This is a genomic window from Citricoccus sp. NPDC079358, assembly GCF_040702545.1.
Classification (GTDB): domain Bacteria; phylum Actinomycetota; class Actinomycetes; order Actinomycetales; family Micrococcaceae; genus Citricoccus.
This window is the reverse complement of the sequence record NZ_JBFBLI010000015.1, coordinates 1-57,671: the sequence shown is the minus strand read 5'-3', so window position 1 is coordinate 57,671 and position 57,671 is coordinate 1. Positions and strand designations below refer to the sequence as shown.

At 70.5% G+C, this 57,671-nt stretch carries 46 protein-coding genes, 1 tRNA gene and 1 pseudogene (1 of these 48 running past the window's edge); 23 read left to right on the top strand and 25 right to left on the bottom strand.

Annotated elements, in window-relative coordinates:
- The 5 genes from AB0333_RS15150 to AB0333_RS15130 all read right to left on the bottom strand — a co-directional run.
- Window positions 1-603, bottom strand: the 5' portion of a protein-coding gene (locus AB0333_RS15150; protein ID WP_313821160.1) for an ABC transporter permease. It extends 420 nt beyond the left edge of the window; 603 of the gene's 1,023 nt are visible here — the first part of the coding sequence; the start codon lies at window positions 601-603; the stop codon falls past the left edge of the window.
- Window positions 604-808: 205 nt separating this feature from the next.
- Window positions 809-1,669 (bottom strand): IclR family transcriptional regulator, encoded by an 861-nt coding sequence (locus tag AB0333_RS15145; RefSeq protein WP_366219528.1) that lies wholly within the window; start codon window positions 1,667-1,669, stop codon window positions 809-811.
- A 293-nt stretch (window positions 1,670-1,962) separates the two neighbouring features.
- Complete coding sequence (locus AB0333_RS15140) at window positions 1,963-2,838, bottom strand: SDR family oxidoreductase (RefSeq protein ID WP_366219527.1); 876 nt, start codon at window positions 2,836-2,838, stop codon at window positions 1,963-1,965.
- A gap of 135 nt (window positions 2,839-2,973) precedes the next feature.
- Window positions 2,974-4,047: a hypothetical protein gene (locus AB0333_RS15135; protein WP_366219526.1), complete on the bottom strand. Its 1,074-nt coding sequence runs from the start codon at window positions 4,045-4,047 to the stop codon at window positions 2,974-2,976.
- Window positions 4,044-4,607, bottom strand: a complete 564-nt coding sequence (locus tag AB0333_RS15130) for a UGSC family (seleno)protein (protein ID WP_366219525.1) — start codon at window positions 4,605-4,607, stop codon at window positions 4,044-4,046. Before AB0333_RS15130 ends, AB0333_RS15135 begins: the two co-directional genes overlap by 4 nt.
- 182 nt (window positions 4,608-4,789) lie before the next feature.
- Between AB0333_RS15130 and AB0333_RS15125 the strand changes: the two genes are divergently transcribed.
- The 14 genes from AB0333_RS15125 (at window position 4,790) to AB0333_RS15060 (ending at window position 24,132) form a co-directional block, all read left to right on the top strand.
- Window positions 4,790-4,864 (top strand) — tRNA-Gln (locus AB0333_RS15125).
- A 449-nt stretch (window positions 4,865-5,313) separates the two neighbouring features.
- Window positions 5,314-7,884, top strand: coding sequence for a helix-turn-helix transcriptional regulator (locus AB0333_RS15120; RefSeq protein WP_366219524.1), 2,571 nt, complete (start codon window positions 5,314-5,316; stop codon window positions 7,882-7,884).
- Entirely contained in the window at window positions 7,881-10,538 is a 2,658-nt protein-coding gene (locus tag AB0333_RS15115) for a helix-turn-helix transcriptional regulator (RefSeq protein ID WP_366219523.1), read from the top strand. The genes AB0333_RS15120 and AB0333_RS15115 overlap by 4 nt, the downstream gene beginning before the upstream one ends.
- Before the next feature lie 394 nt (window positions 10,539-10,932).
- Window positions 10,933-12,555 carry a sugar transferase gene (locus tag AB0333_RS15110; protein ID WP_366219522.1) on the top strand — a complete coding sequence of 541 codons (1,623 nt, stop codon included), beginning with the start codon at window positions 10,933-10,935 and terminating at the stop codon, window positions 12,553-12,555.
- Window positions 12,555-13,730: a Gfo/Idh/MocA family oxidoreductase gene (locus tag AB0333_RS15105; protein WP_366219521.1), complete on the top strand. Its 1,176-nt coding sequence runs from the start codon at window positions 12,555-12,557 to the stop codon at window positions 13,728-13,730. The genes AB0333_RS15110 and AB0333_RS15105 overlap by 1 nt, the downstream gene beginning before the upstream one ends.
- A gap of 20 nt (window positions 13,731-13,750) precedes the next feature.
- Window positions 13,751-14,809, top strand: a complete 1,059-nt coding sequence (locus tag AB0333_RS15100) for an SDR family NAD(P)-dependent oxidoreductase (protein ID WP_366219543.1) — start codon at window positions 13,751-13,753, stop codon at window positions 14,807-14,809.
- Window positions 14,810-14,839: 30 nt separating this feature from the next.
- Window positions 14,840-16,027 (top strand): DegT/DnrJ/EryC1/StrS family aminotransferase, encoded by a 1,188-nt coding sequence (locus tag AB0333_RS15095; RefSeq protein ID WP_366219520.1) that lies wholly within the window; start codon window positions 14,840-14,842, stop codon window positions 16,025-16,027.
- Window positions 16,024-16,758 carry an acetyltransferase gene (locus tag AB0333_RS15090; protein ID WP_366219519.1) on the top strand — a complete coding sequence of 245 codons (735 nt, stop codon included), beginning with the start codon at window positions 16,024-16,026 and terminating at the stop codon, window positions 16,756-16,758. The genes AB0333_RS15095 and AB0333_RS15090 overlap by 4 nt, the downstream gene beginning before the upstream one ends.
- Complete coding sequence (locus AB0333_RS15085; RefSeq protein ID WP_366219518.1) at window positions 16,755-17,951, top strand: glycosyltransferase family 4 protein; 1,197 nt, start codon at window positions 16,755-16,757, stop codon at window positions 17,949-17,951. The genes AB0333_RS15090 and AB0333_RS15085 overlap by 4 nt, the downstream gene beginning before the upstream one ends.
- Entirely contained in the window at window positions 17,948-18,871 is a 924-nt protein-coding gene (locus AB0333_RS15080; RefSeq protein WP_366219517.1) for a DUF6492 family protein, read from the top strand. Before AB0333_RS15085 ends, AB0333_RS15080 begins: the two co-directional genes overlap by 4 nt.
- Window positions 18,868-20,091, top strand: a complete 1,224-nt coding sequence (locus tag AB0333_RS15075; RefSeq protein WP_366219516.1) for a DegT/DnrJ/EryC1/StrS family aminotransferase — start codon at window positions 18,868-18,870, stop codon at window positions 20,089-20,091. Before AB0333_RS15080 ends, AB0333_RS15075 begins: the two co-directional genes overlap by 4 nt.
- 11 nt (window positions 20,092-20,102) lie before the next feature.
- Window positions 20,103-21,686: a lipopolysaccharide biosynthesis protein gene (locus AB0333_RS15070; protein WP_366219515.1), complete on the top strand. Its 1,584-nt coding sequence runs from the start codon at window positions 20,103-20,105 to the stop codon at window positions 21,684-21,686.
- Window positions 21,683-22,984: a glycosyltransferase family 4 protein gene (locus tag AB0333_RS15065; protein ID WP_366219514.1), complete on the top strand. Its 1,302-nt coding sequence runs from the start codon at window positions 21,683-21,685 to the stop codon at window positions 22,982-22,984. Before AB0333_RS15070 ends, AB0333_RS15065 begins: the two co-directional genes overlap by 4 nt.
- Window positions 22,981-24,132, top strand: coding sequence for a glycosyltransferase (locus AB0333_RS15060; protein ID WP_366219513.1), 1,152 nt, complete (start codon window positions 22,981-22,983; stop codon window positions 24,130-24,132). Before AB0333_RS15065 ends, AB0333_RS15060 begins: the two co-directional genes overlap by 4 nt.
- On the opposite strand, the gene AB0333_RS15055 is transcribed toward AB0333_RS15060, so the two are convergent.
- Genes AB0333_RS15055 through AB0333_RS15025 form a run of 7 tightly spaced genes read right to left on the bottom strand, consistent with a single transcriptional unit; the run spans window position 24,107 to window position 31,875 of the window.
- On the bottom strand, window positions 24,107-25,432 hold the full coding sequence (locus AB0333_RS15055; protein ID WP_366219512.1) for an O-antigen ligase family protein: 1,326 nt from the start codon (window positions 25,430-25,432) through the stop codon (window positions 24,107-24,109). The two genes, AB0333_RS15060 and AB0333_RS15055, sit on opposite strands and share 26 nt — an antisense overlap.
- Window positions 25,429-26,112: a hypothetical protein gene (locus AB0333_RS15050; protein ID WP_366219511.1), complete on the bottom strand. Its 684-nt coding sequence runs from the start codon at window positions 26,110-26,112 to the stop codon at window positions 25,429-25,431. Before AB0333_RS15050 ends, AB0333_RS15055 begins: the two co-directional genes overlap by 4 nt.
- Window positions 26,109-26,906, bottom strand: a complete 798-nt coding sequence (locus AB0333_RS15045) for a hypothetical protein (protein ID WP_366219510.1) — start codon at window positions 26,904-26,906, stop codon at window positions 26,109-26,111. The genes AB0333_RS15050 and AB0333_RS15045 overlap by 4 nt, the downstream gene beginning before the upstream one ends.
- A gap of 4 nt (window positions 26,907-26,910) precedes the next feature.
- A complete protein-coding gene (locus AB0333_RS15040) occupies window positions 26,911-27,867 on the bottom strand; it encodes a glycosyltransferase (protein WP_366219509.1) in 957 nt (318 codons plus the stop codon).
- The gene (locus AB0333_RS15035) at window positions 27,864-30,713 is read right to left on the bottom strand and encodes a WecB/TagA/CpsF family glycosyltransferase (protein WP_366219508.1); all 2,850 of its coding nucleotides are present in this window, start codon (window positions 30,711-30,713) and stop codon (window positions 27,864-27,866) included. Before AB0333_RS15035 ends, AB0333_RS15040 begins: the two co-directional genes overlap by 4 nt.
- On the bottom strand, window positions 30,710-31,249 hold the full coding sequence (locus AB0333_RS15030; RefSeq protein WP_366219507.1) for a VanZ family protein: 540 nt from the start codon (window positions 31,247-31,249) through the stop codon (window positions 30,710-30,712). The genes AB0333_RS15035 and AB0333_RS15030 overlap by 4 nt, the downstream gene beginning before the upstream one ends.
- Complete coding sequence (locus tag AB0333_RS15025; protein WP_366219506.1) at window positions 31,249-31,875, bottom strand: acyltransferase; 627 nt, start codon at window positions 31,873-31,875, stop codon at window positions 31,249-31,251. The genes AB0333_RS15030 and AB0333_RS15025 overlap by 1 nt, the downstream gene beginning before the upstream one ends.
- Before the next feature lie 389 nt (window positions 31,876-32,264).
- On the opposite strand from AB0333_RS15025, the gene AB0333_RS15020 reads away from it, so the two are divergent.
- Genes AB0333_RS15020 through AB0333_RS15010 form a run of 3 tightly spaced genes read left to right on the top strand, consistent with a single transcriptional unit; the run spans window position 32,265 to window position 35,536 of the window.
- Window positions 32,265-33,047: a hypothetical protein gene (locus AB0333_RS15020; protein WP_366219505.1), complete on the top strand. Its 783-nt coding sequence runs from the start codon at window positions 32,265-32,267 to the stop codon at window positions 33,045-33,047.
- A gap of 30 nt (window positions 33,048-33,077) precedes the next feature.
- The gene (locus AB0333_RS15015) at window positions 33,078-34,439 is read left to right on the top strand and encodes an MFS transporter (protein ID WP_366219504.1); all 1,362 of its coding nucleotides are present in this window, start codon (window positions 33,078-33,080) and stop codon (window positions 34,437-34,439) included.
- Between the two features lie 5 nt (window positions 34,440-34,444).
- Window positions 34,445-35,536: a hypothetical protein gene (locus AB0333_RS15010; RefSeq protein WP_366219503.1), complete on the top strand. Its 1,092-nt coding sequence runs from the start codon at window positions 34,445-34,447 to the stop codon at window positions 35,534-35,536.
- Between the two features lie 41 nt (window positions 35,537-35,577).
- Here the strand turns inward: AB0333_RS15010 and AB0333_RS15005 are convergent, their stop codons facing one another.
- The 3 genes and pseudogenes from AB0333_RS15005 to AB0333_RS14995 form a co-directional block, all read right to left on the bottom strand.
- On the bottom strand, window positions 35,578-35,682 hold the full coding sequence (locus AB0333_RS15005; RefSeq protein WP_366219542.1) for a hypothetical protein: 105 nt from the start codon (window positions 35,680-35,682) through the stop codon (window positions 35,578-35,580).
- A gap of 109 nt (window positions 35,683-35,791) precedes the next feature.
- Window positions 35,792-36,046, bottom strand: a pseudogene (locus AB0333_RS15000) (DUF2000 family protein); the annotation flags it as partial.
- A 90-nt stretch (window positions 36,047-36,136) separates the two neighbouring features.
- On the bottom strand, window positions 36,137-36,328 hold the full coding sequence (locus tag AB0333_RS14995; RefSeq protein ID WP_366219544.1) for a hypothetical protein: 192 nt from the start codon (window positions 36,326-36,328) through the stop codon (window positions 36,137-36,139).
- On the opposite strand from AB0333_RS14995, the gene AB0333_RS14990 reads away from it, so the two are divergent.
- On the top strand, window positions 36,248-36,640 hold the full coding sequence (locus tag AB0333_RS14990; protein WP_366219541.1) for an Lrp/AsnC ligand binding domain-containing protein: 393 nt from the start codon (window positions 36,248-36,250) through the stop codon (window positions 36,638-36,640). The two genes, AB0333_RS14995 and AB0333_RS14990, sit on opposite strands and share 81 nt — an antisense overlap.
- Here the strand turns inward: AB0333_RS14990 and AB0333_RS14985 are convergent.
- Genes AB0333_RS14985 through AB0333_RS14975 form a run of 3 tightly spaced genes read right to left on the bottom strand, consistent with a single transcriptional unit; the run spans window position 36,634 to window position 37,893 of the window.
- Window positions 36,634-36,798, bottom strand: coding sequence for a hypothetical protein (locus AB0333_RS14985; RefSeq protein ID WP_366219502.1), 165 nt, complete (start codon window positions 36,796-36,798; stop codon window positions 36,634-36,636). The two genes, AB0333_RS14990 and AB0333_RS14985, sit on opposite strands and share 7 nt — an antisense overlap.
- A 28-nt stretch (window positions 36,799-36,826) precedes the next feature.
- Entirely contained in the window at window positions 36,827-37,306 is a 480-nt protein-coding gene (locus AB0333_RS14980; RefSeq protein ID WP_366219501.1) for a hypothetical protein, read from the bottom strand.
- A 32-nt stretch (window positions 37,307-37,338) separates the two neighbouring features.
- Window positions 37,339-37,893 carry a helix-turn-helix domain-containing protein gene (locus AB0333_RS14975; RefSeq protein ID WP_366219500.1) on the bottom strand — a complete coding sequence of 185 codons (555 nt, stop codon included), beginning with the start codon at window positions 37,891-37,893 and terminating at the stop codon, window positions 37,339-37,341.
- Window positions 37,894-38,080: 187 nt separating this feature from the next.
- On the opposite strand from AB0333_RS14975, the gene AB0333_RS14970 reads away from it, so the two are divergent.
- Window positions 38,081-39,541 carry an MDR family MFS transporter gene (locus AB0333_RS14970; RefSeq protein ID WP_366219499.1) on the top strand — a complete coding sequence of 487 codons (1,461 nt, stop codon included), beginning with the start codon at window positions 38,081-38,083 and terminating at the stop codon, window positions 39,539-39,541.
- Between the two features lie 32 nt (window positions 39,542-39,573).
- Here AB0333_RS14970 and AB0333_RS14965 read toward each other — a convergent pair whose 3' ends face one another.
- A complete protein-coding gene (locus tag AB0333_RS14965) occupies window positions 39,574-43,629 on the bottom strand; it encodes a DUF4082 domain-containing protein (RefSeq protein ID WP_366219498.1) in 4,056 nt (1,351 codons plus the stop codon).
- Between the two features lie 232 nt (window positions 43,630-43,861).
- Here AB0333_RS14965 and glmU point away from each other — a divergent pair, with 232 nt between their 5' ends.
- The gene (glmU, locus tag AB0333_RS14960) at window positions 43,862-45,382 is read left to right on the top strand and encodes a bifunctional UDP-N-acetylglucosamine diphosphorylase/glucosamine-1-phosphate N-acetyltransferase GlmU (RefSeq protein ID WP_366219540.1); all 1,521 of its coding nucleotides are present in this window, start codon (window positions 43,862-43,864) and stop codon (window positions 45,380-45,382) included.
- Window positions 45,383-45,464: 82 nt separating this feature from the next.
- Window positions 45,465-46,445 (top strand): ribose-phosphate diphosphokinase, encoded by a 981-nt coding sequence (locus AB0333_RS14955; protein WP_366219497.1) that lies wholly within the window; start codon window positions 45,465-45,467, stop codon window positions 46,443-46,445.
- A 48-nt stretch (window positions 46,446-46,493) separates the two neighbouring features.
- On the opposite strand, the gene AB0333_RS14950 is transcribed toward AB0333_RS14955, so the two are convergent.
- Window positions 46,494-47,000 (bottom strand): DUF2505 domain-containing protein, encoded by a 507-nt coding sequence (locus tag AB0333_RS14950; protein ID WP_366219496.1) that lies wholly within the window; start codon window positions 46,998-47,000, stop codon window positions 46,494-46,496.
- A gap of 119 nt (window positions 47,001-47,119) precedes the next feature.
- On the opposite strand from AB0333_RS14950, the gene mfd reads away from it, so the two are divergent.
- Complete coding sequence (gene mfd / locus AB0333_RS14945) at window positions 47,120-50,878, top strand: transcription-repair coupling factor (protein ID WP_366219539.1); 3,759 nt, start codon at window positions 47,120-47,122, stop codon at window positions 50,876-50,878.
- A gap of 128 nt (window positions 50,879-51,006) precedes the next feature.
- Here the strand turns inward: mfd and AB0333_RS14940 are convergent, their stop codons facing one another.
- The 5 genes from AB0333_RS14940 to AB0333_RS14920 form a co-directional block, all read right to left on the bottom strand.
- Window positions 51,007-51,987 carry an acyltransferase gene (locus tag AB0333_RS14940; protein ID WP_366219495.1) on the bottom strand — a complete coding sequence of 327 codons (981 nt, stop codon included), beginning with the start codon at window positions 51,985-51,987 and terminating at the stop codon, window positions 51,007-51,009.
- A gap of 76 nt (window positions 51,988-52,063) precedes the next feature.
- Window positions 52,064-52,336: a hypothetical protein gene (locus AB0333_RS14935; protein ID WP_366219494.1), complete on the bottom strand. Its 273-nt coding sequence runs from the start codon at window positions 52,334-52,336 to the stop codon at window positions 52,064-52,066.
- A 61-nt stretch (window positions 52,337-52,397) separates the two neighbouring features.
- Window positions 52,398-53,102 carry a deoxyribose-phosphate aldolase gene (gene deoC / locus AB0333_RS14930; protein ID WP_366219493.1) on the bottom strand — a complete coding sequence of 235 codons (705 nt, stop codon included), beginning with the start codon at window positions 53,100-53,102 and terminating at the stop codon, window positions 52,398-52,400.
- A gap of 26 nt (window positions 53,103-53,128) precedes the next feature.
- Window positions 53,129-55,003 (bottom strand): phospho-sugar mutase, encoded by a 1,875-nt coding sequence (locus tag AB0333_RS14925; RefSeq protein ID WP_366219492.1) that lies wholly within the window; start codon window positions 55,001-55,003, stop codon window positions 53,129-53,131.
- A gap of 104 nt (window positions 55,004-55,107) precedes the next feature.
- Window positions 55,108-55,938: a purine-nucleoside phosphorylase gene (locus tag AB0333_RS14920; protein WP_366219538.1), complete on the bottom strand. Its 831-nt coding sequence runs from the start codon at window positions 55,936-55,938 to the stop codon at window positions 55,108-55,110.
- A 156-nt stretch (window positions 55,939-56,094) separates the two neighbouring features.
- Here AB0333_RS14920 and AB0333_RS14915 point away from each other — a divergent pair, with 156 nt between their 5' ends.
- Window positions 56,095-57,507, top strand: a complete 1,413-nt coding sequence (locus tag AB0333_RS14915) for an NAD(P)H-quinone dehydrogenase (protein WP_366219491.1) — start codon at window positions 56,095-56,097, stop codon at window positions 57,505-57,507.
- The last annotated feature ends 164 nt before the right edge of the window (window positions 57,508-57,671 follow it).

Sequence of the window (57,671 nt, the reverse complement as noted above, 5' to 3'; positions counted from 1 at the left end):
GGTCTTGTACGCCAGCTCGCTGGTGGCCATGGTGATGACGGGCAGCACCAGGTACTCGAGCCCGATGCCGGGCTGCCCGTAGGGGCTCTTGCCCTGGGTGGGGAACCAGCCCAGCCAGATCGAGAAGACCATGATCAGCAGCATGCCGAACCAGAAGTTGGGGACGGAGAACAGGGCCACGGCACCGCCGGAGATGCCGCCGTCCAGCCAGCGCTTGCGGGTCCGGGCGGCGATCGAGCCGAGGATGATGCCGCCGATGGTGGAGATCAGGAAGGCGGGGACCGCCAGGGCCAGGGTGTTCCCGGCCCGGCTGAGGATGAGGTCCAGCACCGGCTCATTGTTGGTGCCGAAGGAGAACCCGAGGTTTCCGGTGAAGACGTTGCCGAGGTAGAGCACGTACCGCTCCCAGACCGGCTTGTCCAGGCCGTAGGCGGCGGTGATCTGCGCCCGGAAGGCCTCGGAGAGCGGGACGTCCCCGACCAGGGTCTGGATGGGATCTCCCGGGGCCAGCTCCAGCAGGAAGAACAGCACCGTGATCACGGCGATGAACAGGATGAGTGACGACAACAGCAGACTGCCGTAGTGGATCAATCGGGCCTTCACCGGCACCTCCTCGGCGGTGGGATCCGGTCAGGAGGCGGGTGCGAATGCACTCGGGGTCCGTTGCCCCTGCCGGGAGGCCGGGGGAGTGGACCGGGACCGTCCGGACCGGGTTTCCCTCAGTCTGCTGGGGCTGTGATGTGGACCACAGGGCGCCTTCCACGCGTTGGAAGGCGCGCCGGACGGTGGTGCGGCGCGGCCGGCGTCGTCAGCCCAGCCCGGCCTGGCTCCGGTTGAAGGCGATGGTGCGGGGGTCCAGGACGGGGCGCTCGGAGCGCGCCCGGGCGATGCGGCGGGCGGTGGCGAGGACCAGGTCCGGCAGCCCGTGGGGTTCCGGGTTCCGCAGTGCGTAGATGGCGCCCACGGCCACATCGACCTGGCCCAGGGCATCGGGCACTGGGGCCGCGATGGAGCCGGCACCGGCTGCCAGGGCGCCGTCCAGCCGGAGGAGGCCCTCGCGCCGGGCCGTGTCCATGCTCTCGCGCAGTTCCTCAGGCCGGGTCTTGGTGAACTGGGTGTACCGCTTGAGGGGGGTGGCCAGGTACTCGTCCTGCTCCTGCCGGCTGGAGAAGGCCAGCAGGACCAGTCCGGTGGCGGTGACGTGGAGGGGGAGCCGGCCGCCCATGCGGTTCTGCCCCGTGTAGTTGGGATGGGCCCGCAGGGCCTCCAGGTACATGACGTCATCGCCCTCCCGCACGGAGAGGTTGACGGTGAGTCCGGTCCGGCGTTGCAGGTCCACCAGGTGCGGAAGGGCCAGCTCGCGGATGCGCAGGTCCTCCGTGGAGGCGCTCGCCAGTTCCAGGATCTTGCGGCTGAGGCAATACCGTCCCTCCTCGTCCAGGTCCAGGCCGCCCCACTCCCGCACCTCGTGGGCGAGGCGGTGGGTGGTGGTCAGGCTCAAGTCGGCGCGGCGGGCGATCTCGGAGAGGGTCAGCGGTTCACCCCGGTGGCCGAACGCGTCCAGCAGGGACAGGACGCGGGAGGCGGCCGTGCGCTTCGGGTGTCCCAGCGCGGTGTCGCGGAGCCGGTCGCGGACGCCGTGGATGTCCACGGGTGGGTTCTGGTTCATCGCGGTCAGTCCTCCGGTGCCCACCCGGTTGGGGTACGCCGTCGCCCGGGCCGGACCGGCGGATGCCGGAGGCCGCGAGCACCGTGGCGAGCGCGAGCCGGGGCTCGCGGGGCGCACCGGAGGTGGGTGTGGCTCAGGCTAGGGGCCGGCGTCGTGCCTACTGGCCGGTTTCCGCCGGATGAAAGCCCGCAGGAGGCGGGAAGGGGGCCGAAGCGGGCCGGTGAGGAAGGGGGAGACGCGGACAGGCCGGGGCGGTGCGGGAGGGGGAGACGCGGACAGGCCGGGGCGGACCGTCAGGAGGTGGAGCCGGCCTGGCCCGCGCTCGGGGCCACCGTCCCGCCACCGTCCACGGGGAGGACCTGGCCGGTGATCCACCGGGCGGCGGGGGTGCACAGGAAATGCGCGGCGGAGGCGATGTCCCAGACGTTGCCCTCGGTGCGCAGGGCCACGCTGCCGGCTCTGAGCTCGCGGCGTTCCTGGGTCATGCCGCGGGCGGCGAAGGCGCCCCAGATCATGCCGACCCGGATGCAGTTCACCCGGATGCCGCGCGGGGCCAGGGTGGCCGCCGCGCCGACGCAGAGCTTCTCGAGGGCCGTCTTGGCCAGCGTGTAGGGCAGTCCGGGGCCGCGGCCCTCCACCGCCCCGGAGGAGACGTGGATGATGGCCCCGCCGGAGGTCATGTGGGGCTGCACGGCGCGCATCAGCAGCAGCGCGGTGCCCAGGTTGACGTCGAAGGCCCGCTGATAGTCCTCCAGGGAGGTCTCGAAGATACCGGTGATGCCGCCGCCGCCCACCGAGTTGCCCACCACGTCGATGGATCCGTACTCGACCAGCACCCGGTCCACGGTGGCCAGGACATCGTGTTCATCGGTGAGGTCCACGGCGAAGCGGCTGGCCTGGCCCCCGGCTTCCCGGATGGCGTCCACGGTCCGCTGCGCCGCCTCCTGGTCCCGGTCCAGCACCGCGATGGCGGCGCCGGCCCGGGAGAAGAGCCAGGCCATGGCGAAACCCACGCCGCCTTCGGGCCCGCTCAGGCCGCCACCGGCGACGACGGCGGTCTTGCCGGCGAGCCACGGGGTGTGCTCGGCCTGGGCGATCTCATCCTGGACGGCTGCGGACCAGGCCTGGGGGTGCGTGCCGGTACGGGGGCTGGGGGCGGTGGTGGACACGGTGTGATGCTCCTGGGGTCGGGGTCGGGCTCGAGGTCGGGATGGGGTGGTGTGGGAGGGGCGCGAGCGAGGTGGACGGGGGCGCGTGGGGATCTGTGTGGGTGGGCGTCGGTGGGGCTCTGTGCACCGGAAAGGTCAGTGCACCGGGAAGGACTGACCCGACCAGGTGCTGAACACCCGGACCACCATGGAGATCGCCGCGTTGGAGGAGCCGGCCACCACGATCGGTAGGGAGGCCGGTGTGGCGTCCGTGACGGCCGGGTGGAAGTGGTCCGGGTCGAAGGGTCCGAAGGGGCGGTCGCTCAGGGCCTTGCCCACGGCGGCCAGATCGGCCTCGGTGTGCCCGGCCTGCTCGACGAGCCACTGGCGGACGTCCTGCTTCGACAGGCCCTCGTCATCGAGGGCACGGGCATGCGCCGGGTTCAGGACGAGGACGGCCGAGCTGCTGCGGAAGATCCAGGGGCCCCTGCGTTGCAGGGTGTCCGCGATGTCCTCCAGGAGCTCCCCGGCACTGCGGAAGGATCGGTTGTCGATGAACTCACTGGTCCGGGTCAGGACCACGCTGACGGCGTCCTGACCGGCCGGCACCCCGGTCTCGGCGCTGTGCGGGGCCCAGGGGCTGGACTCCTCGTCCTCACCCACGCAGTGGAACCAGCGGCCCGGGATCCCTTGGGTCGCCTGTTCCAGTTGCTGAGGGACCACGCCGAAACCGTTGCGCACGGTCAGGCCCAGGGCGCGTGGGATGGTCATGTTCGCCCGGAAGCCGGGACCGAACACCCCGCCGGTGGAGTTGACGCCCAGGCGGTGCCGGATCGGGCCGTTGACGATCACCAGGGGGGCCGGGCCGCTGGTGGACTGCCAGCCGCCACCCCGAGCCGCCCGTTCATGGGACAGGGCCTCCCAGGCGGTCAGCACGACGGGCAGGTACTCCGGACGGCACCCGGCCATGGCGGCGTGCAGGGCGATGTCCCGGACGGTGGCGTGGCGGTCCAGCTGGGGCAGACCGGCCAGGATCTCGTCCGGGTCCCGGTCGGTGTGGAGCAGGAACTCCTCGACCACCTCCTGCGTGGCCGGCAGCACGGGCAGGCCGTCGGACCACCCGCGGTCGAACAGGTACTCGGCCATGGCGCGGGAGGCGGTGGGGTCCAGCCGGGATTCCGGGACGGTGGTGCCCACCGGGGCCGGGGTCCCCTCCAGTTCCGGGCTCATGCGGCCGGGCTGAGGAAATGGCCGCGCACCCGGGACGCCAGCGTCTGGCCGCGTTCGGTGAGGTCCCCGTCCGTCAGATTGGCGATCGGATGCGGCATGAGGAGCACAGGGAAGTCGGGCCGCCCCTGGAGTGCGGCCATGGCACGTGACGTGACCTCGAAGGCCTCCGTGCACAGGACCGCCACGGGCACTCCGCGCTGCTCCAGGGCGATGCCGTCAGCCACCGCGGCGGCGCTGCAGGAGCCGCAGTCGCCGATGCCGATCACCACCACATCGCAGTCACGGATGATGCGCTCCACCACGTCCGCGGCCAAGGGCATGGCGAATTCCGGTTTCGTCATCCGGACCAGGTCGACGTGGTCGGTCTCCGCCAGCACGGTGCCCACGGCGTCCAGCAGGGCCGCGGCGTTGCGTTTGGTGTTCTCCAGCAGGCCCACGCGCTTGTCCCGGAGGGAATCCACCTGAGGTGCCGCCACCGCCTGCGTGGTCGCGGCCGGCTCGCCGGGCCGGCCTCTCCTGCTGATGCTGCTGATGGTGGGGTCAAGGATCCCGGCCGTCATGGCTTCCTCCATCCTCGCGGCGGCTGCCGCAGTCTCGTCTGGCCACTATGACCGGCGTGGAGGCTCTGGGCGGGGTGGATTCCAAGCGATGGAAGACCTGCGTGTGCACCGTCGTCGGCGCAGGTCCGGACTCTGTGGAAGAATAGGTTGCCGGTCCGCGACGACCGTTCGACGCCGACCCTTCCGCCCTGGTGTAATGGCAGCACGCCAGCCTTTGGAGCTGTGCAGTATAGGTTCGAATCCTATGGGCGGAACCACACGGAACCACGCGGCGCCAGGCCGCCCACGGCGAGGACGCCCGCTGCCCTGTCCGGGAGAAAACCGGCGAAAATAGGCCGAAGCATCCTTAAGGCCTAAAGTCAAGGGTTAAGTCTGAGGGTTGAATTCACCCCGGCAGACCGCATTCCCGTGGCCTAGCCTTCCGCTCCCTACCGGCGCTCCATAGGATCAAGTGGTCAGAGGCATCCCCGCCCCTTGACCGCCGTTCACCCGGCGGTCCGTCCGGATCCCCCTCCGGATGGACAGTTCTGAACCGGAAGCTCACAGCATGCAACCGTCTCCCTCCCCGTCCCCATCCATCGCGCCCGAACGGCTTGCGACCGAGCCGCCCGCAGGCCAGATCGACGAGTTAGTGCGGCACGACCCGCTCAGACGTCCCGGCCCGGCACCGGGAATCCACGCTGCCGTAAGGTCGGCGTACGATGCCGTGACCGTCCCCGGCCTGGCCCCGCTCGATTTCTCCTGGCTGGACACGGGGGCGGACGGCCGCTGGATGGAGTCTCCGGACGAGGCGACCCAGGCGCTCGGCAGGATCCTGACGGGCCACGGTGCTGGCGGAGCAATTGTGACCGGTGAGCTCGGCGACCGCCGCGAGACCATCGAAGCGGCCCTTTCCGGCGTCAGTCCGGACAGGGCGGTCTTCCGGCTCCACGGCAGCCCCTTCGCGGCGGCCACCCCGTATGGTGCTCTGGCCATCCTGCTCTCGGGACTGAACGAGGCGCCGCCGGCGCAGATCCACGCAATGGTCTGGGCACTGGCCGACTACCTGCGCTCGCTCGGAGAGCAGCCGGCCATCGTGATCGTGTCCCAGCCGGATCAGATCGATCCGGACACCATCACCGTCCTGGCCCAGCTGTCCCAGATCAACCGCATCACCCTGGTGGTGCACTGCGAGCGGCCGACGGAGGTCCCGCTCGATCTGGCGGCCATGCGCCGGTTGGGGACCCTGACCGGGATCACGGTCTGGCCGCTGACCCCTACGGCGAGCCACGGTCTGCTAGAAGACGTGCTCGAGGGAACCGTGTCCCGCTTCGCCTCGACCGTGCTGTGGCAGCACAGCTCAGGATCCGTCCACCGGTTGCGGCAGCTGGCCCGGGACTGCGTGGTCTCCGGGAAGGTGCGGCGCATCGAATCCAGCTGGGTCCTCGCCCCGGGACCGCTGCCCCGATCCACGTCGGGAGGGGCCTCGACCGCAGTGCTGCGTGACCTTCCGGTGCGCCAGCGCGCGCTGCTGGAGATGCTGGCGATCTGCGGGCCCATGCGAGTCGGTGACCTCATCCACACCGGCTTCGCCGCCGAACTGGACGAGCTCGATGACGAGCGAGTGCTCGAGATCAGGAACGGCCACAGCGGCCGGCTGGCCCTGGTGACCTCCGTGCAGGCGGCCGAGATCCTGGCGGCCATCGAACCGGACCGCCACCGTGAGTTGGCCAGCACCCTCGAGGCGCTCGATCCCGGATATCTCAGCGTGCTCCGGGCGGCCCAGGACCTGGTGGCCATCGGCGATGCCGAGGGAGCCATCTCCCTGTTCTCCGACGTCGGCCGGGCTGCGGGCGGCGGCCCGCGGGCTTCCTTGGCCACGGGCCGGGTCCACCTGGCCTGGGCCGAGTCGCGGGCCCGTGCCGTGGTGGGCGACCTGGATGGTGCCGACGCGGCGATCCGGCGTTCCCCGGAACAGGCCTCTGCCGTGCTCAGCGTGCAGGCAGCGGCCCTGGCCGTGGACCGTGGAGACCTCCGCGAGGCCTTGGCCCGCCTGGAGGCGGTTCCCGCCGAGCACCGTCCTGAACTGCTCGACGCCGGCGGGGTGTTCTTCACGAGTGAGGCCATCCACTTCCGCGCCAAATCCATCCGCGCTGAGGCGCTGGCCCTGGCGGACGATCAGGCTGGCGCCCTGGACCTCCTGGTCTCGCTCGACCGGGAACTCACCAGTTTTCGGACCCTGGGGATCGTCAACGACGTGCTCAGTCCCTACGAGCGGGCCGTGATGGCGGAGTCCATGCTGACCGTCCTGCTGGCCTGCGGGCAGACTCAGCGGTGCCGGGACCTGGCTGAGGCGGTCCTGGCCGGAAGGCATGGAAACCCCCATGCGGTGTTGTATGCCGATCTGGTCATCGCAGCCCTGGACGCCATGACGGGGTACCGGGACCGTGCCGAGCAGCGGGCCTCACGGGCGGCGGCCCAGCTGGAGGTGGCAGGCCAACCACGCGACCTTCAGCTGGCCCTCGCCATCCAGGCGTTCTGTGCCACCGACCGGAACGACCCGACCGGAGCGGACGCCTCGCGGCTGCTGGACGCCCGGGCGGAGGGACATCCGCGCGCGGCGGCCCCGTCCCTGGGGCGGCTGGGCTGGCTGGCGGAATTGTTCCTGGCCTGGTCCACGGGCGAGATCCACTCCACCCGGGCGCGGACGGCGAGGATCCTGGCACTCGCGGACCGGGCTGCCGCCGACGGGCTCTACGCCGTGGAATTCTTCGCGGTGGCCAGCGCCTTCCAGTTCGGCGAGATGTGGCTGGCACCGCGGCTGGCCGAGACGGCTGCCGGCACCCAGACGCTCACCTCCGGTCCGAGTCTGCTGATGGCCCGCTCGGTACTCGAGGGCGATCAGGACCTGCTGTACCGGTCCCTGGAGCAGCTGGCTGCGGCGGGGTATGCGGCGCACTTCGAGCACATCAGCTCGCCCCTGCTGAAGGACCTGCCGCAGGCCCAGCTGCGGCGGCTGGCCGAGACCGCCGCCGCCGCAGCGCGCCAGAGCGGTGGGGAAACCGAGGACCCGGAGGGCGAGCCAGACTGGATGGCCGAGTTGACCCGCCGGGAGAAGGAGATCTCTCGGCTCGTGGTGGCGGGCAAGAGCAATGCCATGATCGCCCGGATCAGCGGGATCTCCATTCGGACGGTGGAAGGACACCTTTACCAGATCTATGCCAAGCTGCAGCTCAAGGGCCGTGCCGAGCTGACCCGACTGGCTGCGGCACACGCCCCGCAACGGACCGCGTCATGACCGCACCCGCCACGGGCCGCGTTCCGCCGCGGACCCTGCCGCGCAGGACGCCGGAAGTCGACATCCTGGTGGACATCCTGCAGGGGGAGCGCTTCGCCGGTGCCGTGATCCTCGGTGGGCCTGGCATGGGCAAGTCCTCACTCGTCCAGACCGCACTGGAGATCAGCGGGCGTACGGCGGACGTGCAGACTGTCCAGTGCAGCCCCACCCTGCGGGAGGTGCCGTACGGGGCCCTGACGCCCCTGTTGGCCACGCTGTCCGAACTCACCACCCCCGTGGAGGTGCTGCGCGCCCTGCAGCAGTTCGGGTCGAACCCCGTCATCGTGGTGGTGGACGTCCAGCACCTCGATGCGGCCAGCGCCTTCGTGTTGGCACAGCTCGTGCAGAACCGGGCCGCCACGCTGCTGACGATCGGCACCGGATCACTCGGCCGGGAGTCCGGCATCGCGGCGCTGGCGGATACCGGTGTGCTGAGTACCATCCGGCTGGAGCCCGCAGACCTGAACCAGGTCCGGCGGCAGTGCACGGGAGTCCTCGACGGACCGCTGACCGAGGCCGCCGTGCGGACCATCCGAGGGATGACCGGTGGCAACCCCCGGTTGATCAACGCCTTCCTCGCGTCCGCGCATGACCAGGGGATCCTCGTGCGGGCTCCCAAGGGAGCGGCACTACCGGGACGGCCGGCGCCGTGGATGCTGTTGCGAGCCGCACCGGATCCGGACGGGCGGCTCATCGACACGGTGGAGGCCATGCACGGTTCCCTGCTGGCTGGCGAACGCGAGACACTCGACCTTGTGGCGCTGGCCGGGTGGGTGCCTCGGTCCCTCTTGAGGACCGTGGCGGGGGAACACGTCCATGACCTGCTGGATGCCGGCTTCCTGCGGGAGGGGAAGTCCGCGGATACGGTGGGTCCCGCGGCGGCCATCCACGCCGAGGTACTGCGGGCCCGCATCCCGCCGGGTCGCAGCTTCGACCTGTACAAGAGGTGGCACGCCGCAGGCGGCGACGCGCCAGAACACCGGACCGCCCGCAGCGTCCTCTGGGCGCTGGAATGCGGACAGCCGGTGCCGCTCGGTGAGATCATGGACGCCGGCTACCGCGCCCTGCAGGCCAAGGACTGGCCCACCGCCCGCGCCATGGCCCCCCTCCTGTCCGAGTCACAGGATCCGCGGGCCGCCCTGCTCGTGTCCGAACTCATGCTCGTGGGTGGACGGACCTGGGCGGCCAGCACGGAGCTGGAGGAATTGACGGTCCGGACCACGGATCCGAACCTCAGGTTGGAGGCGCTCTGCCTGCTGGCCCTGAACCGGGTACGGACCGGCGACGCACCCACTCCCTGGGCCGCCGTGCCCACGTTGATGACCCAGCTCCGGGAGCGGCTGCCACAGCACACCGTCACCCCGGCGTCCCTGGCCACGATGGTGGACATGCTGGTCAACGACGGCGTCCACCTGCACCGGCCCGAACTGCTGGAGCAGGCCCGGCTCCTGGTGGATGATCCGCAGACCCCGGACTTCACCCGGGCCATCATGCTGCTCATGCGGGCCGATGCCCTGACCATGGCCGGACAACCGGACGCGGCCATCCCGGCCGCGGAACGGGCCTACGAACTCGCGGCCACCGTCCCGGCCTTCTCCGCCCGGTTCGGCCTGGACGCCCTGGTGGGCCTGGTGCTCGCTTACCTCATGGCGGGATACACGGACCGCGCCAGGGCTGTCCTGGTGGACCAGTTGAGTTTGGAACCACGCCAGTGGCATCAGCGGTCCGGTACGGTCCTGGTCCTGCAGCACCTGGCCGAGACGGCCGACGGGGCGCCGTTGCAGGCGTCCGCCTGGCTGGAAGACGCCGTCGTGGAGCTGCGGCACCACGATCCCGCCCAGATGCTCCGGTTCGCCGAGGCCTTGCTGGCACCGCAGCGGGCCGCCGTCACGGTGGGTCTGCCCAGCCCCACCGCCGAGGAGCGTGCGGCGGGAGCGACCTACGGCCCGGAGAGCCGCTGGCTGCTGTCCCTGGCCCTGTTCAGCATCGCCGAGGATCGCAATCCGGACGCTGCGGATGAGGGCCGACCGCTGTGGCACCGGATCCTGGAGGATCCGCGGCTGGAGCACGACCCCGTCATCCGGCGGGAGATTCTGCTCAGCCTGATGCTGCTGCGGGACCCCGTGGACCTGGACGAGGCCGTGATCGAGGAGTTGCACGGCCTCGCCACTGCCACGCGGGGACCACGCGCCAAGGGAATCGCCCGGGCCCTGGACCCGTTCCTGGCCCGGGACCCAAGGGGACTGGCAGAGGCAGCCGAGGAAGAGGCCGCCGCTGGAGCGGTCCTACCGGCGGCGCTGTGCTGGGCGCGGCTGATCCTGCTGCACCACCGGGCGGGTGACCTGCGCCGCCGAGGCGAGGCGCTTCGTCGGCTCAAGCAGTTGCAGAACCGGGCCGGCGTCGTCTTTCCGCCGTACATCGCTGGGGCCCTGGCCCTGGGGGAGCTGACCGCGCGGGAGCAGGAGATCGTGGACCTGGCGGCCCAGGGGCTGAGCAACGCCGCCGTGGCGGAGAAGCTCTTCGTCTCCCAGCGGACCGTGGAGGGGCACCTGTACCGGGTGTTCACGAAGTTGGGCATCGCCGACCGATCTGAGCTGCGCGACCTCCAGTTCTGAGTTGCGCGACCTCCCGTTCTGATGCGCGTAGTGAGCGCTTCCGGAGGCCGGTCCACTAGAGGCACCCGCCCCCCACGGGGGACGGGTGCCTCACCCATCGCGACCGGCACCAGTGTGGCAGGCGTCATTCCACGTGGGGGCCGGGTACCCGTAGGGGATGGGCAGGGACTCCGCACGCGGTCCACGGAGACAAGTCGAGTAGGCCGATACGGGTGTGTGACGGGGGTCCCCGAACCTACGCTCAGGGTGTCCGAACGGCAGGTCATCCCCGGCCTTCCTGAACGGTCAACCGTCCTTCGCCACGCTCATGGGTGGCTCCCGCACCAACCCCGGTGGGAGATCCAATGCAGTACTTCGTTGTCGCCGCGCGCCGGCATGGGTTCGGGATGTGATCATGTCCCAGGCCACTGAACGCGTGATCGCACCGCACCACCGCGCCGTCGGCGCGGCGTCCCGGTCCAGCCGTCGCTCATCGCTGCCCAACCCCTTCCGCGCCTGGCGCGCCCTCGGGGGAACGGCGCCCTCCGGCCGGCACAGTATCTCCACCCTCGGCAGCACCGTGGAGGCGCCGGCCACGCTCCAGCTGACCACCTCTGTCCCGGCCACCTACTGGAGGGACCGCTACCGGCGCAGCGTGCTCGTGACCGATGTGGTCCTGGTCGTCCTGGCCACGGCCCTGGGCGGTCAGGTCTCCGCGCTCGCCTTCACAGACCCGGACCGGCCCGCCGCGGTGGTGGCCGGCGTCGTCACCCTGCTGTGGGTAGGCATGCTGCAGCTGTTCCGGACGCGCTCGGCGCGGACCCTGGCCGTGGGGGCGACCGAGTACAAGCGGGTCCTCGAGGCCACCGCAGCCACCGCCGGGCTCTTCGCGATCCTCGCCCTGCTGGTGGGTGGCACCGGGGGCCGGTACTTCCTGCTCATCGCCTTCCCCGCCGGCCTGGTCGGACTGCTGACGGGCCGGTGGCTCTGGCGCTCGTGGCTGCACCGGCGGCGCATCCACGGCTGCGCCCTGTCCGACGTCGTGGTGGTCGGCCAAACGGCCGACGTGCAGTACGTGCTGCGCCAGATCGAGCGGAAGTCCGGTGCCGCCTACCGGGTGGTCGGGGTGGTCCTGGACGGGGAGGCCACGTCCGAGGACGAGGAGAAGACCTCCCTCGCCTCCCGCCACGCCCCCAGTTTCCTCGGCACCCACCACGTCACCTCCGCCGTGGCACGGCTGCACGCCGACGCCGTGATCGTGGCCGGGTCGCTGACCGGCGGGAACCAGGCCATCCGTGATCTCGGCTGGTCCCTGGAGGAGTCCCGGGCCGAACTGATCGTGGTGTCCTCGCTGACCAACGTGGCCGGCCCCCGGATCAGCGTCCGCCCCGTGGAGGGACTGCCGCTGATGCACGTGGAGCAACCCACCTTCGACGGCGGACGGCACCTGGTCAAACGCACCATGGACATCGCCGTCTCCGCCGTGGCGCTGCTGCTGATGCTGCCCCTCTTCGGGGTTCTGGCGTTGATGATCCACCGGGATTCGCCCGGCGGGGTGTTCTTCGCCCAGACCCGCACCGGACGCCGCGGCACGCCGTTCCGGATGTACAAGTTCCGCACCATGCGGGCGGACGCCGAGCAGCAGAAGGCCGCGCTCGCGCTCGCCAACCAGGGCGCGGGACCGCTGTTCAAACTGAAGGACGACCCCCGGGTCACCCGGATCGGCACCCGCCTCCGGCACCATTCGCTGGACGAGCTGCCGCAGTTCTGGAACGTGCTCAAGGGGGACATGTCCCTCGTCGGCCCCCGGCCCCCGCTGCCGGACGAGGTGGCGGCGTATGCCGGCCACGAGGGCCGCCGGCTGTTCATCAAGCCCGGACTCACCGGCCTGTGGCAGACCAACGGCCGCTCCAACCTGGGGTGGGACGAAAGCGTCCGCCTGGATCTCTACTACGTCGAGAACTGGTCCGTCACGGGCGATCTTCAGATCATGTGGCGCACCTTCAAAGTCATGATCCAACCCGAAGGAGCGTACTGATGAGTATCGCCGCCGATTCCACCGTCAACCCCGCCCTCCGCGTCGCCGTCATCGGTGCCGGTTACTGGGGACCCAACCTGGCCCGGAACTTCGCCATGAGCTCCGACTGGGAGCTGGTCGCCATCTGTGACATGGACCGCGAACGGGCCGAGGAGCTGGCCCGGAAGACCGGCGAGCCGGCCGTGGTCACCTCCGTGGACGAGCTGCTCGCCGAGCACGAGGTGGACGCCGTGGCCATCGCGACGCCGGCCCGCACCCACCATGCGATCGCCATGCAGGCCATCGCCGCCGGCAAGCACGTGGTGGTGGAGAAGCCCCTGGCGGACACCACCGAGCGCGGCCGCGAGATGGTGGAGGCCGCCCGCGCCGCCGGCACCGTCCTGATGGCAGACCACACCTACTGCTACACCCCGGCCGTGCTCAAGATCCGTGAGCTCATCGCCTCCGGCGAGCTGGGCGAGATCCTCTACGTGGACTCGGTCCGCATCAACCTGGGACTGGTCCAGCCAGACGTGGACGTCTTCTGGGACCTGGCCCCGCACGACCTCTCCATCCTGGACTTCATCCTCCCGGGCGGCCTGGAACCGGTGGCCGTCTCGGCCCAGGGCGCTGACCCGCTGCGCTCCGGCAAGTCCTGTGTGGGCTATCTCGCCCTGCCGCTGCCGAACGGTGCCCTGGCCCATGTGCACGTCAACTGGCTGTCCCCGACCAAGATCCGGCAGATGGTGATCGGCGGCAGCAAGAAGACCCTGGTCTGGGACGATCTGAATCCGCAGCAGCGGCTGAGCATCTTCGACCGGGGCGTGGACCTGGGCCGCCAGGAGCAGGTCTACGGGGACGCGGCCTCCCGCAAGGGCGCGGCGATCTCCTACCGCCTGGGGGACACCTGGTCCCCGGCGCTGTCCGAGTTCGAGCCCCTGGGCCTGATGGTCACGTCCTTCGCCGAGGCCATCCGCACGGACCAGCCGGCGCCCACCGACGGCGATTCCGCACTGCGGGTGCTCGCCGTGCTCGAAGCCGCCAGTGCCTCCCTGGCCGCCGGTGGGGCGAAGAAACAGGTTGGGCAGGCCGGTCCGTCAGCGCTCGCTGGTCCTGCTGCTCATTCCGCCCTCTCCGCTCCCTCCGCTCTCACTCCGTCCACCCACCCCGACTCGACGCTGGAGGCAGCGCTGTGAACTCCGAACAGACCCCAGACCTGAACTCCCTGAACGGCCGCCGGTTCTTGGTGACCGGAGGTGCCGGCACCATCGGCTCCGAGATCGTCGACCAGCTGGTGGCGGCCGGTGCCGAGAAGGTGACCATCCTGGACAACCTGGTCCGAGGGCGCCGGTCCAACATCGCCGCGGCGCTGGAGAGCGGACGCGTGGAGCTCGTGGAGGGTGACATCCTCGACCGGGCCCTTGTCCGGGACCTCGTGGCGGACCGGAACGGCGTGGACACCGTGTTCCACCAGGCCGCCATCCGCATCACCCAGTGCGCCGAGGACCCCCGGCTGGCCGTGGACGTCATGGTAAACGGCACCTTCAACGTCCTCGAGGCGGTCGCCGCCGTCGGGAACTCCGCCTCCGCGGCGGCCTCCGCCGGGGGCCGCCGTGCCCCGAGGGTCGTCGCGGCCTCCAGCGCCTCGGTCTACGGCATGGCGGAGCAATTCCCGACGACGGAGCGCCACCATCCGTACAACAACGACACCATCTACGGCGCGGCCAAGACCTTCAACGAGGGCCTGCTGGCCAGCTTCCGGGCCATGTACGGGCTGGACTACGTGATGCTGCGCTACTTCAACGTGTACGGCCCGCGCATGGACGTGCACGGCAAGTACACCGAGGTGCTCGTGCGGTGGATGGAACGGATCGACGACGGCTTGCCGCCCCTGATCTTCGGGGACGGCAGCCAGACCATGGACTTCGTCATCGCCGGGGACATCGCCCGCGCCAACCTCCTGGCCGCGGCCAGCCCGATCACCGAGGGCGTCTACAACATCGCCTCCGGCACCGAGACCTCGCTCAAGGACCTCGCGGAGGCCCTGCTGCGCGTCATGGGCTCCGACCTCCCGATCGAGTACGGGCCCGAGCGGGCCGTGAACTCCGTGGTCCGCCGCCTCGCGGACACCTCGGCCGCCGAACGGGACCTCGGGTTCCGCGCCACCACCGGACTCGACGAGGGCCTGCGACGGCTCGTCGAGTGGTGGCGGCCCCTCCGCGAGGAAGTGGCCGCCGGCCGCTCCCTCATCGCCAGCGCACCGGCCGCCACCTAAGCCGCCCGAACCAGAACCGGAAAGACGACGATGAGCAGAATCAGCGTGATGAAGCCCTGGCTGGGCCCGGAAGAGGCCGAAGCCGTCTCCCGGGTCATCGCCTCGGGCTGGGTCGCCCAGGGGCCCCGGACCGTCGAGTTCGAACGGGCCTTCAGCACGGCCCACGGGGTGTCCCACGGCGTGGCCACCTCCTCCTGCACCACAGCCCTGCACCTGGCCCTGCTCGTGGCGGGGGTGCAGCCCGGCGACGACGTCATCGTCCCCTCGTTCTCCTTCATCGCCACGGCCAACGTGGTGACCTACCTGGGAGCCCGGCCGGTGTTCGCGGATGTGGACCTGGTGACCGGCAACGTGACGGCCGAGACCCTGGATGCGGTGCTGACGCCCCGGACCACGGCCGTGATCGCCGTGGACCAGGGCGGCGTCCCCGTGGACCTGGACCCGATCCGGACCTTGTGCGACCGGCATTCCCTGGCCCTGGTCGAGGACGCCGCCTGCGGGGCGGGGTCCACGTACCGCGGTCACCCCGTCGGTGCGGGGGCGGATGTGACCGCCTGGTCCTTCCACCCGCGCAAGCTGCTCACCACCGGAGAGGGGGGCATGCTCACCACGGACAACCCCGAGTGGGCCGCCCGCGCCCGGCGACTGCGGGAGCACTCCATGGACGTGTCCGCGGCAGAGCGGCACACCTCCGTGCTGCCCGTCCAGGAGAGCTACCCCGAAGTGGGGTTCAACTACCGGATGACGGACCTGCAGGCGGCCATGGGCCTGGTCCAGCTGGGCAAGCTGCCGGAGATGGTCCGCCGGCGCCGTGCCCTGGCAGAGGACTACCGGGCGGTGCTGTCCACCCTGCCCGGGCTGCGTTACGTCACGGACCCGGAGTACGGCACCTCCAACTTCCAGTCCTTCTGGGTCGAGGTCCTGCCCGACTTCCCGCTGAACCGCGAGGAACTGCTCGAGTGGCTGGCGGCGGACGGGATCTCCGCCCGCCGAGGCATCATGGCCGCCCACCGCCAGGACGCCTACGCCGGTCACTCGGGCCTGGTCAGGCCCCTACCCATGACCGAGAGGCTCACCGACAACACGCTGATCCTGCCGGTGTTCCACTCCATGACCGAGGACGAGCACCGCCGGGTGACCTCGAGCATCAGGGCCGCCGCGGAGTCCCCGCGCAACACCCGCCACCACGCCGCCACCACGGAACGGCTGGAGTCATGACACGCCTCCTGCTCGTGGCCGCCAGTGGCTTGGCGCGAGAGACGCTGGCCTCCATCCGGTCCTCCGCACCCGTGGGCCGCCACCTTGCTGCTGATGGGGCCGACGAGGTGATGGGTTTTCTGGACGATGACGTCTCGCTGCACGGCACCTCGGTGGCCGGGTTACCCGTCCTCGGGGGGCTCGACCTCGCGGCCACCCGCACGGAACGGTTGCTGGTGTGCGCGGGGTCGGGCCGGGCCCGTGCGGCGATCGTGGCGCGATTGGCGACCTTCGGCGTGGGCGAGGAGCGGTACGCCACCCACATCCACCCCTCCGCAGTGATCGGCGACGGATCGACCTTCGGTGCAGGGTCCATCGTCCTGGCCGGTTGCGTGCTGACCGGCGATGTCACCCTGGGCCGCCACACCGTGCTGATGCCCCGCACCGTGCTCACGCATGATGACCTCCTCGGCGACTACGTCACCTGCGCGGCCGGCACCACGCTGGCCGGCCGGGTGCACGTGGGCTCCCGCGCCTATCTCGGCATGCAGGCCTCCGTCCGGCAGGACGTCCGGGTCGGGGAGGACGCCGTGATCGGGATGGGGGCCGTGGTGCTGCAGGACGTGCCGGACGCCCAGACCTGGGCCGGAAACCCAGCCGGGCCGCTCCGCGGAACGGAACCGGCCGGCGTCGTTCCCTCAACCGAGGGCGCCCTGACGCGTCTGATCGCCATGAAAGGAAGCAGAGCATGAGAGTCCTCGTGTGCCCCCACCAGCTCGGCATGGGCGGAAGCCAGCTGAACGCGATCGAGATGGCCGCGGCCATGCGGCACTACGGTCACGAGCCGATAATCTATTCAGCCCCCGGCGTCCTGACCGAGCTCCTGCGGGACACCGGCCTCGAGTGGGCCGAGGCCCCCGCGCCGGACGCCCCCGGACTGGGGTGGTCACGGCGGCTGGAGGAGGTCGTGCGGCAGCACCGCATCGACCTGATCCACGCCTATGAGTGGCGGTCCTGCCTGCAGGCGGCCTTCGGCGCCGGGCGGCAGGTCCCCCTGCTGATGTCCGTCATGTCCATGGACGTGCCCCGGTTCCTGCCCACCCACGTGCCCCTCGTCGTCGGGACGCCCGAACTCCAGCAGCGGATGCTGGAGCAGGGCCGCCGGGCCCACTTGCTGGAACCGCCCGTGGACATGGACCGGTACCGGACCACGGACATCGCCGCGGCCCGCGCCCGGTTCGGCATCCCGGACGGCGCCCTGGTGATCTCGATCGTCTCGATGCTCACCACGGCCCTCGAGAAACTCCAGGGCGTGCTGGAGGCCATCCGCGTGGTGGACCGGATGGCGGCGACCCGGCCCGTCCGGCTGCTGATCGCGGGAGACGGGGAAGGGCTGCAGGCCGTGCAGCGGCGGGCGGCCGCCGTCAACGCGCACCACGGCTGGACCGTGGTGCAGCCGGTGGGCTTCCAGCTGGACGCCGCCCCGGCCTACGAGGCGGCGGACATCGTGCTGGGCATGGGGTCCTCCGCCATCAAGGGACTGGCCCACGCCAAACCGCTCGTGGTCCACGGCGAGGCCGGATTCTGGCGGACCCTGGACGAGACCACCGCGGCAGGCTTCCTGCACAGCGGCTGGTACGGCCGGCGCGGGGCCGGCATCCGCGACCTGGCGGGGGCGCTGGAGTCCCTGGCGGAGTCACCCGCCCTGCGCCTCCGGCTGGGGGCCTTCGGCCGGGACCTCGTGGCCACCCGTTATGACCTCGACCGGGCTGCCGAGCACCTGGCCGCCCTGTACGTGGACACGGCCCTGGGCCGGGCGCCCCGAGCCACCGTGGCCCGGTCGCTCGCGCGCTCCGCGGCCACCAGTGCCCGGTACTTCACCTCCATGCGCTTCGGGTCCGTAGTGGACCGCGAACAGTGGGCCCGAGAAGGAGCTATCGCATGAAGGACATGGCCATCGTCACCCCGTCCTACCGCCCGGATCTCGAGGGATTCCGCCGGCTTCACCAGTCCGTCCTGGACTGCACGGACGAGACGGTGATGCACCACGTCATCGTGCCGGGGATCGATGCCGAGCTGTTCCGGGAGACCGGCCCACCGCGGCTGACCGTGTGGACCTACCAGGAGGTCATGCCACCGGGACTGGTGGCCACGGACCGGCTGGCGTCCCGGATGGGGCGGGTCCCCGGTCTGCCGTCCTCGATGAACTGTGCTGCCGTGGAGAGACGGCGGCCCTGGCGCCCGGTCCGGGGCTGGGTGCTGCAGCAGCTCGTGAAGATGGGCCTGACCCATCGCGTCGATGCCCGGCTGCTGCTGAACATCGATTCCGACGCGGTCTTGGTCCGGCCCGTCACCACGCGGGACTTCGTCCGCGAGGGAGTCGTCCGCCTGTACGGCGTGGAGGAGGCCATCACCCCGGCCATGAAGCGCCATTACCGCTGGTGCCAGGTGGCCCACGAGCTCCTGGGGCTGCCGTGGACAGGCCGGCCCAGCTACCCGGACCACGTGGGCGGCGTGGTGTCCTGGGACGCGGAACTGCTCCGCCAGTGCCTGGCACGGGTCGAGCTCGTCACCGGGCAGCCCTGGGCCGTGGCGGCCTCCCGTCACCTCCAGTTCAGCGAAGACATCCTCTACGGCACGTATGTCCGGCATTTCGGCTCCGAGCGGGACACCAGCTTCCAACGGGACCACACCCGCTGCCACAGCTACTGGTCCCCGACGCCGATGGACCGGGACGACGCCGCAGCGTTCGTCGACGGCTTCGAGGACCACCACCTCGCCGTCCACATCCAATCGAACTCCGACACCGACGCAGCCGTCGAGGCACGCGTCCTGGACCAACTGAAGGGGATGGCCCTGCAATGAACATCACCGACACACTCGTCACCATCGGCTCGATCCCCGAGACCCCCGTGATCCCCGCGTCCGGTCCCGGAGCGGCTGCCCTCCAGGAGACCGCACCGCCCGTCCCCTTCGTGGACCTCGGCGCCCAGCAGCGCGAGATCGACGACGAAGTCCAGGCCGGTCTGCGCCGCGTCTTCGACACGACCGCCTTCATCGGTGGGCCGGACGTCCAGGCCTTCGAGGCCGAATACGCCGCCTTCATCGAGGTCTCCGACTGCGTGGGCGTCGGCAACGGCACCGACGCCCTCGAGCTGGCGCTGCGGGCCGCCGGCGTGCAGCCCGGGGGAGAGGTCATCCTTCCGGCGAACACCTTCATCGCCACCGCCGAGGCCGTCAGCCGGATCGGCGCCGTGCCCGTGCTGGTGGATGTGGACCCCCAGTACCTGCTGATCGAGCCCGAGGCGGCGCTCGCCGCCATGACGGAGCGCACCCAGGCCGTCATGCCGGTCCACCTCTACGGCCAGACGGCGTTCGTCGAGCGGATCCGGCCGCAGGCCGAGCGGGCCGGCGTCGCGGTCATCGAGGACGCGGCCCAATCACAGGGGGCCTTCCGGCACGGCCGGATGGCCGGCAGCCTGGGGCTGGCGGCCGGCACCAGCTTCTATCCGGGCAAGAACCTCGGGGCCGCCGGGGACGCCGGCGCCGTGATGACCAACGACCCCGAGCTCGCGGCCCGCGTCCGGGTGCTGGGCGAGCATGGGAGCCCGTCCAAATACCGGCACAGCACGGTCGGCATGAACTCGCGGCTGGACACGGTCCAGGCCGTGGTGCTGCGGGCCAAACTGGCCCGGTTGGAGCGGTGGAACGAGGGGCGCCGGGCCGCTGCGGCCCGGTACACGGAACTGCTGCGGCCCCTGGCCGACTCCGGTGACGTGTGGCTGCCCACCGCGGCCGAGGGCAACCACCACGTCTGGCACCTCTACACCGTTCAGCTGGAGAACCGCGACGCCGTGGTGGACAGCCTGCGTGCCGTGGGGATCGGAGCCGGGGTGCACTACCCCGTGCCCGTGCACCTCACCGGTGCCTACGAACACCTGGGCCGGGCCCGGGGAGCCTTTCCCGTCACGGAGGCTGCGGCGGACCGGCTGCTGTCCTTGCCGATCTTCCCCCACATCACGGAGGAACAGCAGGAACGCGTCGTGGCGGCCCTGCTCCGGGCCATGGCGCGGAACCGCACGTGAGCCCGGACCCCATGAGCGTCAGCGAACGACCGGTGCCGTCCGTCCCCGCCGACCCCGCCGACCCCGCTGACAGGGCCGGCGCGGCGGGCCGTCAGGAGGAGCTCACACCTCCCACCCGACGCCGCGGACGACGGGCCAAGAGGCCGGTCCCCGGCCAGGGCACGACGGCGGCCGGGGCCTTCGGCTGGAGCCTGGCCAACACGATGGTCACGCGATTGGGGACCCTGGCCATCGGCATCATCCTGGCCCGGGTCCTGGGGCCGGAGCAGTTCGGCACCTTCGCCGTGGCGCTGGTCGCGCTCATGGCCGTCCTGAGCTTCAACGAGCTGGGCGTCTCGCTGGCGATCGTCCGCTGGCCGGGGAACCCGAAGAGCATCGCCGGGACCGTCAACACGATCTCCCTGGCGTCCAGTGCACTCCTGTGCGCGGCCGCCTGGTGGGCCGCCCCCGCCTACACCCAGGCCATGGGCAGCCCGGAAGCGACCGACGTCGTCCGGCTGCTGATCCTCAGCGTGCTCATCAACGGGGCCGTCGCCGGCCCCGCGGCCCTGCTGCAGCGCGACTTCCGGGAGAAGACGCGGATGGGCATCGACCTGGCCAACGTCTGGACGGGGACCGTCCTCTCACTCGTGCTGGCGTTGGCCGGCATGGGGGCGATGTCCCTGGCCATCGGCAGACTCTCCGGCAGCCTCATCGCCGCGGTCCTGTTCGTGCGAGCCGCGCCGCTGCCCTACCGGCTGGCCTGGAATCGGGACTATGTGGGCAAGCTGCTGCGGTTCGGGCTGCCCCTGGCCGGGACCAGTGCCATCGTGTTCGGCGTCGGGTACGCGGACCAGCTGACCGTGGGTGCGGTGCTGGGACCGGTGGCCCTGGGCTTCTACGTCCTGGCGTTCAACCTCTCCAGCTGGCCCGTGAGCATCGTGTCCGAGCCCTTGAGACGGGTGGCTCCCGCCGCGTTCTCCGTGCTGCAGCGCGACCCGGAACGCCTGCGTGACGTGATGCTGAAGTTGATGGGACTGCTGGCAGCGGCCACCGTGCCGGCCTTCCTGGCGATCGCCGGCGCCGCCGTACCCGTGGTCGACCTGGTGTACGGCGAGGCCTGGGTGCCGGCCGCCGCCGCGCTCAGCTGGCTGGTGGTGGCCGCGATGGTGAAGATCCTCTGTGAACTCTCCTACGACGTCATGGTGGTGATCGGCCGCACGGGGACCGTCTTCTGGATCCAGTGCGCGTCCCTGGTGGTCATGGTCCCCGCCCTCGTGCTGGGCGCCATGATCGGCGACCTCGCCGGGGTGGCCGCCGTCCAGGCCGGCGTGTCCCTGCTAGTGGTCCTGCCCCTCTACATCCGGCAACTGCGGCATGTCGGAATCCGCTTCCCGGACGTGTTGCGCCTGTTGTGGCTTCCGGCGCTCACCGGGCTTGCGGCCGGGGCCACCACCTGGTGGCTGGCGGTCACCGTGGAGAACACCATCCTGGCCCTGGTCCTGGGAGCCACCGTGACCCTCGGCATCATCGTCGCCTCGGTCTACCGGCACCGGGGGACCCTGCGGCTGCTCACCACCATCGGCTCGTCCGACCGAACGGAGACCCCGGCATGAGAATCCTCGTCTATCCCCATGACCTGGCGATGGGCGGCAGCCAGATCAACGCCATCGACCTGGCCGCCGTGATGCGTGACTCCGGGCACGAGGTGGTCCTCTACGGCCAACGGAACACGCTCGTGGAGCGGATCGAGGAACTCGGGCTGGAATTCATCGAATCGCCGCGGCCCCGGCGCCGGCCCACCCCGTCCATCGTCTCCTCCCTGAGGGGACTGATCCGGCAACGCGGATTCGAGGTGATCCACGGCTACGAGTGGCCCCCCACGCTCGAGGCCGTGGTGGCCTGCCACGGCAGCCGGTCCGTGGCGGTGTCCACGGTCCTGTCCATGTCCGTGGCCCCCTTCATCCCCACGTACGTTCCGCTGTTGGTCGGCACCGAGCAGATCCTGGCTGCCGAAGTGGCCGCCGGCCGAACCAGGGTGGGACTCATGGAGCCGCCGATCGACACCCGGCTGAACTCCCCGGAGGTGAAGCTTCCCCTGCGCGCCTTCGTCAGCCGGTGGGACCTCGATCCGGAGGCCTTCACCGTGGTGGTCGTGTCCCGCCTGGCCCACGAGATGAAGCTCGAGGGCATCCTGACGGCGATGGAGTCGGTCCGGCAGCTGGGCCGGGACCGCCGCGTGCAGCTGATCGTGGTGGGAGGTGGCCCCGCGGCGGGGCTCGTCCAGGACACGGCGGAGGCGATCAACGCCGAGCTCGGCACCCGCGCCATCGTCGTGACGGGGGAGATGCTGGACCCGCGGCCGGCCTACGCCGTCGCGGACGTGGCGTTGGGGATGGGCAGTTCGGCTCTGCGTGCCATGGCCTTCGGCAAACCGCTGGTGGTCCAGGGCATTGACGGCTTTTGGGAGACCCTGACGCCGGAATCCCTGCCCACGTTCCTCTGGCAGGGATGGTACGGGCAGGGCGAGGGAACCCACGGTGCGCCGGCTCGGCTGAGCGCCATTCTGCGGACCCTGATGGACCAACCGGACACGCGACACCGCCTGGGCCGGCTGTCGTGGCAGACCGTCAGGGAACGGTTCAGCCTGGCCGCGGCCGCGGAACGGCAACTCGGACTCTACAAGGAGTCACTGGCCTCGCGGCGCCACGGGCAGCCGTTCGGCCGCACGCTGCAGGACAACACGGTCTCCCTGACGCGGTTCCTGCGCTACCACCGCGGGATCTCGGCTGACCGGAGGCGGGGACGGGCGGCGGACGAGGATTTCAACAGCAAGGCCACCTTGGTGCAGACCAGAGTGCAGACGAGGGTGCAGACGAGTGGCCCTCCAGCCGGCCTGGGGGCCGGATCATGACCTCCGAAGAGCAGCGGCCTCCGCTGATCCTCTGGCTGGCGGGCGTCGGCTGGGATGAGGTCCGCGGCACCGACAGCCGGTTGGTGGAAGAACTGTCCGCGACGGCCACGGTCCTCTGGTGCGATCCGCCGAGTAGGGGATGGACGGTGCCCCTGGCGGAGATGGCACGGCCGTTCGACGCCGTGGCGCCGAACGTGTTGAGGATTCGCGTCCCGGCCCTGCCCTGGAGCACCAGGTATGGCGTCAGGGTGGTGACGGCGGCCCAGACCCGTGCCGCCGTCCGCCGGGCCCTCCAGGCGCTGGACGCGGTTCCCGACCTGCAGGTGGTGGCCTCACCCATCCAGCGGTTCGTCCCGGGCGTGGGCGGCACCAAGGTCTATTACCAGACTGACGACTGGCTGGGCGGAGCATCACTGATGCGCCTCTCGCCGAGTTTCGTCTCCCGGAACATCAGGGCGAACTGTTGGGAGGCTGACGTGGTGGGCGCCGTGACGGAGGTCCTGCTCCATGAGGTGATGGGCGCCCACGCCCCCGTCCGCCCGGAGACACGCCTGCAGGTCCTCGCGAACGGCTGCTATGAGATCGCCCCAGAGGCCGGCCCGTCCGAACGGGACCCCGTGGCCGGGTTGGTGGGCCAGCTCAATGAGCGGCTGGACCTCGATGTCCTGGACGCCCTCGCCGAGGCGCAGGTCCCCCTGCGCGTCCTCGGACCGCGCACGGAGAAGGACCCCGCGTACGGCCGGCGCCTGGACACCGTCCTGTCCGCCCCCTCCGTCGAGTATCTCGGCCCGGCCCCCGCCGATGCGGTACCGGGCCACCTCGCACGCCTCGGAGTCGGCCTGACCCCCTATGACCTCTCGCCCTTCAACCGGGCCAGCTTCCCCCTGAAGTCATTGGAGTACCTCGCCGGCGGGCTTGCCGTGGTGTCCACCGACCTGCCGGCCGTGGCGTGGCTCGGCACGGATCTCATCTCCGTGGCACGGTCACCCGAGGAATTCGCGGTCCGGACCCGGCACGCCATAGCGACCCGGGGCACGGACGGGGCCGAGACGGAGCGTCGGGCTTTCGCCGCCGGCCACACCTGGGCCCGGCGGGCCGATGACCTCCTGGACCTGACCGTGGTCAGGGGCTCGTCTCGGCACGGGTGACGGAGAGCGCGGATCCGGCGATGCCGTAGACGAGGAAGAGCATGCTCGCGGCGATGGGGAAGGCGAAACCATCGAAGAACAGCAGCGTGACCGAGCCGGCCGCCACCCCTGCGGCCAGCGCCGGCCCGAGTATCCGGTCCCGGGGGGTGATCGCCGTTCGGCCCACGCGCCACCCCGCGATGAGGGCGGCGCAGATCAGGGCGAGGAACGCGGCCACTCCCAGGACGCCGCCCTCGATCAGCAGCAGCAGCATCTGATTGTCCATGATGAGTTCGGTGGGGACGAACGTCCCGAATCCCTGGCCGACCCAGGGGTCTCTCAGGGCGATCTGGAGGGCGTTGTCCGCGCTGTCCGTGCGGGAGGTCGTGCTGGCATCGGTGCCGATGCCGTTGAACATGCCCCTGATCGTGCCGATCATTCCCGGAACGGTGGCGGAGATGCCCACCAGCAGGGCAGCACCGAACACCGCGGCGCGCAGACGGTAACGCGCGGGTACCACCGGCGCCAGCAGGACCATCCCGACGACAACACCGATCAGGGCGGACCGGGACATGGACAGGGCGACGGCCACGAGGATCACCAGAGGTGGAGCCCATCGCAGGAACCAGTGCCGCCGGACATCGCTCAACGCGAGGCCGAACCCCAACGGCAGGGTGATGCACAGCATGGTCCCGTATTCGAGGGGGTGTGACGCGGTGGCGGCCGACCGGGCGAAGCCACCCCGGTCGATGACGCTCTCGAAATGACCGGTGTCCACGAACCCCGGCAGGGAGAGTGCGTCCACGAACGACTGGCCGGTGACGAACTGGACGAGGCCCAGGGCGGCCATGAGCGCTCCCGCCAGGACGACCCTGCGGATCATGATCAGCTGCCGCCACGAGGTGTCGATCCCCTCGAGGGCCACGAGCATGACCCCGAGCCAGCTCAGGAGCCGCAGCAACCCGCTGTCGGCGGTCGTGGCCGCTTCGGAGGTCAGCCCTTGCAGCTGCGCCACGGCATAGGACAGGAACATCACGCCGAAGAACGTCCAGGCGGCGATCTTGACCCCGGCCGGCCTGGAGGGCATCGACAAGGGATTTTTGATGCGGACAAAGGCCCACCAGACGAACCCCACCAATCCCCAGAGGATGGACAGACGACCGACCGATCCGAGGGCCGGGATAGTCAGGTACGAGGGGATGGCGCACAAAAGGATGAGATAGATCGTCAGGAAGCTGACGGCGTCGACACCGGTCCGTCGGGTGGCTGCCGACGGGATCGGAGTCCCTGTTCCGGCCCGGTCGATCACGGTGCCGCTCATGAGACGGTGGCCTTCGGGATCGCTGACTCCACCGCACGCCTGCGCCGGCGCGCTGAGGCGTCGACCGCCAGTGCGGCGAGGGTGGCCAGCACCATCGACGCACCCATGAGCACTGCGGCTCCCTTGGCGAGCGAGGAACGCGTGCTGCCGAAGGAACCGACCGAGATCTCATCCGCGTCCCAGGTCGTCTGGATGCGGAGCGAGGCGGGGGTGCCGACCTCATCCTGGATCCGCGCGGAGATGGCGTCGATGCGCTGCAGGGTGGTCACGAGCTCCGTGTACGCCGCACCCTCGGTGGAGGCGTTGACGCGGGCCACGACGACGGGCCGGTCGTACCCGGGCATCCACTGGCTGCCGGTCTTGGAGATGCCGACGGTCACGCCCTCCCGGAAGCCGTTGCCGAACAGGGTGGCCCGGGGACCCGAGAGGGTCTCCGCCGGGTAGGTGTCATTGAAGATGTTGTCCACGGCACCGGCGTAGTTGATCATGGTCTCCACATACGAGTTCCATGGCGTGTTCGCCACCACATCGTCCGGGGGCGTGAACGAGATCTCTGCCTTCGCGCTGTAGACCCTAGGGGTGGACTGCAGCAGGAGGGTGGCCGTGACGGCGAGGGCGATCGTGACGGCGTAGATGTACCACCGTCGGCGGGTCAGGGCGAGCAGGTCGAGCAGTGTCATCGGCGTTGAGGCTCGAGGACGGTCTGCCGGTCAGGCTGGGACTCGGGGTGGGCCGAGGCTGCCGCCGGTCCGTTGCGCCCTGCACCCGGGGCCGTCCACATCGCTGCGTCCCAGTGGCCCTGTGCGGCGTCCGCGGTGTCGGGCGCGTCAGCGCTCATCGAGGGCTGCTCCGGTGGCTCCGGCGAGGTGGACTCCTGGCGTTCCTTAGCACGCATCCGGCGCCGGACGAGCAACCCGTCGAGCAGCCCGGTCGCCATCAGGGTTCCCATGAGGCCGGCACCGACGACGATGATGGACATCTGCAGCGGTGTCTTCGTGTTCTTCGTTGCCTCTTCGTCCACGACCAGGTCACGTGCGGTGATGCGCCGCTCCTCGGAGATCGACAGTTCCTCCTGCATCGTGTCCAGATTCCATTCGGCGGCCGTCATGGCCGCTTCGAGCAGACGCAGGGCCTCGGGGGCCGAGCCGGCCTCCACGGAGAAGACGAGGATGGGCGACTGTGTGGTGGCATCTCGATCGGCCGTGTAGGTCGCCCCCGTGCTCCCGGTCAGGATCTGCTCACTCATGGCACCGGAGTTCGTCCGCCGCACGAGCACGTCGAGGGCATCGTTCATGCCACTGAGGTAGAGGTAGGGGTTGCCGTCCGTGCCGACCACCGAATCCGCGGGCATCATCAGGATGCTTCCCTGTGCCTCGTAGCGTTCGGGGACGGTCTGGTAGGCGGTCCATCCGAGGATTCCGGTCAGCACGAGGCCGCCGAGGACGAAGTACCAGCGCCGCAGCAGGCTGGACATGGTGTCACTGAGTTGCATCGGGGACGCTCGCTTCCGGATGGCGGTGGGAGGGGGCGTGAACGGTTCCTGCTGCTCCACCGGCCCACCCCCGAAAGCGGGTCACCGTGGTGGCGGCGGTGTCCTTGGCCTGCGTGAATCCGTCTGGGCCCAGGAGGACCAGCGCCATGGTCTTGGTGCCGTGGCGGAGGGTCGACCGGGCCACGCGCAGCGGACGCCGCAGCACGGCGTCCAGCAGCAGGTGGGAGGGATGGACCGGAGGGAGGCCCGTCAGGGCGGCCGGGAAGCGGCACGCGTGCTCGTGGGGGTGCGTCGGGCGGCCGTGAACAGTGTTGCTGACATTGCGGCCGTGGACGACCTGCAGCCAGCCGGGACCTCCGCCGACCTGGACGACCGGCATGGCCCGCCCCAACCGGTTGTGCCAGTCCGCCCAGGCCATGACCGGGTCGTTCCAGGGCTCGGCCACCGAGCAGAAGGCGTTCACCGGGTCGTGGCGCAGGTAGGCCGCCGTGTCCTGGAGGACGATTCCAGAGGTCAGGTACAGCGCTTCCCGGCGTTGGCCGGTGACAGCAGCCTGAAGTCGCTCCACGAAGTCGGTGGCCAGACCGTCGTCGTTGTCCAGGTTGGTCGTCAGCAGGGTCCGGGCCCGGCCGCCGGTCACGGAACGCACATCGGACAGCAGCTCCTCCCGGCTGATCGAGGCGCGGTAGATGGCGTGGAACCGGCGGTCTGTGCACCATCCGTCCACCCAGTCCGTGAACCACCGGGGGCTCTCGGGATCGAAGTAGATGATCCACTCGAAGTCCGGTGTGGTCTGGGCCAGGACAGAAGGCAGACAGTACTTCTCGAACAGGACGATTCTGTCTCTCAGCCAACCGTCCTGGGCCCGGATCAGGCTCTCGCGCCCGGGGGTCGGAACATTGAAGCGCGTCAGCAGGACGTGGTCCATCGCGGGGGCCGTCATGGTCGGGGTCCTTCGGCGTAGTCGTGCATCCGGCTGCTGTCGTCCCGCTCCCAGAGGGGCCTGGTCTCTGTGCCCCGCCCCCGGTAGAACCGGGGGGCGGCGGCCAGCCCGGTGTAGGACAGGGCGTCGACGACGCTCAGGGGCCCACGCACGGAGCGGAACAACTCCCAGGCGGTGGACGAAGCCGTGGAGGCCAGCGTCGCCGCAGGCAGATGGTCTCCGTCATCGGCACCGTCCACCGGACCCACGCCCTGGTGTCCGAGACGCGGAGCCACGGCGGATCTCGCGCTCTTCTCGCGCAGCTCGGCCGGCCCGCGGGTGTTGCGCCGGAGGATCTTCATCAGGGAGCGCACGTCCTTGGGCGTCCGCACCTGGACCGGAGGGGCGGGAACGACCATCTTCTGTTCGGCGGAGAAGACCTGGTCCACGAAGTAGTCGTCCGCCGTCACGTCCGGGAACTCCCCGAACCGCGCGTGCCCCTCCTCGGTCAGGGCGAACACTCCAGCGCCCCAGAGGGCCTGCCGGGTGCTGGGCAGGCGGCGCCGCGCCCGGTAGTAGGCACGGACGGGCCAGGTGGCACCGCTGACGTCGTAGCGGAACTCCGGCCGGGCAGCGAGGACATGGCCGTGGAGCCGTTCCAGGACCTTGCGCAGGGCCGTCGGGCTGATCTCCGTGTCCGCGTCCAGGTAGACCCGGGGCCATTGCGTCGCCACCGCGTCACCGGCATTCATGGCGGCGGTCTTCGAGGGCACGGGGCAGTCCAGGACTTGCACTCCGGGCACCGCAGCGGCCAGTTCGGCCGTCTCGTCGGTGCATCCGTTGCAGACCACGATGACCTCCACCCGGCCGGTCCTCAGGACCGGGTCCAATGAGGTCAGCGTCCGCTGGATGACAGCGGCCTCGTTATGGGCCGGGATGATCACCGAGCCGCGGGGGAAATCGGTCAGGACGTTGGCGGGGTAGGGCGTGGCCGTCGGTCCCGGAAGCTCGTCCCAGCGGGCCTCGTCGGAGACGGTGCCCAGGATGCCTCTCCGGTCGTCGCGGTGAGCGCGCAGGGCTTCGTGAAGGATCACCTGGGTCCGGAACATCGAGGCCACCGGTTCGGGATGGTGTTTGCGGATGTAGCGCACGCGGTTGACGGCCATCAGGGCGTTGAGGCGGGCCGAGGAGCCGGACCCGGAGCCGGAGTGCATCATCACGGCGGAGGGCTCGTACCAGATGGTCGCCCCGAGGTCCCGGGCCCGCCGGAAGTAGTCGGTCTCCTCCGAGTAGAGGAAGAACCGCTCATCCCAATCGCCCAGGCGCACGGCGGTGCCGATCCCGATCATCAGTGCGGCCCCGGTGGCCCACTCGATCTCATGACCGAACTGGTAGCTCTCCGGGGCGGCGTCGATCTCGGCGAGCTGGGGAGGACGCTGCGTCCAGGTGGAACCGAACATGGCGTCACCGAACGCCCGGCTGATCCGGGGCTCCCGGCGCAACGAGAACTGGGTGACGCCCTCGCCGTCGACGAGCCGCGGCACCACCAGGTCGGCCGCTCCGGAGCGGATCTCAGCCAGCAGCCGCGAGATCGCCCCGGGACGGACCTCGAGGTCCGGGTTCAGGACCAGGATGGCCTCGGCGTCCCCGACGGCTCCCTGGCCCCGGTTGATGCCGGCCGCATAGCCCAGGTTGCCCCCGGTCGGTACCACGACGACGTCCGGATGGGCCGAGAGCAACTCCACCGTGCGGTCGGAGGAGTCGTTGTCCGCGACGATCACGCGCAGGCGGACCTCGCCGGCCTCGCGGCGCAGGCTGGAGATGAACCGCTCGATGTCGGCCTCGCTGTTGTAGGTCACGGTGATCACGGCGACCTCGGCATGGCGCCCGGGTGACACGAACGAACCGGCCTGACGGGGGAATCCGGTGGTCTCGGGCGGCACTCGTGGCACGAGCGAGGAGGCGGTCCGCACCGGATCGAGGTCCGCGGCGTCGGTGCCGTCCGGGGGGAGCAGGGCACTGTTCCGGCGCATCTGGACCAGTCCCGGCGGGTCATCCAGCAGGTAGCGTTTCGCCAGCCGCCGAGGTTCCCGGGCCAGCCGCCACGCCCATTCCAACCCGTGGTCGCTGGCGAGGCGGGGGGCCCGTTGGATGGCATCGGCCAGGAAGTCCACCACGGCACCGAAGGCCAGCAGGACGTTGGCGCCCGTGGCCGGACCGTAGCGGGAGATCCAGAGTTCCTGCCGCGGCTTGCCCAGTCCGACGATGAGGAGCTGCACGCCGGCATCGGCGATGGATTCGGCCAGGTGGAGAGACTTCTCCTCGTCAGCGAGGTCGCTGCGGTCCGGAGACCACATGCCGGCGACCACCAGCCCCGGCCTGGTCCTGACCAGTTGGCGGGACAGCAACCGCTGGACCAGGTAGGAGCCACCCAGGAAGCCCACGGTGATGCCGGCCTCGTCGGCAGCATCCAGGAGTGGGCCGATCAGGTCGCTGCCGGCCAGGCGCGGCCACTCGCGGCCCGTCAGCCGGTTGGCCTGGGCCACCAGCGGCGCGCCGTCCAGCAGCGTGAGCCAGTCCAGCCGACGGGTGGTTCCGCGGTCTTCCGTCAGGGTGGGGCAGAGGGAATCACCCAGGGTTCGGCGCCACCTGCCGTCCTGGCCGAACTGGACGATGTGGTCCAGGTTCGCCGAGACCACAGACAGGGGCGGTGCGTACCGGTCTTCTGTCCCCACGGGACGGTCGGCGAGGGCCGGTTGGCCGGCCCGCTCGGTGATGGTGTGGACCGCGCTCTGCTCGTCCATCAGGTCCACCACGATTCCGGCCAGGTCGACTCGGGTGTGCAGACGGGGATGGCGTCCGGTCATGTTCTGTTCCTCCTGGAAGCCCGGTGGCGTGCCACCTGGATGATGCGGAAAAGGAGCACGCCGGCCAGGGCGCCGGCGGAATTGCACACCAGGTCACGCCACGTGGCACTGCGTTCGGTGAGCAGGAAGAGCTGGATGAGCTCGATCCCGGCGGACAACGCCGTGACGCTCAGCCAGATCGACCAGTCCGGCCACCCGGACGTCGGACGCGGGGCCATCCCGGCCCTGCGCCGCCGGGGCGTGCCGGCCCGCCGCCCCAGCAGGGCGGCCAGCAGGAAGCCCAGGGGGACGAACGCCAGGACGTTGGCAGCGGCCTCGATGTGCCCGAATCGCAGGCCGGGCACCACGGCCAGGTCATTGGAGAGCAGGGCGAGCGCGTCGGCCAGCTGGGGGAGGCCGGTGCCACTGAGTCGGACGGTCAGGACGAGCGCGGACAGCGGCACCAGGTAGGCCACGAGAAGCCATCCGGCCCAGTGACGCCGGGCCGTGGAGTGGGACGGCGGATCCATGGACGTGGGGGAGGTGGTCAGGGTCATCAGGATCGTTCCAGTCCGGATTCGGTCTCCCGATACAGCTGCCCTGTCGCCGGGCAGCGCCACCCCGGTCCGTGTGCTTCCAGGGGCCGGCCGGCCTCGCCGACCCACCCGACCTGGCGGGCGGGGACCCCCACGACGATGGCATGGTCCGGCACATCCCGGGTGACCACGGCTCCGGCGGCCACCGTGGCCCACGCACCGATGGTGACGGGGGCGATGCACACGGCGCGGGCGCCGATCGAGGCACCGGTGCCGATGGTGACCCCCACCTCCACCCAGTCGTCGGCCGACTTGAGGCTGCCGTCCGTATTCACGGCGCGGGGGAACTCATCGTTGGTCAGCACGGCGGCGGGGCCGATGAAGACTCCGTCCGCGAGCCGTGCCGGCTCGTAGACGAGGGCGTAGTTCTGCACCTTGCAGTTGCGGCCGAGGACCACGTCCGGCCCGATGTAGGCCCCCCGGCCGATGGTGCATCCCGGTCCGAGGACGGCGCCCTCGCGGATCTGGGCCAGGTGCCAGACCACCGAGTCGTGACCCACCTGGGCTCCCGGATCCACATCGGCCGACGGCAGGATGCGGGCGACTGCGGACGAGAAGTGCAGCGGGTCGGTTTTCAGAACGGTCATCACGTGCTCCCAGACGGTGGCAGGTTCCCAAGGCGATCGGCCGGATGCCCTGTGGGGGATCACAGGGCGGGCCGTGGGTCTCAACGTAGGACCGGATTTCTTCGCCGGGCAACGGCAATCCCCGTCATCTGGGTGAATCGCGCGGTAATCGAGTATCGGTTCGGCCGGGGCACGTGGGGCGGTGGGTGGCGGCCCCCGCAGACCACGTGGGGGCCGTGCCGGTCACGGCTCACGGCGAGGAGGAATCACTCTGGGCCCGGCGGAACAACCCCCATAGTCTGGCGGCAGAACCCGATGAGCGCCCTGCGTGGGCGCTCATCGCCAGCACCCCTCAGCACCACCGCTCTGCAGTCCTACACCAGTACCCGGAATCACGCCAAGGAGTCCCCATGACCGTCCGCAGATGGGCCACCGCAGCAGTTGCCGTGGTGGTCCTGGCCCTGATCGCAGTGCTGGCCGTCCACCTCACCCAGCAGGCCCGCCCCGTCGCCGACGGGTACAAAGGCCATCCGGCCTCGCCGACGCCCACGACAGCATCACCCGCCGTCCCCAGCGCCGGGCCGGCGGGGCCAGCCGGTGCCGAGTCGTCCGGAGAGCCGGCAGACGCGGACGCCGATGCGACTGCTGGTGCCGGCGCTGGTGCAGGATCGGAACCCTCCGGCTCAGCGGCCCCCACGGGTGTGGCCGGAGCCCACCCCACGTGGGACCCGGCCGCGGGCGCGCCAGCCGGTGCCGACGAGCAGCCCAAGGTGCCGAACGGCGAGGGCACGGAACCGTACCGGCTGCCGTCCGCCGCCCCCCGGGAACCGGCGCTCACCGAGGTGCCGGCGGCCGGCGTCGCCGACCACGAGCTGGTGGCCGGCTTCCCGGACCATGTGGTGCCGGTGCCGGACGGCTCGGAGATCCAGTCCTCCTCGGTGTCTCCGCAAGGCCAGCGCGTGCTCGTCGGCCTGCACGTCCTCAGCGATGCGGACCCGCAGGACCTCCTGGACTTCTACGCCAGGCGCTGCGAGGACCTGGGCTGGCCCGTCACGCGGACCCCGGCACCGGACGGGGCTCCGCAGATGCAGTGCGGGTTCGGCCCGGACTCCCTGACCGTCACGGCACCCACGTTGCCCACCGGACGCGTCGACCTCTCGGCCAGCGGCGCCTTCGTGGTCGACGCCGGATAACTCACACCAGCACTCTGAAGGAGCTGACCCATGTACATCTCCCTGGCCGACCGGCCCCACTCCGGCTCCGGTCCCGACGATGCGGGCCCCGGCCCTCGTCCCGGCCCTCGCTCCGGGAGCCGCCCCGGCCGGAGCGTCGCATTCCGGGTGGCCCCGACCGTCGTCGCCCTGGGCATGGTCAGCCTGCTCACCGATGTCTCCTCCGAATCCGTGGCGGCGGTGCTGCCGCTCTACGTCACCGGCGCGTTGGGGCTGTCCATGGTGGCCTACGGATTCCTCGAGGGACTCCATCAGGGTGTGAGCGCGGTGGCGCGGATCGCCGCCGGCTACGCCGCGGACCGGACCGACCGGCCCAAGGCCATCGCGGTGGCCGGCTACGGCCTGTCCATGCTCACGCGCGCCGGACTGCTGGTGGTGCAGGGCTTCGTGGGCATCGCCGTGCTGGTGGGGATCGACCGGATCGGCAAGGGCATCCGCACCGCTCCGCGCGATGCCATGATCCAGGAGGTCTCCCAGCCCGAGCACCTCGCTCGCTCCTTCGGTGTCCACCGCATGCTGGACACCATCGGCGCCACCATCGGCCCGCTGCTCGCCTTCGTGGTGCTGCTGCTGGTCCCCGAGGGCTACCGCGTGGTCTTCGCCGTCTCCCTCGCGGCCGCCCTGGTCGGTGTGGCGGCACTGATCCTCTTCGTGCCCAACGTCCGGTTCAGCAGAACCACCGGCACCATGACCCACACCCACACCACGACGCCGGCCGCACCGGTCCCGGCGGCCGCGGAGTCCGCGCCGGTGGTCCAGGCCCGCGCACTCCGGCCCCGCGCATCCCGGCGCCCGCGCTGGCGCACCCTGGACGGTCCCCTCAAGCGGCTCCTGGTGGCGGCGGGTCTCCTCGGTCTGCTCACCGTGGGGGACGGGTTCATCTACCTGGCCATCATGTCCCACGGCCACCTCGATCCATTGTGGTTCCCCCTGCTGTTCGTCGGCACCAACGGGGTCTTCCTGCTGCTCGCCATCCCGGTGGGCCGGATCGCCGACCGGACCTCGCGCGCCGCGGTCCTGATCGGCGGGCACCTGTTCCTGGCCGGGGCCTACGTGGCGGCGGCGATGGGCGGGAGCTGGATCGCGCTCGGGCTGGCGCTGGTGATGCTGGGGATCTTCTATGCCGCCACGGACGGTGTCCTCGCCGCGCTCGCCGGCCAGCTGTCCCCGCAGGGCCGGACGGCCACGGGCATCGGAGCCGCCCAGACCGTCGTGGCCGTCACCCGGCTCCTGGCCTCCACCGGTTTCGGGGCGCTGTGGGTGCTCTTCGGCGCCGTGCCCACGATGGTGGGCGCCGCCGTCGTGCTGGTGGTGGTGTTGCCGCTGGCGTGGTGGCTGGTGGTCCGCCGGTGAAGCCGGTGAAGCCAGCCCACGAGCGGGCTGGGAGACGGAGCGGGCTGTCACGGCGCGCGCGGTGGTGGGTGCTGGCCGGCGTGGCCGCCGTGTCCCTCGGCGCCGTGGGCGTCTACGGTGTCCAGGCCCTGGAGGACCATCAGGAGCGGACCACGGGGACTTCGGCCGCGGAACTCGCGCTCTCCCTGCCGGAGGGTCCGCACGTCACGTTCCGGAACACCGCCTCCGGCGAGGGGTACGGCATGGTGGCCTCGGTGGCCCTGGCCGATCCGGGCGGGGCTCGGCAGGTCAGTGGCCAGGCCTGTGACCGGGTGGACGTGGCGGGGGAGTACCTGTCCTGCCTGCGGACCCTGCGCGGGGTGCCCACCACGTTTGAGACGCAGGTCTACGATTCGGGGCAGGAGCTCGGCGGCAGCCCGGTGGCCACGTGGCCGCTGGCCGGGATCCCCAGCCGGACCCGGGTGTCCGACGACGGCCTGGTCGCCACCACCGCCTTCGTCACCGGGCACTCCTACGCCGCGGACTCCTTCTCCACCGAAACCACCGTGAAGGGGGTCGATGGCCTAGACGGCGGTCCGGACGGCCGGGACTACGGCAACCTGCAGGACTTCGGGATCACCGTGGACGGTGAACCGCTGACCACGATCGACCGCAACGTGTGGGGCGTGACCTTCGCCGGTGGGGACCGCTTCTTCGCCACGGTGGCCTCGGGCGGGACGACCTGGCTGATGGAGGGGGACCTCGAGGCCCGGACCATGGCCTCCGTGGCGACGGACGCCGAATGCCCCTCGGTGTCCCCGGACGGCAACCGGGTGGCGTTCAAGGTCCGCCGGGACTCCGGCGGGGACCTGGTCGGCGGATCCGGCGTGCACTGGGACGTGGCGGTGCTGGACCTGGCCTCGGGGGAGCGGACCGTGATCGAGCTCGAGCGCGGGATCGACGATCAGCTGGAGTGGCTGGACGAGGACACCCTGCTCTACGGCCTGCCCCGCGAGGACGCCGGCTGGGATGCCGACGTGTACTCACTGGAGGTCGAGGCGGGTGCCGAACCCGAACTGTTCATCGAGCACGCCTGGTCGCCCTCGGTGGTCCGGTAGCCCATGGGATCCGAGCGTGGTTCCCGTGCTCGTTCATACACTCATGGCAACAGCTTCAGGCCACCGACGAGCCGGTCGATGACCTTGCGAGGCCCCACGACACTGACCGCTGCGTAGGCGATCTCCACTCGGGGCGTGGTCGACAGTGCGATGAGGTAGTCGTCGTAGACGCGCGTCTCCTGCGCGGCGACGGGGCATGTCCGCGACGAACACGTCCTCGCGGCGGACGGCTTTGTCGCGGACCCCGCGTAGCTTGTCCGGCTCTGCAGTCAGGACGGTACATCCTGCCCACGGGAGGCCCTGGTGGGTAGAACCATCAGCATCCGTCCCACCGCGAGCCAGCAGTCCGCTCACGGTCTCCGCGGTCGCCGCGACGCACGCACTGGCATTGACGGCTCGGCCGCCGGGCAGTGAACCGTCGATCACGATGACCCATTTCAAGCGGGCTGACCGAGTCACCTCATCCGTCCGGATCTCATCCGGGTGGAATCCTTCGAACTGCTCACTCATCTTGTATAACCCACGATGGGAGTTTCCCCGACCACGGCGCTGGACCGTACGCGTGCGCTGCATCAACGCGGAGTCGTCACGGGGGCGACTCTAGAACTTGATCTGGCGAAGATCGGCAGACCTGTCCAAGCGCTCGTCGCAGTACGCGTCCGTCCGCCGACCCGAGCGCATATCGAAGGGTTCCGCGAGTGGGCCGCCGATCTGCCCGAGGTGCTCGGCGTGTTCGTCACCAGTGGCACGGAGGATTTTCTTCTCCACGTCGCCGTTCCTGACAACAACCATCTCTACGCCTTCGTCATCGACCGGCTGACTGCGAAACCCGAGATCGCCGACGTGCGCACCTCGTCTACGAGCACATCCGCTCCGCGCCGGCACTGCCAACGCCCCGTGAGTGAGGATGGGACACCACCCAGGGCTGACGGTGTGCCGCGCAACTCGGCAAACTCTGCCCCGTGCGGCGGGGTCAGGCTCGCGCAGATGCGTCCACCGTATTGCGTCGGAAAGTCACGGATCCACAGTTCCGGCTGGAACCGGAAAGGGCCCTGGAAGACCGTCACGAGGTCTCCGGGGCCCTTCCACGGACTCAATCAGTAGTTGGCTGGCGGGTCAGACGCGGGGAACGATTCCTCGACCTGTTCGTCCAACTCCTGCTCCGTCTCCGGGCCGGTCGTGGACTGCTGGTCCGCCGTGGAGCGGGTCTCCTCGCGGCGCTCTTCCTCGGCAGCGGCCGGGTTGAGGGGGTCGGTACTCATGGTGTCCTCCTAAAAATGGGTCGGAGCTTCAGTCTGCACTAGTCGGTAGCGCTTCGTGGTGGGGTCGGCCGGCCGAGCGACGGCTCTCCTTCATCTCGGCTTCGAACAGGTGGCGCCGACCCCCTGCCAGCTCGTCCCGGGCCTGCCGTTCAAGGTCCTTGAAGGCGGAGTAGTAGTGGTCGTCGTAGTCCTCCACGATCTGGAAGGTCCACCGGCCATGGATGACATTGCGGCCGATAATCTCCTGCTCGACCCGCTCGGCGAGACCGGCCTGGCCGGCGGCGCGAAGCAGGCTCACGGCCTCGTCCAGCGCCAGGTCCGCGGTCCCCGTCAGACGGTGGAATCCGTACAGCAGGCCGCGGGCGTGTTCCACGACCTCCAGCGCCTCGGAGAGCTTGCCGAGGGCCTCGACGGTCGCGTCGCTGACGCCTGGGGGCCGCCGGTGCTCCGCGTCGGGGCCGTGGGGGCCGTCGGGTGAAGGGCGATGATCTCCAACGTGTTCGGACATGACGCCATCATGGCAAGGATCGTCCGGAGATTTCACGGGTTGGGAAACAGCTGGCTCAGTTCACGCACCGTCCGATCGAAGAGGGCCACCGGGTCGGAAGCCACCCCGTCGTACTCGTCCCGGGCGAAGGACTGCCAGGCGACCCGCCATGACGCCGTCACGACTTCCGCCACCAGGAGGGACTGGAGGCCGTCCAGGACGCTCCGGTGGAGCAGTGCTGAACTGAGCGCCTCGACCAGGTGGCGCTCCTGCCGCATGGCGACCCGCAGCATCTCCGGTTCCTGAATCATCAGGCGGGAGATCCGGCGGAAATCGCGCTGCTCGACCTCGTGGGAGAAGTGCTCGCGGCACACGGTCAGGAGGACTTCCAGTATCCCGGAGGAGGTGTGGTGCCCGGTCTCGCAAGCCACCAGGGCATTGACCAGGCCCTGCTGGCCGGGCATCAGCGCGTGCTCTTTGGAGGGGTAATAGCGGAAGACCGTGCGCTCGGAGACGCCCACTCGATCGGCGATGTCTCCCACCGTCGTGGCCTCCAAGCCTTGTTCCTCCACCAGGTCCAGCGCGGCATGCTGGATGTCTCGCAGCATGCGGACGCGGTGTTCTTCACGGATGCCCAAAGCTCGGCTCGTTTCTGGGAGGGGAGGAGCGAGGACCGGCAATCCGCCGGTTCTCGCCCACTATCGGTTGTGTCACAGTCTGACGCATTTGGCGCTTAAAACTGTCAGAGCATGACATGATTCTACGGTTCGCATCTGACAGAAGAGGTACACCCCGATGGCCCACGCCGCCGAAGACACGATTTCTCCATCGGCCACCCCCGCTGACCAGGCACCGCCGGCCTTGTCGCGGAAACAGCTGACCGGCATCATCGGCGCGCTGGCCCTCGCCGCGTTCGTGATGATCCTCAACGAAACTGTGCTCACCGTGGCGTTGCCCTCGATCATGGCCGACTACGGGGTGTCCGCGGCGGCGGGTCAGTGGCTCACCACCGGGTTCCTGCTCACCATGGCCGTGGTCATCCCCTTGACCGGCTACCTGCTGCAGCGGTACACCCTGCGCGGACTGTTCGTCTTCGCCCTGTCCAGCTTCCTCGTCGGCACCGTCCTGGCTATCGTCGCGCCATCCTTCGGTGTGCTGCTGGCCGCCCGTGTCATCCAAGCCGTCGGTACCGCCGTCGTGATGCCGCTGCTCATGAACACGACCCTGACGCTCGTACCGGTCCAGCACCGAGGGATGGTCATGGGCCTGAACTCGATCGTGATCTCGGTCGGGCCGGCCATCGGACCCACCGTGTCCGGGGTCATCGTGAACTCCCTGTCCTGGCACTGGATCTTCGGCATCATGACTCCGCTCGTCGTCATCATCCTGGTGTTGGGCATCCTCTTCATCAAGGTGCCCTCGGCCACCCGCAAGCTACCGGTCGACGTCGTCTCCGTGATCCTCTCGGCCCTGGCCTTCGGGGGCCTGGTCTACGCGATCTCCACCATCGGCGGCGCCCTGGAGAATCCCACCGTTCCCCTCGTCAGTGGCGTGATCGGTGCGGCTGCGCTGGTCCTGTTCATCACTCGCCAGGTCCGCCTGACCCGGACCGGGCGCGAACTGCTGAACCTGCGTCCCTTCAAGAACCGCACCTTCACGCTCAGTGTCGTCATGATCATGATCGCCATGGGCACTTTGCTGGGCACCGTGGTCATCCTGCCGATCTTCCTGCAGAACGGCAGCGGCCTGAGTACCATGACCATCGGCATGATGTTGCTTCCCGGTGGGCTGGTGCAGATCGCCGTGGGCCCGATCTTCGGCCGCGTCTTCGACCGCCATGGCCCTCGACCGGTGCTGATTCCCGGCGCCCTGATGCTGGCGCTGGGCCAGTGGCTGTTCACCACCATCCATCCGGGCACCGAGCTCGGCCTGATCGTCGCCTTTCACACGATCTTCTGCATCGGACTGGCCATGCTGATGACCGGCCTGCTTTCCGCGGCGCTGAGTGGAGTCCCGCATCAACTCTACGGTCACGGCTCGGCCATCTTCAATACCGGCCAGCAGCTCGGCGGCGCCATCGGCACCACGATCTTCGTGACCGTCATGAGCGCCGTCGCGGCCGCGGAGACCGGTGCCGGCTCGGCCCTGGTCGACGGGCTGTTCGACGGCGCCCACGTCGCGTTCATCATCGGCGGGGTGCTCGCGACGATCGCCGTTCTCTGTGCCCCGTTCATCAAGGGGCCGCAGCGCGACTGACCCCCCTCGGGGCAGCCCCGGCGATGCATCGGTCAGTCCTCCGTGTACATCAGGTCCACGAAGTAGTTGGTGTCACCCCAGGTCGAGGTCGGCATGATGCCGCCGGCGCCGTAGACGAACCGGCCGTTCTCGCCGGCCAGGGACAGGGCGCCCTGGGTGACCGGCGAGCCGAACTCGCCGGAGGTGTAGGCGTAGCCGCCGTCCGGCGCATGGCGGGACACCGTGAAGGTGGTCCCCGCGGCCAGCTGCACCGGCGTGTTCAGCAGGGCGGTCTGCCAGCCGGTGCCGGTGGCCGGCGGGAAGGCCACGGTGGCCAGCCGGGTGCCGTCGCCGTCCCAGAGGGAGCCGGTGCCAGAGGCGCCCGGTTCGCTGCCGCGGTAGTAGCGGATCGCGTGGACCGTGATGTCCTGGCTCGTCGTCAACTGAACCCCGAGCTCCACGGCGGAGGTGTCGCCGGAGACCAGCGAGGAGGGTGCGCCGGTCCCCAGGAAGGACTCGAACAGGGCGGTCGAGCCCCCCGCCACCCGGAACGTCCAGGTTAGTGGCGGGGTCTCGGCCGGTGCGGTGGACTCCGCTGCGGCCGCGCCTGTCACGGTGACCCCGATGACGGCGCCCGCCGGCAGAGCCGAGGCCGGCGTCCAGGAGAGCCCGGTGCCCGCCGGCGTGCGAGTGGTGGTCCCCGGGACCGCGGTGCCGTTCACGGTGATCGCCATCTGCGCCTCGGCATGTACGGGGCCGTCGAAAGTCACCGTGACCGGCCCCTCGTCGGGGCCGTCCATGCTGCCCGGGGCCGGGGTGCGCTCGGTGACGGCCGGCGGGGCCAGGTCGGGGGTGAACCGCACGTCCACGAGGTAGTTCGTGGAGACGGCACTGTCCGGGAACGGGCTGCCGTAGCTGTACACCCCGGAGGACTCGTCCACCCGGAGCGGGCCCGAGGAGCGGGATGAGTCCCAGTAGCCGGGGGTGACCGAATACTGGCGGGTGGTGTAGGCGACCACGTACTCGGATCCGGGGTCCAGGCGTACCGGCTCGCTCAGCTCGGCGTACTGCCAGCCGGTGACGGAATCGGAGGGGAAGGTCACCTCTGCCAGCAGCGTGCCCCCACCCGTGTAGAGGGCGCCGGTCTGCTGCGTGGTGGTGCCGGCGGCACGGTAGACCTCCAGGCCGTTCACCACGCCGGGCTCTGTGGAACTGAATCGGGTGCCCAGGGTCACCGAGGTGCCGTCGTCGATCGAGGGCAGGGTCGGCAGGTAGGTCTCGGCCATCAGCCCGCAGGGACAGTCGTCGGCGGCGGCTGCGGACCAGGTTCGGAACCCCCACGAGTCGCCCTGTTCGATCGGGTTGCCGCCGGCATCCGTGGCGGAGACCTCCACCGTGTACCCCGTGGCCTCGGCCAGGGCGGACGTCGGGGTGAAGGTCACCCGCCGCGTCGCCGCGTCGTAGGCCGTGGAGCCGGCCACCGCGGTCCCGGCGCCCGAGCCGGAGCCGCCCAGGCCGTCGACGCCCACCGTGACGGTCATCGCCACGCTGGAGGCGAGGACCTCCCGGGAGAGGGTGGCCCCGATCGGGGCGGTGACGGGGACGCTGACGGCGGTGCTGGCGGGCTGGTGACCGGCGGCCGTCAGCGGCAGCTCGCCGGCGGGGACGAACTGGGCGTCCACGTAGTAGTTGGCGTTCTGGTAGGACCGGGACGGGTAATTGCCCACGCTGTCGTAGACGCCCACATTCGGCACGCCATAGCCGCCCGCCACGCTCAGCGGCGGACCATCCACGCCGCGGTAGGCGTAGTAGTACGGATCGGCGGCGTACCGGCCCGCCGGCGCCGAGTAGGACACCACGTAGTCGGTGCCCGCCGTGACGGGCACGGCTTCGGTGAACTCGGCCGACCGCCATCCTTCCTCGGAGGTCCCGGAGCTGCCGGGGAACTCCACGGTGGCCAGGGGAGTGCCGTCGAGACCCCACAGGGTGCCGGTGTGCGGGCCCACGTTCGCCGCGCTGCGGTAGAAGCGGACGCCCGTGACCATGCCGTCCACCGTCGGGCTGAACCGGAGCCCCAGCTCCACCGTGGAGCTGTCCCCGGTGTCCGCCGCCGCCGGCACCACGTCACCGAAGGCGCTGTAGGGCCCGGTGACCTCCGTGGTGATGGGAGTGGCGTCCTGGGGGTAATTGCCGCTGTCATCGATGGCCCGGACCAGCACGGTGTGCTCGCCCACGCCGGACTGGAGGTAGGAGAAGGACCAGTTCCGCAGGCCCTCGGCCAGCTTCCACGTGGCGCCAGCATCCTCGGAGTACTCCACCCCGGCCACGACGCCGGCCCCCGCCCCGCTGCCGTCCGTGGCGGTTCCGGAAACGGTCACCGGTTGACCGTGGGGGACCGGACCCGCCGGCTGCTCGGTCACCTGCAGGGTGGGGGCGGCGGAGTCCGCCGAGGCCGTCGCCGGGACGAGGCCGTCCATGAGGGTGGTGGGCTGGACGCCCATGTCCGCGAAGAGGTTGACCTGGGCCTGCTGCATGCGCGGGTCAGCGGCCGCCCCGTCGCCGTCGTGCCATTCATCCAGGCCCCACGTCCACTGCACGCTGCCGGCGGAGAAGACGAGGGCACCCGAGGCGGCTCGGTACAGGGTGACGTGGTGGGTCGTCTCGCCCGCGGCCACCGTGTTGCCGAAGTCCTGCAGGTACTCGGGCACGGGACCCGTGGTCGTGGACAGCCGGATCAGTCCTGGCGGGCGGAACCCGTTGGGCAGGTCCTCGTTGGACTCGTAGCCCACGGTGTGCGGGGCCAACTCCTCGGTGGAGCCGGAGGGCAGGTCTGCGAGCCCGGTGTCCCGCCAGAGCCGCAGATCGCCCTCGCGATCATCGACGGTCACCGGGAGGTCACCGTAGTTGACCACGTACGCGGTGCCGGTCAGGGCGTTCTCTGGCACGCCGCCACCGTTCTCCATGGCGGCGAAGCGAGGATCGCGGAAGGTGCCCGTCCACTCCTCGGCCGGGTCGATCTTGTCATTGGACCAGGTCTCCTTGTAACTGACCAGAGTCCGGTAGTCGTCACCGCTCGGATCCGCGGGGGAGGGTTCGTAGCGGGCCCGCCAGTACATCTCGTTGCCGGAGAGGAACTGCAGGTTCACCCCGGCATCCCGGGCGGCCTCCACGTTGGCCCGCTGCTGGCCGGACCAGTACTCGTCATGGCCCACCGAGAGGAACACCTCGTGGTTGGTCAGCTGATCCCCGAAGCGGTCGGTGTCGATCCCGGAGAAATAGGAGACGTCGTAGCCGTTGCGCTCCATGAACCGGACCATGGGGTACTCGTTGCCGAAGTAGAAGTCCCGGGCCTCAATCCCGCCGCGGGTGGCGAACGGACGGTTGTAGCTGACTTTGTAGGCCCGGCCGTTGTCCGCGCCCTGGTAGAAGTTCGAGCCGCCGTAGGTGTTGTACGCGTGCCAACTGGTGTCCGAGGTCTGGAACAGCACCTCGGAGGTGGAGCCGTCGTTGCGGACCACGAAGGTGATGTGGCTGGCGCCGCCCGTGTCCGTGCGGGTGAGCTTGGCGAGGTAGACGCCGGAGACCGCATCGGCCGGCACCTGCCAGGAGGCGGAGACGGCCCAGGTCCCGCAGTCGGTGAGCTCCGTGGTCGGGTCCGTGAGGCACTCCGGTTGGTTCTGGGGCAATGCGGCGCCCGGCTGGACGGAACCCACCTTGCGGGCCCCCAGCCCCTGGTACCAGCCGGTGCGGTAGAGATCGATGTCATAGTCGCTGGCGTCGGTGTCGATCTTGAAGTCGATCGTCTGCCCCGCGTTGACGGACATGTCCGTGGCGAAGCCCTGGATCGAGTCGTCGCCGGCTCCGTCGATTTCCCACTCGGACCAGTGCGCACCCGCCTTGGAGTTCTCGCACACGATCGCGTTCTCTTCCGGACCACAGGGGTCCGCGGCCGCGACCATCGGTGCCCAGCCGAAGGGCACCACCAGGGACACGGCGGCCACCACCGCCAGCACCGCCACCGGCCACCAGCGGCGTGGCGCCGCCGAGCGCGGGCGGGTCCGGGACAGATCCGGCACGGGGACACGGGGGGAGGCGGATGCAGGGTTCACGGCCCCAGCGTAGGAACGGTCTTTCCCCGCTGGACAGGGGAAGCGGCCCGTCCACGCGGTGTTCGGGTAGGCCAACGCGGGCGCAGGAACCCGCGGGCAGCAAATCCGAGTAGCGGCCGGATCTTGCCCTCTCGGTTCGGACCGCTCGCACCCGACGGTCTAGACTGACCGGCGGCAGTCAACCAGCACTGGACTATCGAAGCAGGAGTGCAGATCCTTGACCGAATCCACCGTGGCGCCCGCAACGCCGGCAGCCGTCATCGTCCTCGCCGCGGGGGCGGGAACCCGGATGAAGTCCAAAACCCCCAAGATCCTGCACCCGATCGGGGGCCGGTCCATGATCGGCCACGCCCTCACCGCCGCCGTGGGGCTGAACCCGCGCGAGCTGGTTGCCGTGGTCCGCCACCAGCGTGACCTGGTGGCGGACCACATCCTGTCCCTGGCGGAGGTTCTCGGCACCGTCCCGGTCATCGCGGACCAGGACGAGGTCCCGGGCACCGGCCGCGCCGTCCAGTGCGGCCTCGAGGCCCTCGTCGCCACGGAACCAGGGCCCGACGCCGGCCCGGCCGAGCCCGTGGACTCCTTCGGCACCGTGGTGGTCACCTACGGGGACGTCCCCCTGCTGACCACGGAGCTGCTGGCCGAACTCGTGGCCACCCACGAGGCCGAGTCCAATGCGGTCACCGTGCTGACGGCCCTCCTGGAGGATCCCACCGGCTACGGCCGCATCCTGCGGGACACGGACGGCTCCGTCGCCGGGATCGTGGAGCACAAGGACGCCACGGCGGAACAGCGCTCCATTAACGAGGTCAACTCCGGCATCTATTCCTTCGACGGCGGGATGCTGGCCACCGCCCTGGCCGAGGTCACCACGGACAACGCACAGGGCGAGATGTACCTGACCGACGTCCTGCAGATCGCCCGCGCCGCCGGCGGCCGCGTCGCGGCGGTCACCACCACGGACCAGTGGCAGGTGGAGGGCGCCAACGACCGCGTCCAGCTGCAGGCCCTCGGGGCGGAGATGAACCGCCGCACCCTGGACCGTCATATGCGCGCCGGCACCTCCATCCAGGACCCGGCCACCACGTGGATCGACTCCACGGTGACGCTGGAGCCGGACACCACCATCCTGCCGAACACCCACCTGCAGGGCACCACGCACGTCTCCGAGGACGCGGTGGTCGGCCCGGACTCCACGCTCGTGGACACCACCGTGGGCATCGGTGCCACCGTGACCCGCACCCAGGCGAGCGGTGCCGTGATCGGCGACCGCGCCGCCGTCGGGCCCTTCACCTACCTCCGTCCGGGCACCGTGCTGGGCGAGCAGGGCAAGATCGGGGCGTTCTACGAGACCAAGAACACGGTGATCGGCCGCGGCTCCAAGCTCTCCCACCTCGGCTATGCGGGGGACGCGGAGATCGGCGAGTACACGAATATCGGCTGTGGCAACATCACCGCCAACTATGACGGCGTCAACAAACACCGCACCGTGATCGGCAACCATGTGCGGACCTCGTCCAACACGGTGTTCATCGCCCCCGTGACCGTCGGCGACGGTGCCTACACCGGTGCCGGCGCCGTGGTCCGTAAGGACGTCCCGGCCGGCGCGCTCGCCCTGACCGTCGCCCCGCAGCGCAACAGCGAGGGCTGGGTGGAGGACCGTCGCCCCGGCTCGCCCGCCGCCGATGCGGCTGCCCAGGCCCGCGTGGGCCACGGTACGTCACACACCCCACAGCCCGACGCCGGCGCTTGAGACCCCGGCCGATGTCACGCCCCCGTCCCGATCACCCCACCACCGGCCGGCCACCCCAGTCAGAATCAGGAAGTACACAGCGATGAACGAGATCACCCAGCACAGCGAGAAGAAGCTGGTTCTGGCAGCGGGCCGGGCTCACCCCGAGCTGGCGGCACAGGTGGCCGAGGAGCTCGGCACCGAACTGCTGCCGATGAGCGCCTACGACTTCGCGAACGGGGAGATCTACGTCCGCTCAGGTGAATCCGTGCGCGGCAAGGACATCTTCGTGATGCAGTCGCACCCGGCGCCGCTGAACAACCACCTCATGGAGCAGCTGCTCATGCTGGACTCGTTCAAGCGCGCCTCCGCCAAGCGCATCACCGCCATCTCGCCCTTCTACCCCTACGCGCGGCAGGACAAGAAGGGCCGCGGCCGCGAGCCCATCTCCGCCCGCCTGGTCGCTGACATGTACCTGACCGCCGGCGCGGACCGCATCATGAGCGTGGACCTGCACACCGCCCAGATCCAGGGCTTCTTCGACGGCCCCGTGGACCACCTGTTCGCGGTGCCGCTGCTGAGCGACTACATCCGGACCAAGACCGAGGGGGAGGACCTCACGGTGGTCTCCCCGGACACCGGCCGCGTGCGGGTGGCCGAGCAGTGGGCCGAGCGCCTCGGCGGCGCCCCGCTGGCCTTCGTGCACAAGTCCCGTGATCTCACCGTCCCGAACCAGGCGGTGTCCAAGCAGGTCGTCGGTCAGGTCAAGGACCGCACCTGCGTGCTGATCGACGACATGATCGACACCGGTGGCACCATCGCCGGCGCCGTGCGCGTGCTCAAGGAGGCCGGCGCCAAGGACGTCATCATCGCCGCCACCCACGCCGTGTTCTCGGACCCGGCGGCGCAGCGCCTGGCCGAGTCCGGCGCCCGGGAGGTCGTGGTGACCAACACCCTGCCGATCCCGGAGGAGAAGCGCTTCGACGCCCTCACCGTGCTGTCCATCGCCCCGCTGCTGGCCCGTGCCATCCGCGAGGTCTTCGAGGACGGCTCGGTCACCAGCCTGTTCGACGGCGACGCCTGAGCCGGCGGCCCGCGGCGTCAAGCCGCCGGCCACCGTTCCCCGGCTCGGTTACCGCTTCAACCAGGTGGCCACTTCGCGGGCCTGACGTCCCAGCACCTGGCCGACCCGGGGTTCGGCGGCCTGGCCGATCTTCTTGCCGAGCAGCGGGATCCTGCACTCCAGGGTCCCGGTGACGCGCACCTCGGTGCCGGCGTCCGTGGGCAGCAGCAGCTGTTCGGCCGTCGCGGTGGTCTTGGCGGCACCCACGGTGACGACCAGCTGGCCGGTCCGGGAGCCGTCGGCGGCAGGGGCGGACCAGGTCTCCTGCTGCTCCACGCTCAGCTTGTCGCCGAGGAACTTGCCGGCGACCTTCTGCACGGCGTCCGGCAGCTTGTTGACCGGCACGGAACGCACCATGGTGACGCTCACCGGCCCGGTCAGCTCGCCCTGCCGCTCGAAGGCGACCAAGGCTCCGCCGAGGCCCTCGGTGACCTTGCGGTTGAAGGCCTCGTCGACCAGGGCTGCGAACACGTCGGCCGGCGGGTGGGCAATGGTGGTTGATTCCTTGAACGCCATGAGGTCCTCCTGGGGGTTCGGTCTGTTCCAGTGGTCTCCGCCTGCGGCGGACACCACGCCCGAGCCTATCTCGACCAACTATGCTGGGATGAATGACCACTCCCCACCCTCTGGCAGGGATGTTCCCCGCCCTGCTGCAGGACCAGGCCATCGCTGCGGCCTCCATCTCCGCTGCCCGCACCGGTGCCGACCGCACCGAGGACCTGGAGATCAGCCTTCCCGACGGCGCCCGGCCACCCCTGGTGGCCCTGCTCGCCGGCGCTGCGGCTGAGACGGCCCAGACTCAGGCGGCGCAGGACGGCATCACGGCGACGCCGGCTGATCCGTCCGCCGCTGCCCCGTCCGCCTCCGGCCTGTCCCGCCCCGCCACCGTCCTGCTCGTCACCGCCACCTCCCGGGAGTCCGAGGACCTCGCCGCCGACCTGGCCGGCTGGATGGACCCGGACACCGTGGCCCACTTCCCGTCCTGGGAGACCCTTCCGCACGAGCGGTTGTCCCCGCGCTCGGACACGGTCGGCACCCGGCTGGCGGTGCTGCGCCGGCTGGCCCACCCGGGGGAGGACGGCCGCGCGCCGCTGGCCGTGATCACCGCCCCGATCCGCTCCGTGCTGCAGCCCATGGTCGCCGGCCTGGGTGACCTGGAACCGGTGCGGATCTCCGTGGGGGAGGACCACGACTTCGACGGCGTGGTCCAGGCCCTGGCGGACGCCGCCTACTCGCGGGTGGACATGGTCTCCCGCCGCGGCGAGTACGCGGTGCGCGGCGGCCTGCTGGATGTCTTCCCGCCCACCGAGGCCCACCCGCTGCGCATCGAGTTCTTCGGGGACGAGGTGGAGCAGCTGCGCTACTTCTCCGTGGCGGACCAGCGCTCCCTGGAGGACACCAGTGGGGACGGCACCGGCCACCCCACCACCCTGTACGCCCCGCCCTGCCGAGAGCTGTTGCTGACGGGAAAGGTCCGGCGCCGGGCCAAGGAGCTCATGACGCGGCTTCCCGGAGCCGTGGACATGCTCGAGCGGATCTCCGAGGGCATGGCCGTGGAGGGCATGGAGTCACTCGCCCCGATCCTGGCCGAGGGCATGGTCCCGCTGGTGGACCTGCTGCCCGAGGGCTCCCTGACCGTGCTCGTGGAGCCGGAGAAGATCCGCCACCGCGCCGATGACCTGCTGAACACCAACGAGGAGTTCCTCCAGGCCGCGTGGGCCACCGCCGCGATGGGCGGCGCCGCCCCGGTGGACATCGGCTCCGGGGCAGCTGGTCCCGGACCGGGCGGCGGGCCGGGGGGTCAGGCGGACGCCGGCGGTTTCGCCACCCTCGCCGAGACCCGTACCGCAGCCCTGCGCCGGTTCCAGGGCTGGTGGCAGCTCACCAGCCTCGGCACGGACGTCGAGCTGCTGCCGGATGCCTCCGCGCTCCGCACCTCCCTGGCCGAGCCACGGGGCTTCGCCGGGGATGTGGAGGCCATGACCCGGCACGTGGCCGAGCGCTGCCAGGACGGCTGGCAGGCCGTCGTCGCCACGGACGGCCCGGGCCCGGCCCGCCGCCTGGCGGAGCTGTTCGGGGAGGCCGGCCTGGCCGCCGTCGTGGTGGATGCCGTGCCCTCGACGCCGCAACCGGGGCAGGTGACCATCACGACCGCCGTCGCCGGTTCCGGTTTCGCCCTGCCGGTGGCCAAGGTGGCGCTGCTGACCGAGCAGGACCTGTTCGGCCGCAACCGGGCGGCCGGGGCCCGGGGCGGCACCAAGACCCTCGCGCGCAAACGCCGCAACGCCGTGGACCCGCTGACCCTGACCGAGGGCGACTACGTGGTGCACACTCAGCACGGCATCGCCCGGTTCGTGGAGCTGCAGCGCCGCAAGGTCGCCTCCGGGACGGTGGGTGCCGGCGGTGCGGGTGCCGGGGCCAGCGCGGGCGGGAGCGCCGACTCCTACCGTGAGTACCTGGTGCTGGAGTACGCGCCGTCCAAGCGCGGGGCGCCGGGGGACCGGCTGTTCGTCCCGACGGACCAGCTCGACCAGGTCAGCCGCTACGTGGGCGGGGAGGCGCCGAGCCTGTCCAAGATGGGCGGGTCCGACTGGGCGTCCACCAAGTCCAAGGCGAAGAAGGCGACCAAACAAATAGCCGGCGAGCTGATCCGCCTGTACTCCGCGCGGATGGCCTCCCGCGGGCACACGTTCGCCCCGGACACCCCGTGGCAGCGTGAGCTGGAGGAGTCCTTCCCGTTCATCGAGACCCCGGACCAGCTGACCACGATCAACGAGGTCAAGAAGGACATGGAATCGACCGTGCCGATGGACCGGCTGATCTCCGGCGACGTCGGCTTCGGCAAGACCGAGGTCGCCATCCGGGCCGCCTTCAAGGCCGTCCAGGACGGCAAGCAGGTGGCCGTACTGGTCCCGACCACGCTGCTGGCACGTCAGCACCACGAGACCTTCACCGAGCGCTTCGCGGGCTTCCCCGTGAAGGTCAAGCCGCTGTCCCGGTTCCAGAACGCCAAGGACTCGAAGGAGACCCTGGACGGGATGGCGGAGGGCACCGTGGACGTGGTCATCGGCACCCACCGCCTGCTGTCCAAGGAGGTCCAGTTCAAGGACCTCGGCCTGGTGATCGTGGACGAGGAGCAGCGCTTCGGCGTGGAGCACAAGGAGGTGCTCAAGACGATGCGCACCAACGTGGACGTGCTCTCCATGTCCGCCACCCCCATCCCGCGCACCCTGGAGATGTCCCTGACCGGCATCCGTGAGACCTCCACCCTGGCCACGGCCCCGGAAGAGCGCCACCCGGTGCTGACCTACGTGGGCCCGAAGACCAACCAGCAGATCACCGCCGCCATCCGCCGCGAGCTGATGCGTGAAGGCCAGGTCTTCTTCGTGCACAACCGGGTCTCCTCGATCGACAAGGTGGCCGGGGAGATCCGTGAGCTCATCCCGGAGGCCCGCGTGGTGGTGGCCCACGGCAAGATGGGCGAGACCCGGCTGGAGCGGGTCATGGAGGACTTCTGGGAGCGGAAGTTCGACGTGCTGGTCTCCACCACGATCATCGAGACCGGATTGGACATCGCCAACGCGAACACCCTGATCATCGACCGGGCCGACGCCTATGGGCTGTCCCAGCTGCACCAGCTGCGCGGACGCGTGGGCCGCGGCCGGGACCGTGCCTACGCCTACTTCCTCTACGACCCGGAGAAGTCGCTCAACGAGACGGCCCTGGAACGGCTCAAGGCGGTGGCCGCGCACAACGAGCTCGGCTCCGGCATGCAGCTGGCCATGAAGGACCTGGAGATCCGCGGCGCCGGCAACCTGCTCGGCGGGGAGCAGTCCGGGCATATCGCCGGAGTCGGCTTCGATCTCTACCTGCGGATGGTGGGCGAGGCCGTGGCGGACTTCAAGGGTGGCGAGGACACCGCCCCGGCCGAGGTCAAGGTGGAATTGCCCATCAACGCGCACCTGCCGCACGACTACGTGCCGGGGGAGCGGCTGCGCCTGGAGGCCTACCGCAACCTGGCCCAGGCCAATGACGACGCGGCGGTGGACGCCGTGGTGGAGGAGCTCCAGGACCGCTACGGTGACCTGCCGGACGCCGCCGAGAACTTGGTGGCGGTGGCCCGCTTCCGCAACGCCGCCCGCGCCGCCGGCGTCACCGAGGTCATGCTGATGGGCCAGAACGTGAAGTTCGGCCCGGCGGACCTGCCCGAGTCCCGCCAGATGCGCCTTCAGCGCATGTATAAGGGCGCCGCGGTCAAGCCGGCCCTGAACGCCGTGATGATCCCGCGGCCGAAGACGGCTCCGGTGGGCGGCAAGGACCTGACGGACCTGCCCCTGCTGGACTGGGCGGCCCAGGTGCTCAAGGCGATCTTCCTGCCGGACGCCCCGGCCTGAGCGACCGGGGGTGTTCCACTCTGCACCAGCCTCGAGCCTCGATACCGGACCGCGTCACCCCGTTCCACTGTGCGGGCAGAAATAAGTACTCATATCTGGCCGCAAAGTGACTGGCGTTCAGGCGTGCGTCAGGAGTGTGGGTTCCGCCGCGCCCGCCACTGCACCCACCAGACGGGCGCGGGCACCCCGGCCAGCCAGGGGGACAGGGGTGTGGCGTTGATGGCCAGGCCCACGGCCCAGCTGATGAGGACGGTCAGGGCGAACTTGGCGCCGTCGTCCAGGATGCCCACGTCCACGAGGGTCTGCAGCAGCCAGCCGTGGAAGAGCACCACCACCGTGCCGGTCCGCACGAGGGCGTTGACGGGCCGGGCGGCGCCGGCCACGAGCCGGTTCACCACGGTGCTGAAGACCAGCACGAAGCCGGCCGCCGTCATCGCCCCCACCACGGGGGTGATCAGGAACTGGCCGAAGCCGGAGAATTTGATGTTCAAAGGTTCCACGCCCAGCGTCACGGCGAGGAGCCCGACGGCGATGAGCACGGCCCCGATCACCGCGCGGTTCCGCTTGATCCGGGGTTGGAGCTCATAGCGGAACAGCTCGCCGGCCAGCACGAAGAACAGGCAGGGCAGCGCCAGGCCGAGGCCCAGGGGAGTGCGGCCGAGCAGGCTGTCCGGCAGCATGGACAGGGCCAAGCCGAGCACGGCCACCCCCCAGGCAACGAGCACGGGGAACCGTTCGAGGATACGCCGGAGCAGGGTCACGAAGAACAGTACGGAGATGAACCAGAAGGCCCACCACGGCGGGGTCTGATCGGAGCCTCCGTACCAGCCGTTGGCCATCAGAGGCCAGAATTCCTCGGGGGTGTCCCGGGTCCAGGCCCAGGCGGCCAGGCTCATGATGACGGCCCAGATCAGGTACGGCACCGCCAGGTTCCGCCACCGGACTTGGAACTCGTAGGCGAAGGGGCGGCCGCGGGTCCAGAAGTAGCCGGTGAGGAAGAAGAACAGCGGCATCCGCCAGATCTCCAGGTATTCGCCCCCGACCAGGCGGGATCCGTACGAGTGGCCCGCCACTACGGCGACGATGGAGACGATACGCAGAACGTCCACGCCGGTGTTCCGGCGTGGACGTTGCGTCGGCAGCGGTGCTGCGGGAGTCTGCGCTAGAGGGATACGGCCCTCCGTGTCAGTGGCCCGCGTGGTGGGCGTGCGGGTCCTCCACGTGGATGGCCTCGTGGTCCACCGAGTCGCTGCGGCCGAGCAGCTGCTGCGGGATCAGGTAGGCCAGCACGGCCAGGACCATGGCGATGCCGCCCGGAATCCAGACGTCCTCGAGGGACCACCAGCCCATGGCGTACACGCAGCCAGCGAAGATCAGGAAGCACACCACGGTCATCAGCAGGTTGCCCCAGAAATGGCCCTGCCCCGAGTGGTCCTTCGGCTTGCCGTTAACGATCACAATGTCTCCTCATGCGGTGGCGTGGACCGGCGGCGTCGCCGGGTGCCGATGGTGCGAAAAACTAGCTTGCCTTCAGGATAGCAAGGGCGGAGCTGGCTCCGATCCGTGTGGCTCCCGCCTCGATCATGGCCAGGGCATCCGCGCGGCTGCGGACCCCGCCGGAGGCCTTGACCCCGAGCTCCGGGCCGACCACGCGGCGCATCAGGGCCACGTCCTCGAGGGTGGCGCCGCCGGTGGAGAACCCGGTGGAGGTCTTCACGAAGTCCGCGCCGGCCTCAGCAGCGGCGCCGCAGGCCAGTTCCTTGGCGGCATCGTCCAGCAGGCACGTCTCGATGATGACCTTGAGGATCGCGCCACCGTCATGGGCGGCCCGGGCCACGGCGCCGATGTCCGCGACCAGGGCCGCGCGGTCCCCGGCGAGGGCGGCGGCGATGTCGATGACCATGTCCACCTCGTCAGCGCCGTGGGCGATGGCATCGGTGGTCTCGCCGACCTTGGCGACGGTGGTGGTGGCGCCCAGGGGGAAGCCGACCACGGTGCAGGTCAGCACGCCGGAACCGGCCAGCGCCTCGGCCACGGTGGCGACCCACACGGGGTTGACGCACACGCTCTTCACCTGCGCCTCGGACGCCTCGGCGCAGACCGCCAGGATGTCCTCCCGGGACGCCTGGGGCTTGAGCAGGGTGTGGTCGATGTACTGGGCGAGCTCCGCGGTGGTGAGCTCGGCGGAACCGGTGGACGCGGTGGATTCAGGGCCGTTCTGCATGGGAGCCAGCCTACCGTGACGGTCCATCACGGCTGGCCCAGGGCTGCGCCGATGGAGGCGGACAGCTCGGCCAGGGCCGCGGCCGCCTCGGCCCGCACCCCGGGCAGCTGGGCGGCCGTCTGCACGGGGCGGACCACTTCCAGGTAGCACTTGAGCTTGGGCTCGGTGCCGGAGGGCCGCACCACCACGCGGGAGTCGTCCGCGGTGGTGTACATCAGGGCATCGGTGCCCGGCAGGTCCCGGTAGCCCTGCGTGAGGTCCACGGTCTCGACGACGTCCTGGCCGGCGAGGGTGGCCGGCGGCTCCAGGCGCAACCGGGTCATCATGGCGTCCAGCAGGGCCAGGTCCGCCACGCGCACCGAGAGCTGGCCGGTGGCGACCACCCCGAAGTGCAGGGCGATCTCGTCCAGCGCGTCCAGCAGGGTCTTGCCCTGGTCCGCGAGTTCGGCGGCGAGTTCCGCCGCCACCAGGGCGGCTGTCATGCCGTCCTTGTCCCGCACCATCTCCGGCGCCGCGCAATAGCCGAGCGCCTCCTCGTAGCCGAAGCCCAACCCGGGCACCCTTGCGATCCACTTGAACCCGGTCAGGGTGGTCTCGTGCGGCACGTCCCGTTCCGCGGCCACGCGGGAGAGCAGGCGTGAGGACACCACGGAATTCCCGACGACGGCGCCCGCCGGCCGCAGCCCGGCCATCAGGTGGCTGCCCAAGAGCACGCCCACCTCGTCTCCGGTGAGCATGCGCCAGCCTGCCACCGCCGCGCCCGCACTGCCCGCGCCGCCCGCGCCGACTTCAGCGTCGGGGTCCGGCACCGCGAGGGCCAGCCGGTCGGCGTCGGGGTCATTCGCGATGACCAGGTCCGCACCGCGTTCCCGGGCCGCGGCCAGGGCGAGGTCCATGACGCCGGGCTCCTCCGGGTTGGGGAACGCCACGGTGGGGAAGGCCGGGTCCGGCTCCGCCTGCTCGGGGACCGTGTACGGGCGCTCGAATCCGGCGTCCTCGAACAGGTCCGGCAGCACGGCTCCGCCGACTCCGTGCAGGGGCGTGTAGACCACGTTGAGCCGGCGGTGGCCGGTGCGCTCGGGGTCCAGGACCCGGCAGGCCGCCAACCGGTAGGCCGCCGCGATTCCGCGGTCCGCCACCGTCCAGCCGTCCGCGGCGAGCGGGATGGAGTCCACCGGGGCGTCATGGTCGATGCAGCCGGCGATGTCCCGGTCGCTGGGCGCGGTGATCTGGACGCCACGGCCGGCCTCGTCCGTCATCCGGCCGCCCAGGTACACCTTGTAGCCGTTGTCGGCCGGCGGGTTGTGGCTGGCGGTGACCATCACGCCGGCATCGGCGTCCAGGTGCCGCACGGCGAAGGCCAGCACCGGCGTCGGCAGCTCGGAGGGCAGCAGGATTGTCTCCAGTCCGGCCGCGGCGAACACGGCGGCGGAGTCCAGGGCGAACGTCTTCGAGCCGCGGCGGGCGTCGTACCCCACCACGACGCGCGGGGGGCGCGGTTCCTGCCCGGTCGCGGCGCCCGCCGTGGCACCTGCAGCGGCGCCCGCCGTGGCACCTGCAGCGGCGCCCGCCGTCGCATCTGTGGTGGCGCCCGCAGGCTCCCCGGGGGTCATCTCCGCGAGTCGCCGGAGCAGATACGTCGCGAGTCCGGCCGCGGTGCGGCGCACGACCACCCGGTTCATGCGACTCGGTCCGGGGCCCTCTTCGGCGCGCAGCCCGGCTGTGCCGAACTCCAGCGGGCCGGCGAAGCGGGAGGCGAGGGACGCCATCGCCGTGCCGTCCCCGGCCTGAGCCGCGGCGATCTCGGCCTCCAGGGCGGCACGGTCGCCGTCGTCGGGATCCTGGCGGGCCCACTCCACGGCGGCGGCGATCAGGGCGGGATCGAGGTCAACAGCGGTCACGGGAGGGTCCTCGAGTTTCTCATCAATTTGTCAGGTGCGTCGGGTGAATCAGGTGAATCAAGTGCGTCAGGGTGACCGGCTGGGGCCGGCAGGCCGCCAGCGTGTCAGAGCCGGTCGATGATGCCGGCCAGCAGGGCGGAGATGCGCGGTCCGGCGGCCTCGCCGGCCTCCACCACCTCGGTGTGGCTGAGGGGCTCACCGCTGAAACCGGCGGCGGCGTTGGTGACCAGGGACATGCCGAACACCTCGAGGCCGGCGTGGCGGGCGGCGATCGCGTCCAGCGCGGTGGACATGCCCACCAGGTCGCCGCCGATCGCCTTGGCGTACCGCACCTCGGCGGGGGTCTCGTACTGGGGTCCGGAGAACTGCACGTAGACGCCCTCCGGCAGGGACGAGTCCACCTCGCGGGCGATCTCGCGGATGCGGGGGGAGTAGAGGTCGGTGAGATCCACGAAGTTGGCCCCGACCAGCGGGGTGGCGCCCGTGAGGTTGATGTGGTCGGCCACCAGCACCGGGGTGCCCGGGGTCCACTCAGGCACGAGGGAGCCGCAGCCGTTGGTCAGGACCACGATCTCGGCCCCGGCGGCGGCCGCGGTGCGCACGGTGTGGGCCACGGCGCCGGCGTCGCGGTGCTCGTAGTAGTGCGTGCGGGAGCCGAAGATCAGCGCGTTGCCGGCGCCGGCACCGTCCTCGAGGCCCTCTCCGTTCAGGCGCACGGAGCGCACGGTCGGGTTGTGCCCGGGCACGGAGGGGGCCGCGAAGCCGGGCAGCTCCGCGGTGGGGATGGTGTGGGTGGTCTCGCCGATCAGCTCGGCGGCCCCGCCCCAGCCGGACCCCAGGACCACCGCGATGCGGTGCCCGGCCACACCCGTCGTCTGCGCGATCGCCGCGGCGGCCCGGCGGGCCTCGGCGAACCCGGGATGGTCGCCCTGCAGCGGTGAGGAGCCGGACGGGTCGTCGAAGCTGGGAGTGGTGGAAAGGCCGGTGGAGGCGGTTGCGTCAGTCACGACCGTCAGCCTAGTGGGAAGCGCCGGAATCAGCCTGCGGTGGGGCCGGACGGCATTGGGCGTGATGCCGCGGGGTGGGACACAATGGTGTCTGTGACTTCCACCCCTATGTACTCGCGCCCCCGTCCCTCCCTCACCATCATCGGCGGCGGCCCCGGCGGTTATGAGGCTGCCATGGTGGCCGCCAAGCTCGGGGCTCAGGTGACCGTCGTCGAGTCCAAGGGCATGGGCGGATCCGCCGTGCTGACGGACGTGGTCCCCTCCAAGACCCTCATCGCCACGGCCGATTCCATGCGTCGGGCCGGGCGGGCCCCCGGATTGGGCGTGGCGCTGGGCGAGGAGCCGGCGCGAGCAGACATGACCGTGGTCAATCGGCGGTTGCTGAACCTGGCCTCCGAGCAGTCCCGGGACATCCGCCGGGCCCTGGAGCGCTCGGGCGTGCGCATCGTCATCGGCAAGGGCCGACTGACCGGGCCCACCACGGTGGAGGTGACCACCGCGGACGGTATCGAGGCAATCGAGTCGGAGAACGTCCTTCTGGCCACCGGCGCCAGTCCGCGCGAACTGCCCACGGCCGTGCCGGACGGGGAGCGCATCTTCAACTGGACGCAGGTTTACTCGCTCACGGAGGTTCCCGAGCACCTGATCGTGGTGGGCTCCGGCGTCACCGGCGCGGAGTTCGCCTCGGCCTACAACCAGCTCGGCGCCAAGGTCTCCCTGGTGTCCTCGCGGGACCGTGTGTTGCCGGGGGAGGACCCGGACGCCGCCGCCGTGCTGGAGGACGCCTTCGTGGAGGACGGCGTGAACGTGGTCGGCAAGACCCGCGCCGAGTCCGTGGAGCGCACCGCCACCGGGGTGCGGGTGCACCTCTCCGGTGGCCGCGTGCTGGAGGGCAGCCACTGCCTCGTGGCCGTCGGCGGGATTCCCAACACCGCGGACCTCGGGCTGGAGGCGGCCGGCGTCAAGCTGACCGACTCGGGCCACATCGCGGTGGACGGCGTCTCCCGCACCACCGTGCCCGGCATTTATGCCGCCGGCGACTGCACCGGGGTCTTCGCCCTCGCCTCCGTGGCCGCCATGCAGGGGCGCGTCGCCGTGGCGCACCTGATGGGGGACGCGGTCAAACCGTTCCAACCGCACCTGGTGGCCTCGAACATCTTCACCTCCCCGGAGATCGCCACGGTGGGCGTGACGGAGGAGCAGGTGGCCTCCGGCAAGTACCAGGCGGACATCCTCAAGCTCGATCTGAGTACCAACCCCCGGGCCAAGATGCAGAACGTCACCCACGGCTTCGTGAAGATCTTCGCCCGCAAGGGTTCCGGCACCGTGATCGGCGGCGTGGTAGTGGCCCCTCGTGCCTCCGAGCTGATCTACCCGATCGCCCTGGCGGTGAGCCACAAACTGCACGTGGACGACCTGGCCAACACCTACACGGTCTACCCCTCGATCTCCGGGTCGATCTCCGAAGCGGCACGTCGCCTCCACGTCCACCTCTGACCGCTCGCCACCCCTCTCACGCGGCCTCGGGCCGCTCTCCCCATCCTCCCCATCACGTCCTCTCGTTTTGCGGGCAGAAGTTGTGGGTGAGCACCCACAACTTCTGCCCGCAAAACGGTGGGGGAACGACGCCGGCCCGGCACACCGCTGCGCTTACACGCGCG

Excerpts from the sequence above, each read along its gene's own strand:
- AB0333_RS15145 (WP_366219528.1), bottom strand. The coding sequence starts at position 1,669 with ATGAACCAGAACCCACCCGTGGACATCCACGGCGTCCGCGACCGGCTC.
- AB0333_RS15135 (WP_366219526.1), bottom strand. The coding sequence starts at position 4,047 with ATGAGCCCGGAACTGGAGGGGACCCCGGCCCCGGTGGGCACCACCGTC.
- AB0333_RS15130 (WP_366219525.1), bottom strand. The coding sequence starts at position 4,607 with ATGACGGCCGGGATCCTTGACCCCACCATCAGCAGCATCAGCAGGAGA.
- AB0333_RS15115 (WP_366219523.1), top strand. The coding sequence starts at position 7,881 with ATGACCGCACCCGCCACGGGCCGCGTTCCGCCGCGGACCCTGCCGCGC.
- AB0333_RS15110 (WP_366219522.1), top strand. The coding sequence starts at position 10,933 with ATGTCCCAGGCCACTGAACGCGTGATCGCACCGCACCACCGCGCCGTC.
- AB0333_RS15105 (WP_366219521.1), top strand. The coding sequence starts at position 12,555 with ATGAGTATCGCCGCCGATTCCACCGTCAACCCCGCCCTCCGCGTCGCC.
- AB0333_RS15095 (WP_366219520.1), top strand. The coding sequence starts at position 14,840 with ATGAGCAGAATCAGCGTGATGAAGCCCTGGCTGGGCCCGGAAGAGGCC.
- AB0333_RS15090 (WP_366219519.1), top strand. The coding sequence starts at position 16,024 with ATGACACGCCTCCTGCTCGTGGCCGCCAGTGGCTTGGCGCGAGAGACG.
- AB0333_RS15085 (WP_366219518.1), top strand. The coding sequence starts at position 16,755 with ATGAGAGTCCTCGTGTGCCCCCACCAGCTCGGCATGGGCGGAAGCCAG.
- AB0333_RS15080 (WP_366219517.1), top strand. The coding sequence starts at position 17,948 with ATGAAGGACATGGCCATCGTCACCCCGTCCTACCGCCCGGATCTCGAG.
- AB0333_RS15075 (WP_366219516.1), top strand. The coding sequence starts at position 18,868 with ATGAACATCACCGACACACTCGTCACCATCGGCTCGATCCCCGAGACC.
- AB0333_RS15070 (WP_366219515.1), top strand. The coding sequence starts at position 20,103 with ATGAGCGTCAGCGAACGACCGGTGCCGTCCGTCCCCGCCGACCCCGCC.
- AB0333_RS15065 (WP_366219514.1), top strand. The coding sequence starts at position 21,683 with ATGAGAATCCTCGTCTATCCCCATGACCTGGCGATGGGCGGCAGCCAG.
- AB0333_RS15060 (WP_366219513.1), top strand. The coding sequence starts at position 22,981 with ATGACCTCCGAAGAGCAGCGGCCTCCGCTGATCCTCTGGCTGGCGGGC.
- AB0333_RS15055 (WP_366219512.1), bottom strand. The coding sequence starts at position 25,432 with ATGAGCGGCACCGTGATCGACCGGGCCGGAACAGGGACTCCGATCCCG.
- AB0333_RS15050 (WP_366219511.1), bottom strand. The coding sequence starts at position 26,112 with ATGACACTGCTCGACCTGCTCGCCCTGACCCGCCGACGGTGGTACATC.
- AB0333_RS15045 (WP_366219510.1), bottom strand. The coding sequence starts at position 26,906 with ATGTCCAGCCTGCTGCGGCGCTGGTACTTCGTCCTCGGCGGCCTCGTG.
- AB0333_RS15040 (WP_366219509.1), bottom strand. The coding sequence starts at position 27,867 with ATGACGGCCCCCGCGATGGACCACGTCCTGCTGACGCGCTTCAATGTT.
- AB0333_RS15035 (WP_366219508.1), bottom strand. The coding sequence starts at position 30,713 with ATGACCGGACGCCATCCCCGTCTGCACACCCGAGTCGACCTGGCCGGA.
- AB0333_RS15030 (WP_366219507.1), bottom strand. The coding sequence starts at position 31,249 with ATGACCCTGACCACCTCCCCCACGTCCATGGATCCGCCGTCCCACTCC.
- AB0333_RS15025 (WP_366219506.1), bottom strand. The coding sequence starts at position 31,875 with ATGACCGTTCTGAAAACCGACCCGCTGCACTTCTCGTCCGCAGTCGCC.
- AB0333_RS15020 (WP_366219505.1), top strand. The coding sequence starts at position 32,265 with ATGACCGTCCGCAGATGGGCCACCGCAGCAGTTGCCGTGGTGGTCCTG.
- AB0333_RS15015 (WP_366219504.1), top strand. The coding sequence starts at position 33,078 with ATGTACATCTCCCTGGCCGACCGGCCCCACTCCGGCTCCGGTCCCGAC.
- AB0333_RS14995 (WP_366219544.1), bottom strand. The coding sequence starts at position 36,328 with ATGGTTGTTGTCAGGAACGGCGACGTGGAGAAGAAAATCCTCCGTGCC.
- AB0333_RS14985 (WP_366219502.1), bottom strand. The coding sequence starts at position 36,798 with ATGAGTACCGACCCCCTCAACCCGGCCGCTGCCGAGGAAGAGCGCCGC.
- AB0333_RS14980 (WP_366219501.1), bottom strand. The coding sequence starts at position 37,306 with ATGTCCGAACACGTTGGAGATCATCGCCCTTCACCCGACGGCCCCCAC.
- AB0333_RS14975 (WP_366219500.1), bottom strand. The coding sequence starts at position 37,893 with ATGCTGCGAGACATCCAGCATGCCGCGCTGGACCTGGTGGAGGAACAA.
- AB0333_RS14970 (WP_366219499.1), top strand. The coding sequence starts at position 38,081 with ATGGCCCACGCCGCCGAAGACACGATTTCTCCATCGGCCACCCCCGCT.
- AB0333_RS14955 (WP_366219497.1), top strand. The coding sequence starts at position 45,465 with ATGAACGAGATCACCCAGCACAGCGAGAAGAAGCTGGTTCTGGCAGCG.
- AB0333_RS14950 (WP_366219496.1), bottom strand. The coding sequence starts at position 47,000 with ATGGCGTTCAAGGAATCAACCACCATTGCCCACCCGCCGGCCGACGTG.
- mfd (WP_366219539.1), top strand. The coding sequence starts at position 47,120 with ATGTTCCCCGCCCTGCTGCAGGACCAGGCCATCGCTGCGGCCTCCATC.
- deoC (WP_366219493.1), bottom strand. The coding sequence starts at position 53,102 with ATGCAGAACGGCCCTGAATCCACCGCGTCCACCGGTTCCGCCGAGCTC.
- AB0333_RS14915 (WP_366219491.1), top strand. The coding sequence starts at position 56,095 with ATGGTGTCTGTGACTTCCACCCCTATGTACTCGCGCCCCCGTCCCTCC.